General features: G+C 63.1%; 40 protein-coding genes and 3 pseudogenes. 23 read left to right on the top strand and 20 right to left on the bottom strand.

All coding sequences use genetic code 11. The features are described from left to right. The first annotated feature begins 762 nt into the window (after positions 1 to 762). The 3 genes from HDG34_RS08460 (at position 763) to HDG34_RS08470 (ending at position 2092) form a co-directional block, all read left to right on the top strand. A complete protein-coding gene (locus HDG34_RS08460) occupies positions 763 to 1014 on the top strand; it encodes a hypothetical protein (RefSeq protein ID WP_184059151.1) in 252 nt (83 codons plus the stop codon). 70 nt (positions 1015 to 1084) lie between these two features. Next, positions 1085 to 1426 (top strand): hypothetical protein, encoded by a 342-nt coding sequence (locus tag HDG34_RS08465; protein ID WP_260321081.1) that lies wholly within the window; start codon positions 1085 to 1087, stop codon positions 1424 to 1426. 66 nt (positions 1427 to 1492) lie between these two features. Further along, on the top strand, positions 1493 to 2092 hold the full coding sequence (locus HDG34_RS08470) for a hemerythrin domain-containing protein (RefSeq protein ID WP_184059153.1): 600 nt from the start codon (positions 1493 to 1495) through the stop codon (positions 2090 to 2092). Between the two features lie 42 nt (positions 2093 to 2134). Here the strand turns inward: HDG34_RS08470 and HDG34_RS08475 are convergent, their stop codons facing one another. Together HDG34_RS08475 and HDG34_RS08480 are read right to left on the bottom strand one after the other, a co-directional pair. Further along, positions 2135 to 2476 (bottom strand): hypothetical protein, encoded by a 342-nt coding sequence (locus HDG34_RS08475; RefSeq protein ID WP_244144713.1) that lies wholly within the window; start codon positions 2474 to 2476, stop codon positions 2135 to 2137. A 244-nt stretch (positions 2477 to 2720) separates the two neighbouring features. Further along, entirely contained in the window at positions 2721 to 3707 is a 987-nt protein-coding gene (locus HDG34_RS08480) for a hypothetical protein (protein ID WP_184059269.1), read from the bottom strand. Positions 3708 to 4055: 348 nt separating this feature from the next. Here HDG34_RS08480 and HDG34_RS08485 point away from each other — a divergent pair, with 348 nt between their 5' ends. From HDG34_RS08485 to HDG34_RS08500, 4 genes and pseudogenes are all read left to right on the top strand, one after another. Further along, positions 4056 to 4460: a DUF427 domain-containing protein gene (locus HDG34_RS08485; RefSeq protein ID WP_184059155.1), complete on the top strand. Its 405-nt coding sequence runs from the start codon at positions 4056 to 4058 to the stop codon at positions 4458 to 4460. Positions 4461 to 4477: 17 nt separating this feature from the next. Continuing rightward, the gene (locus HDG34_RS08490) at positions 4478 to 4822 is read left to right on the top strand and encodes a hypothetical protein (protein ID WP_184059157.1); all 345 of its coding nucleotides are present in this window, start codon (positions 4478 to 4480) and stop codon (positions 4820 to 4822) included. A 268-nt stretch (positions 4823 to 5090) separates the two neighbouring features. Beyond that, on the top strand, positions 5091 to 6761 hold the full coding sequence (locus HDG34_RS08495; RefSeq protein WP_184059159.1) for an alkaline phosphatase family protein: 1671 nt from the start codon (positions 5091 to 5093) through the stop codon (positions 6759 to 6761). 185 nt (positions 6762 to 6946) lie between these two features. Continuing rightward, positions 6947 to 7114: pseudogene (locus HDG34_RS08500) on the top strand (MAPEG family protein); the annotation flags it as partial. Between the two features lie 111 nt (positions 7115 to 7225). Here HDG34_RS08500 and HDG34_RS08505 read toward each other — a convergent pair. Next, positions 7226 to 9874 carry a glycosyl hydrolase family 28 protein gene (locus tag HDG34_RS08505; RefSeq protein ID WP_184059161.1) on the bottom strand — a complete coding sequence of 883 codons (2649 nt, stop codon included), beginning with the start codon at positions 9872 to 9874 and terminating at the stop codon, positions 7226 to 7228. Between the two features lie 627 nt (positions 9875 to 10501). On the opposite strand from HDG34_RS08505, the pseudogene HDG34_RS08510 reads away from it, so the two are divergent. Beyond that, a pseudogene (locus HDG34_RS08510) lies at positions 10502 to 10801 on the top strand (LysE family translocator); the annotation flags it as partial. A 39-nt stretch (positions 10802 to 10840) separates the two neighbouring features. Here the strand turns inward: HDG34_RS08510 and HDG34_RS08515 are convergent. Continuing rightward, on the bottom strand, positions 10841 to 11260 hold the full coding sequence (locus tag HDG34_RS08515; RefSeq protein WP_184023491.1) for a PPC domain-containing DNA-binding protein: 420 nt from the start codon (positions 11258 to 11260) through the stop codon (positions 10841 to 10843). 156 nt (positions 11261 to 11416) lie between these two features. On the opposite strand from HDG34_RS08515, the gene HDG34_RS08520 reads away from it, so the two are divergent. The 5 genes from HDG34_RS08520 (at position 11417) to HDG34_RS08540 (ending at position 13793) form a co-directional block, all read left to right on the top strand. Beyond that, on the top strand, positions 11417 to 11869 hold the full coding sequence (locus HDG34_RS08520) for a MarR family winged helix-turn-helix transcriptional regulator (RefSeq protein ID WP_184059273.1): 453 nt from the start codon (positions 11417 to 11419) through the stop codon (positions 11867 to 11869). 87 nt (positions 11870 to 11956) lie between these two features. Further along, the gene (locus HDG34_RS08525; protein ID WP_184059163.1) at positions 11957 to 12286 is read left to right on the top strand and encodes a hypothetical protein; all 330 of its coding nucleotides are present in this window, start codon (positions 11957 to 11959) and stop codon (positions 12284 to 12286) included. Between the two features lie 122 nt (positions 12287 to 12408). Next, complete coding sequence (locus tag HDG34_RS08530) at positions 12409 to 12744, top strand: helix-turn-helix transcriptional regulator (protein WP_018422741.1); 336 nt, start codon at positions 12409 to 12411, stop codon at positions 12742 to 12744. Continuing rightward, entirely contained in the window at positions 12737 to 13216 is a 480-nt protein-coding gene (locus tag HDG34_RS08535; RefSeq protein ID WP_090810571.1) for an SRPBCC family protein, read from the top strand. The genes HDG34_RS08530 and HDG34_RS08535 overlap by 8 nt, the downstream gene beginning before the upstream one ends. 148 nt (positions 13217 to 13364) lie before the next feature. Further along, complete coding sequence (locus HDG34_RS08540) at positions 13365 to 13793, top strand: VOC family protein (RefSeq protein ID WP_184045223.1); 429 nt, start codon at positions 13365 to 13367, stop codon at positions 13791 to 13793. A 119-nt stretch (positions 13794 to 13912) separates the two neighbouring features. On the opposite strand, the gene HDG34_RS08545 is transcribed toward HDG34_RS08540, so the two are convergent. The 3 genes from HDG34_RS08545 to HDG34_RS08555 all read right to left on the bottom strand — a co-directional run bounded on the left by HDG34_RS08545 (position 13913) and on the right by HDG34_RS08555 (position 15796). After that, positions 13913 to 14197: a hypothetical protein gene (locus HDG34_RS08545; protein WP_184059165.1), complete on the bottom strand. Its 285-nt coding sequence runs from the start codon at positions 14195 to 14197 to the stop codon at positions 13913 to 13915. 236 nt (positions 14198 to 14433) lie between these two features. Then, complete coding sequence (locus tag HDG34_RS08550) at positions 14434 to 14760, bottom strand: DUF190 domain-containing protein (RefSeq protein WP_090811812.1); 327 nt, start codon at positions 14758 to 14760, stop codon at positions 14434 to 14436. A gap of 253 nt (positions 14761 to 15013) precedes the next feature. After that, positions 15014 to 15796, bottom strand: a complete 783-nt coding sequence (locus HDG34_RS08555; protein WP_184059167.1) for an ABC transporter substrate-binding protein — start codon at positions 15794 to 15796, stop codon at positions 15014 to 15016. A gap of 434 nt (positions 15797 to 16230) precedes the next feature. Here HDG34_RS08555 and HDG34_RS08560 point away from each other — a divergent pair, with 434 nt between their 5' ends. The 7 genes from HDG34_RS08560 to HDG34_RS08590 are packed head-to-tail and all read left to right on the top strand — an operon-like array spanning position 16231 to position 21786. Further along, on the top strand, positions 16231 to 16758 hold the full coding sequence (locus HDG34_RS08560) for a Na+/H+ antiporter subunit E (protein ID WP_184059169.1): 528 nt from the start codon (positions 16231 to 16233) through the stop codon (positions 16756 to 16758). Beyond that, positions 16751 to 17011, top strand: a complete 261-nt coding sequence (locus tag HDG34_RS08565) for a monovalent cation/H+ antiporter complex subunit F (protein WP_018422733.1) — start codon at positions 16751 to 16753, stop codon at positions 17009 to 17011. Before HDG34_RS08560 ends, HDG34_RS08565 begins: the two co-directional genes overlap by 8 nt. A 3-nt stretch (positions 17012 to 17014) precedes the next feature. Next, a complete protein-coding gene (locus HDG34_RS08570) occupies positions 17015 to 17257 on the top strand; it encodes a hydrogenase subunit MbhD domain-containing protein (protein WP_018422732.1) in 243 nt (80 codons plus the stop codon). A 3-nt stretch (positions 17258 to 17260) separates the two neighbouring features. Continuing rightward, the gene (gene mnhG, locus HDG34_RS08575) at positions 17261 to 17605 is read left to right on the top strand and encodes a monovalent cation/H(+) antiporter subunit G (RefSeq protein ID WP_090810583.1); all 345 of its coding nucleotides are present in this window, start codon (positions 17261 to 17263) and stop codon (positions 17603 to 17605) included. Next, positions 17602 to 18306 (top strand): Na(+)/H(+) antiporter subunit B, encoded by a 705-nt coding sequence (locus tag HDG34_RS08580; protein ID WP_184059171.1) that lies wholly within the window; start codon positions 17602 to 17604, stop codon positions 18304 to 18306. The genes mnhG and HDG34_RS08580 overlap by 4 nt, the downstream gene beginning before the upstream one ends. A gap of 16 nt (positions 18307 to 18322) precedes the next feature. After that, on the top strand, positions 18323 to 18697 hold the full coding sequence (locus tag HDG34_RS08585) for a sodium:proton antiporter (protein WP_184023510.1): 375 nt from the start codon (positions 18323 to 18325) through the stop codon (positions 18695 to 18697). Then, positions 18691 to 21786, top strand: coding sequence for a complex I subunit 5 family protein (locus HDG34_RS08590; RefSeq protein ID WP_184059173.1), 3096 nt, complete (start codon positions 18691 to 18693; stop codon positions 21784 to 21786). Before HDG34_RS08585 ends, HDG34_RS08590 begins: the two co-directional genes overlap by 7 nt. 87 nt (positions 21787 to 21873) lie before the next feature. Here HDG34_RS08590 and HDG34_RS08595 read toward each other — a convergent pair whose 3' ends face one another. From HDG34_RS08595 to HDG34_RS08615, 5 genes are all read right to left on the bottom strand, one after another. Next, on the bottom strand, positions 21874 to 22545 hold the full coding sequence (locus HDG34_RS08595; protein WP_184059175.1) for a hypothetical protein: 672 nt from the start codon (positions 22543 to 22545) through the stop codon (positions 21874 to 21876). A 27-nt stretch (positions 22546 to 22572) separates the two neighbouring features. Continuing rightward, complete coding sequence (locus tag HDG34_RS08600) at positions 22573 to 24063, bottom strand: cytochrome-c peroxidase (protein WP_184059177.1); 1491 nt, start codon at positions 24061 to 24063, stop codon at positions 22573 to 22575. 122 nt (positions 24064 to 24185) lie between these two features. Continuing rightward, a complete protein-coding gene (locus tag HDG34_RS08605; protein ID WP_184059179.1) occupies positions 24186 to 26600 on the bottom strand; it encodes an alkaline phosphatase family protein in 2415 nt (804 codons plus the stop codon). Positions 26601 to 27212: 612 nt separating this feature from the next. After that, a complete protein-coding gene (locus tag HDG34_RS08610; RefSeq protein ID WP_184023520.1) occupies positions 27213 to 27887 on the bottom strand; it encodes a PQQ-binding-like beta-propeller repeat protein in 675 nt (224 codons plus the stop codon). A gap of 14 nt (positions 27888 to 27901) precedes the next feature. Next, the gene (locus tag HDG34_RS08615) at positions 27902 to 29131 is read right to left on the bottom strand and encodes a helix-turn-helix domain-containing protein (protein WP_184059181.1); all 1230 of its coding nucleotides are present in this window, start codon (positions 29129 to 29131) and stop codon (positions 27902 to 27904) included. A 167-nt stretch (positions 29132 to 29298) separates the two neighbouring features. On the opposite strand from HDG34_RS08615, the gene HDG34_RS08620 reads away from it, so the two are divergent. The 3 genes from HDG34_RS08620 to HDG34_RS08630 all read left to right on the top strand — a co-directional run bounded on the left by HDG34_RS08620 (position 29299) and on the right by HDG34_RS08630 (position 31322). Continuing rightward, the gene (locus HDG34_RS08620; protein ID WP_184059182.1) at positions 29299 to 30063 is read left to right on the top strand and encodes a DUF899 domain-containing protein; all 765 of its coding nucleotides are present in this window, start codon (positions 29299 to 29301) and stop codon (positions 30061 to 30063) included. Then, the gene (locus HDG34_RS08625; protein WP_184059184.1) at positions 30060 to 30857 is read left to right on the top strand and encodes a DUF2182 domain-containing protein; all 798 of its coding nucleotides are present in this window, start codon (positions 30060 to 30062) and stop codon (positions 30855 to 30857) included. Before HDG34_RS08620 ends, HDG34_RS08625 begins: the two co-directional genes overlap by 4 nt. A 198-nt stretch (positions 30858 to 31055) precedes the next feature. Beyond that, on the top strand, positions 31056 to 31322 hold the full coding sequence (locus tag HDG34_RS08630) for a DUF4148 domain-containing protein (RefSeq protein ID WP_090810603.1): 267 nt from the start codon (positions 31056 to 31058) through the stop codon (positions 31320 to 31322). A 151-nt stretch (positions 31323 to 31473) separates the two neighbouring features. Here HDG34_RS08630 and HDG34_RS08635 read toward each other — a convergent pair whose 3' ends face one another. The 8 genes and pseudogenes from HDG34_RS08635 to HDG34_RS08665 form a co-directional block, all read right to left on the bottom strand. Beyond that, on the bottom strand, positions 31474 to 32916 hold the full coding sequence (locus HDG34_RS08635) for an aldehyde dehydrogenase family protein (RefSeq protein WP_090810605.1): 1443 nt from the start codon (positions 32914 to 32916) through the stop codon (positions 31474 to 31476). A gap of 39 nt (positions 32917 to 32955) precedes the next feature. Further along, positions 32956 to 34143: a fumarylacetoacetate hydrolase family protein gene (locus tag HDG34_RS08640; RefSeq protein WP_184059186.1), complete on the bottom strand. Its 1188-nt coding sequence runs from the start codon at positions 34141 to 34143 to the stop codon at positions 32956 to 32958. Positions 34144 to 34227: 84 nt separating this feature from the next. Then, entirely contained in the window at positions 34228 to 36012 is a 1785-nt protein-coding gene (locus HDG34_RS08645; RefSeq protein ID WP_184059188.1) for an IlvD/Edd family dehydratase, read from the bottom strand. Between the two features lie 32 nt (positions 36013 to 36044). Then, complete coding sequence (locus tag HDG34_RS08650; RefSeq protein ID WP_184059190.1) at positions 36045 to 37451, bottom strand: MFS transporter; 1407 nt, start codon at positions 37449 to 37451, stop codon at positions 36045 to 36047. Positions 37452 to 38699: 1248 nt separating this feature from the next. Next, positions 38700 to 39419, bottom strand: a complete 720-nt coding sequence (locus tag HDG34_RS38990; RefSeq protein WP_260321083.1) for a hypothetical protein — start codon at positions 39417 to 39419, stop codon at positions 38700 to 38702. A 159-nt stretch (positions 39420 to 39578) separates the two neighbouring features. Next, a pseudogene (locus HDG34_RS40125) lies at positions 39579 to 40067 on the bottom strand (TniQ family protein); the annotation flags it as partial. Continuing rightward, complete coding sequence (locus HDG34_RS08660) at positions 40006 to 40509, bottom strand: hypothetical protein (RefSeq protein ID WP_184059194.1); 504 nt, start codon at positions 40507 to 40509, stop codon at positions 40006 to 40008. The pseudogene HDG34_RS40125 and the gene HDG34_RS08660, both read right to left, overlap by 62 nt. Positions 40510 to 40575: 66 nt before the next feature. Next, on the bottom strand, positions 40576 to 41118 hold the full coding sequence (locus tag HDG34_RS08665; protein WP_184059196.1) for a hypothetical protein: 543 nt from the start codon (positions 41116 to 41118) through the stop codon (positions 40576 to 40578). Between the last annotated feature and the right edge of the window lie 109 nt (positions 41119 to 41227).

Below are 41227 nucleotides of genomic sequence, written 5' to 3' on the forward strand. Positions count from 1 at the left end.
CGTCCGATTGCAGACGAACGCGGGCCGGTCAGGAAACGTGCCGTGCGCGCCGACACGCGCTGGGAGCGTTTCCGTCAAGGTCCGAAAAACGTGTTGCAGAATTTGCCGGCCACATTGCACGTCTGTTGACCCGAAGGCTGCACATTGGTGCGCTCGGCCGACGTCGCGCACCCGCCCATCATGGCGACGGCAAATGTCATCACGAGCGTTCCGCGCAGCGCTGCCGCGCGCCGATTCTTCGCTGCGTGAGTCGCGTTGCGATCACCATCGCAACGCGCGGATGCGCCGCGCTTGCGTGCATCGGTAGCGCACGAGCCTTGTCCGACATCAGGCATTTCGCTCTCCCTCGCGATAGTCACCACGTTCATCGTGCCACGCACAAAGGGATTTCCAACGAGGGTACCCGAGCGCCGGCGCGATCACCACACCGCCTTTTGCTATTTTGATCCAGATCAGAAGTCGACCGGCTAACCGACGACGGCGCGAACTTCATTTGCACACGCTGTCATCACGACGTCACACCAACAGTCGAGCGTAGAAGCAATCCGGCGCGTCGGTTCGTCGAATGTGGGTCCCGCAAACTGCGGCGCGAGAGTGGACGGGGCTGTCCACAATGCGGCTGTCTCCGACAACTCACTGCGATGTACTTTTTTTTTGCAAATGCGAGCATGCTGAATCCGGCGTTTTCGACATGTCATCAAGCCGGCATGACTTACTGTGAACGACGAGTAAGCTGGAGATAACAAAACGGGGAGAGAACCTGTGAAAGCCGCGCGTAATCACAACGACGTCACAACGAAATTGACGCATATCAGCGCGATTGTCCAGCGCCTCGAACGACTCGTTCAATGCGACCGCGTCGACTGGCAGGGCACGGGAATTGCGACGCCGGCTTACTGGCGCGCGCGCATCGAGGCCAACGCCGAACTGCCGCCGGCGCTGCAGCCGCAAGCGCGGCTCGCTACGCTCGAAGCACGGAGCCAGCGCCGCTCGAGCGCGCAGGGCGGCAATTAGCGCCGCGCCCGTCGCGCATGATCATCGCGCACCGGCACGATCACACACTCACGCGACGAAGGACATGATGATGAGGCGGACCTACGAATACCACGGGTTCACGATCGAGGTGACCGTCGAGGCGGATTTCACGTTGCGCCCCGCCGGGCGCGCGGCGGTACGCACACGCTACGCGGCGGTGGTTCACATCTATCAGGCGGGCGCTGCGGTCGCAACATTCTCGCCGCTGCGCGTCGACATTGGAGGCAGCCGGCCGTTCGACACCGAGGCCGATGCGTTGATGGGCGGATATAGCGCGGCGCGGCGAATCGTCGACGACCTGTTCGCCCGTGCGGCGGATGCCGCGGACTCCGCGTTGAGCGCCCTCACGAGCAGCAACGCACTCCGCTCGCGGCAGCCGGCACCGCGTTGATCGATTGCTGGGCAGCGGGAATGGCGCATGCGGTATCCGCCGGCACCCTTTCCCTGGAGAAACGCCATGTCCAATGACGCCTCATCGCTGTCGCCGTCGATTACGTCGATGATCCGCCTCGACCATATGCACGTGCTCGCCGCTTCGCACCGATACCACGCGTCCACGCCGTGGTGGCGCAAACGCGCGATCGTCAACGGCGTGTGCGACGCGCTCGATATCCACGCGCAGCTCGAGGAGGAAATTTTCTACCCGGCGCTCGACCGCGCGCTCGGCAATGACGAGGCACTGAGAAAAAGCCGTCCCGAGCACGACGAGATGCGCGCAACGATCGCGAAGCTGCGCGGGATGGGCCCCGAAAACGCCGCCTACGACGGGCTCTTTTATCAACTGATCCGCGAAGTCGCTCATCATGTCGCCGACGAGGAAACCATCCTGCTGCCCGACGCCGAGCGCGTGCTGAAGAACGAACTGCAGTCGCTCGGCGCCGCGATGACGCGCCGCCGGATGCAGTTGCTCGGAGAGCGCCCGATGGACATTGCGGTGAATGCCGCGGGCACGTTTCCGATCGCCACGCTGCTGCTGGGATCGACTGTATTGTTCGCGTTGCGGCATTGGCTGCCGAGGTCGCGTCGCGCGGCACAGACGCGGCGTCAATGGAACTAGCACACACTACTGACACCACGGGGCGCCGCCCGCGATCGCGCATCAACGATTAGGGCGCGATGCACCCGGCGTGCGCCCGCGCCGCTGTTTCGTCTTCGCCGGTTCACCCGGCTCGACGAGCCCGGCCGCAACGCGGCGCGCGGTTTCGGCCGCGATGTCGAGCGCGTCGTCCCATGACACGTGGCCGCACGTCCCGCGTCGCTCGAAGATCGTGTGATGCTCGCCGCCACGCTCCGTCACGACCACGACCCACTGGAAGGCGCCTTCCGAATCCCGGATGACGGTCCAGCTTACGAGGAAGTCGGCAATCTCTATCTTCTGCAGGCGCATGTCCGGCTCGCTGTCGATCCGCTTCGTCGACCGGCTCTGTCCGAGTGTACGCATGGCAGGAGGTCCTTCGTTTTGGCCCTTCGTTTTGGCCCTTCGTTCAGGGCCTGGTTCTGCTACAACGTGCCCGGCAGATTGCCGCCGGCATCGGGCTGTTTCGGTTTGTCGTTCATCACGGCTCCCTTGATCGATTCATGTCTGGGCCGAGCAAGCGCTATACCGCACGGCCGAGCGAGAACCAGAAGCATTGGATCGCGGGCATGGGTTCGAGCCTCGTTGCTGGACCGGCAAGCTGGCCCGGCTAGAAACTCATCGCGAATCCGAACGACACCCCGTGCACGTTGCGACCGAACACATAGCGCACCATCGCGCGCGTACGGGTGACGATGACGGGATACCTGCTGCTGTCGAGTTCGAGGCCGACTCCCAGCGACGTGAGGTCGTTGAAACCCAGCACGCCGGCACTATCGCCGAAATAATGCGAGTAAGCGGCTTCCAGCACATAGCGGACCGGCCGGTCCAGCGCGTGCCAACCGGTGGGCGCGCGCCAGCGCGTCCATAGGCTCACCTGCTGCGCCATGGCCGAGCCCTGAACGGCCTCCGACGAACCGCCGAAGCTGCGCAGGTAAATATCGGTTGCCCGCAATTCGGCGTCGATTTCGTAGTTTTCGCGGTAGTGTTCGTAGTCGAGCATCAGGGAGCCACCATAGCCGTAGGCGTTCAGCGAGCCGTTTTCGAGGAACTGCAGGTTGCTGTCGGTGACACGATTGAAGAGGGTCTGCCCTACCTTCAGGTCACTCGAGACACGCCCAATCGTGCCGTTCAAGATCGGACGGAATACCAGTTCGTCCGTGATGCGGAAATCCCACCCCAGGCCGACCGTGCCACTGAAGGTGTTCCACTTCGTCGGCACCGCACGCTGCTGGGCGCCATCCGTGGCAATGAAGATCGGATCGTAGCGGCTGTAGGCGAGCGTGCCCTCCATGTACAACGGAAACGACCTGCTGAGGGTGAAGCCGCCGCCAAATTGCGTCTGCCCAAAGCCGGGATTACCCGTCAGGCCGTTGTTGACCGACAGGTTACTGGTCGTAACGTCCGGGACTGTCGTGTAGGTCATGATCGCGAGCACAGCGTCTGCGTGCTGCTTTACATTGCCGCCAATCACGGTATTGCTCGACAATTGCCTCGGCGCGACCTGTGCGTGCGAAGGGCAGGACAACAGGTTCAAGGTTAGAGCGGCACACGCCCCAAATGCGCGAAGTGACCAACACTTCCGAAGCGCCGGCATAGTCAAACAACCTCGCCATTTGTCGACGAGATTGCAGGCTCACTTGCAGGGTCATACACCGCATATCCAACGAGCATGACGCGCTCCTGTCAGTCGGCTGATCGTGTTCGTCTTCCGCGAAGTCGCCATCCCGTTGCACAAAAGCACGCGCACGCAACTGATGCAATTCCGACGGGCATTGCGCCGCTCACAGCACCTGGAAGGTCTGCGTTAGTATGTGATAGAAATACCTGAAAGGAAGTAGTACGGCAATACGGGCGATCTTCAGTCGCTTGCGTGGCGTTCGGCGACGAACATCGCCGTCGACGCACGAAACCTCGCAGCCCCACTTTCGCAGGGAGCCTCGTTATGTCCACTCATTCGGTCCCGAACGACAAACCCGTCAAGATCCCCGGCCCGGATCATCCAATCATGATCGAGCACCACCACGCGCGCGTGATCGTCATGGCAGGCGGTCACGTGATTGCCGATACGCACGACGCATTGACGCTGCTCGAAGCCCGCTATCTGGCCGTGCTGTACATCCCGCGCAAGGACGTCGACATGACCCGGCTCGAACGCACGGCGCACGCCACTTATTGTCCGTACAAGGGCGAATGCGCATACTTCTCGATTCCTTCGGCCGGCGAGCGCGGCACCAACGCGGTGTGGACCTACGAGCACCCATACGACGCTGTCGCGCCGATCCGCGAGCACCTTGCGTTCTATCCCGACCGCGTGGATTCCATCACGCAGGAGCCGGCCGCGCACTAGGCGAACGCGCGCGCGTCATGCCGCGTGCGGGCGCGGCGATCGCGGCGACCGGCATGGCGCGAGCGGCACGGACGGCGGCGCCGCCGCGCGGCGGCCGCTGCTTCCACCAATACTGCACGTTCGTGATGGCGCTCGGCCCCGACAGCGGTTCGCAAGGCCTGCTTGAACTCGGCGCGTACGGTTCGACGATGGAAAGTCCACTGCCCCACGTAAACCCGTCGCCTTTGCAATACGTTAAGCCCCGCATGCCACAAGGAGACCTCGACGAGTTTTGCTCGACGCTGCCGCCGCTTTATAGTCAATCGATCAAGGTCAGGCCGGTGCAGGTGACGGATCAGGCCTTGATTCATTCACTGGGATGACGCCTGGCGGTATTCGACTACCCGACCGGCGAAACGGCAGGGTCTGCAATAGCCCGTGCCATTTTTATGCTTGCCGACTCGCGAAAAATCACGCGCGGAATCGAATCAGGTTCACAGCGCATGCGCGTCGAATGGATCACCCCAAGCTTAACAAGACCTTAACACCTCAGTATTGCCAAATATTAATTTCAGGTCACGCAAATGACTTTTTTACGGTTCAAATTCGTCCCGCACTACCCAAATTCGTTGTCAAACAAAAGGACGAGACATGAAACCGATCACGAAATGGAAGCGTAAGCAAAGCGCAATGTGCGCCGCCGTCGCACTACTCGCCGGGTTGTACTCGGCAGTCGCAACAGCCGGCGACGATCACGATCACGATCGCGATCGCGCGTCCGTCAAGCATGTGCTGCTGATCAGCTTCGACGGTCTGCATGAGCAGGACGTCGCGCGTTGCATCGGCGCGAATACGTGCCCTAACCTGGCGCTGCTCGCGAAGTCAGGCACCACCTATACGAACGCGCATACACCGGGACTGTCGGATTCGTTTCCGGGCCTCGCCGCGCTCGTGACCGGCGGCTCGCCGAAGTCCGCGGGGCTGTTCTACGACGTCTCCTACGACCGCACGCTCTATGCGCCTTCCGATACCCATTGCACGGGCCCGACCGGCTGGAATGTCGTCTTCGATGAAACGACCGGCATCGACGGCGAGAACGGCGGCGCGCTGATCCATCTCGACGGCGGCGGCGCGTTCAATCCGCAGGCGATTCCGCATGCGCTCGTCAATGGCGTCTGTACGCCCGTCTATCCGCACAACTATCTGAAGACCAACACGGTTTTCGAAGTGATCAAGGGCAACGTCAACGGCGCGCGCACCGCGTGGGCGGACAAGCACGCGTGGGGCTACGACTGGCTCAACGGACCGTCGGGCGCGGGCGTCGACGACCTTTCGCGTACCGAAATAAATTCGATCGATCCAGATACCAATACCTACTACCTCGACACGTACACGCACACGGAGAAGTTCGACAACTACCACGTGCAATCGCTGATCAATGAAATCGATGGCCAGGATTCGACAGGTCAAAAGAACGTCGCGGTGCCGACCGTGTTCGGCGCCAACTTCCAGACGCTGAGCGTCGCGCAGAAGGCCACGGTCGCGTCGGGCGGCGGCTATCTGGATGCGAGCTTCACGCCGGGTCCGCAAGTCGCCGGCGCGATCGCGTATATCGACGACGCGTTGGGACGCGTCGTGTCCGAACTGAAGCAACGCAATCTCTATTCGTCGACGGCGATCATCGTGACCGCGAAGCATGGCCAGTCGCCGACCGATCATTCGAAGCTCGTGAAGAACGGCGATACGCTGACCAAGTTGCTCGAAGCCAACAACTACCTGGATTCGGGCGGCAATTTCGGGCAGGCCGCTACGAAGAGCGGCAACCTCAACGACGGCACCGGACTTGTCGGCACGGGTTTCGTGCAGACCGACGACGTCGGCCTGATCTGGCTGCGCGATCAAAGCCAGGTGTCTTCGGTCGTGAAGACGCTGAAAGCCAATCTGAGCTGCAACGCACCCGGCATTTGCGCGGACGGCCCTCAGGCGTACATCCTGTCCGGCCCGCAACTGGCTAACCGGTTCGGCGACCCGTCGCGCGGACGTACGCCCGATATCATCGTTCAACCGAACCCGGGCGTCATCTATACGTCGAGCACGTCCAAGGACGAAGAGCATGGCGGCAACGCGCCCGACGACAGCCATCTCGGCCTCGTGATGTACGTGCCTCACACGCATCACGCCGGGCAGGTCAACGACGAGCCGGTGCTGACCACGCAGGTCGCGCCGACGATCTTGCGTCTGCTCGATCTGAAGCCTGAGCTGCTGCATTCGGTCGCGATTGAAGGAACGCGTGCGCTGCCGGAATTCGATCACAAAGACTAAGCATGGCCGTAGTCCACGTATTTGAGTAGTAAGCTGCGCCGCGATCGGTGTTGGAACGATCGCGGCGCCGTCGTTTTTGCGGGGTCCAGCCGCGCGGACCTCGCGTGCCGGCCCGTGCGAGAATGGGGGCCGCCTGATTCTCGCCAAACAGGCGTGCGTCGATTGCCTGACAAGGAGCCGCTGCCATGAACAACATTGCTCTCGGATGCGTCGCGGTATTGGGGCTGCTGTTATTCGGCCTCGGCTTGTCGGTATCGATAACGCGTTTTCGCGAACGCACCAATGCGGGCTGCGCCGACGATCCGGCCAACCCGCTGCACAAGCTGGTTCGAGCGCATGGCAATACCGCGGAATGATGACTTCCCGCGCTAGCCCAAAAGAAAATAAGCCCCACAGTCACCCGTGAGGCTTCAAAAAGACCCGCAGCCTGACAGCGTGGGTCCTGGTCTTTCAAGCAACCACGCTTACTTCACATTCGGGAAAACCGGCCAGGACGAAGCCTGATCGCACAGCGACAGCTTCGCATTCTGCGAGACGATCGTGGCCGCCGGATTCGTGTCGCCCGCGGCGCCGGCGTCGTCGCTGCCATTGACGGTCAGGTTCAACGTGTTCGTCGGGGTCGTGTACTTGCCCGCGCCGCTCGACGTGTTCGTCAGGATACCGCCCGTGCCGTGAGCCATCGACGAGCCAATCAGGCTCACGTTCGCGCCCAGGTTCAGCGTGGCGTTGGCGGCCTTCGATTGCGTCGAGCCATCGAGCGCGCCAATGTTCACGACAGGCTTGCTCAGGTTCGCAATCGACATCGTGACATCCTTGTCCGCGACCACGTTATCCAGGTTCAGCTGGATCACGCTCTGCGTATTGGCGTATGCCGTGTCGGCATGCAGACCGCGGAAGGTCAGGCCGCCGCCGCCGTTCTTGCCCGCAGTCTTGTTGGCCGGGATGTTCATCATGCGGATGTTGCTGAGGTTGATGTCGTGGAAGCTCGGCACCAGCCACCCCAACCCCGTGTACGAGATCGGATCGGCACTCGGGCCCGTGTAGTACATGTCGAACACGAGGAAATCCTTCACGCCACGCATACATGCGCCGTCATAGTAGATGTTGCTGACGTCGCCGCCGCGTGCCTGACCGCTTTTGATACGCAGCCCCACGACGCCCATATCCGTCGACGAATTGGTGCCGTCGTAGATATTGTCGAAGTAGTTGTCGTAGAAGTGAATGTTTCGGACACCTGCATTCGTCGGGCTGCCGATCGACAGACCATGGCCGTTGTAGTTGTGGTTGTGCGCCACCGTGATGCCGTACGTGCGGTTCGACGAAACATCGCGGTTACCGTCGATGGCCCACAGCATGTTGGCCGGCGTCGTCGCGCCCTGTGCCGCCGCCGGACGCGGATCCTGCAGACCGCCCTTGAACGCGACGTTGTCGTCGGACGGGCTCAGGAAGTTGTACACGATCGCGACGTTCTTCACGTAGCCGTCGAAGTACACCTGGCCTGCTGACGTCGTCTTGCTGCCCGTGCCGAGAGCCGCGTGTTCCGGACCCGCTGCAACGCTCGGGTCGACACCGTCGGTGTTCTTCACGCCCGTCGAGCCGGCATCGATCGTCGCGCCCGTATAGAGGTGCGAGTACGAACCGCTGACGCCGTCGAAGCCGTCGTTGTTCATGCCGACGCTCGCCTGGTTCGCCGCATCCGGCAGCAACGGCGTGATGATCTTGATGCCCCACACGGTGAGGCCGTCCACGCCGTCGGCTTCGACGGTGAAGAACGTGCTGTTGCGCAACGTGATCTGATACAGCGACAGGTTCTTCGACTGCTGCATCCACAGCACGCCGGGGTTGCCCTGGAAGCTGTACGGGCCGCCGCCGATGTCCTTGTTGCCGTGGTACGAGATATCCCACCAGCTTGCCGGCACCCAGCGTGCGCAACCGCCCGTGCCAGCGGTACAGCCGCCGCCCGTAACCGTGTAGCCGCCTGGGATGCTGGTTGCCTGGCGGTTCACCACATAGGTGACGGCCGGCGTGGTCAGCGTCGTCTTGCCCATCGCGGTGACCACATCGCAAGCGGTGCCTTCCGGCGCAAGCGTGCCCGCGCGGTAAGCGGCGATCGTGTTCGTGCAGCTGAACTTCGGCGTCGTCACGCCCGTGATGTTGTTGCCCGAATACGTGAACGCCTCGGTGACGCCGGTGGCCCAGCGGATCGTCGGATATTGCGGCGACGAGCTGATCAGCGGCATATAGCCACGCGCATCGATCGAGCCCGTGCCCATGATCGACGCGTTGACCGTATGCGTGCCGCGGATCAGCGGATAGCAGTTCTGCATGCCGCTCGTGCCCGCGATGGTCGCCGCGCCCGCGTTGGCGGTGCCGACAGGCGCGGGCAGCCCGGCCGGGTTGTTGATCGCGGCGCCGCAGGTGATCGCGTTCGGCCGATCCTGCGCGGTTTTGTCGTAGACGACCACGTCGCGGCTCGCGAACAGCGTGACGCCATCGTCGATCCACAGCGTGACGCCCGACGGCAGAACGAGCGGACCGCTCAGGAATGCATTGCCGGCGCCGCCGCTGTTCTTGACGAGACGCACCGCGAACTTGGTGGCCTTGTAGGTCGGGTTCGACAGCGTTTCGCTCGATGCACCCGCGATGTTGACGTTCGGATTATTGGCCGCCTGTTGCGTAGCGGCTGCCTGCTGATCGGCCTGCGTAATCTTCGCGCCGACTTCCGCGTCCACGGCGGCGCCGCACGCGTCGAGCGCGGCCTGGATACGCGCCTGGTCGGGGTTGTTCAGCGCCGTGGTTGCGCCGCCGTAGGTGACCGGCGTCGGATCCGAGGTGAGCGGCAGCGAGCCGTCCGCGTTCTTCACCAGGTTATTGCTTGCCTGAAGCGTCGAGCAAACCTGGGTGTCCGCCGGCAAAGACGGCGAATCCGGCAGGTTCGTGTCGCCAGCGTAGCGGCCGGGCGTCCAGACCGGGGAGGTCGGCGAAGTCGGGTTGGTGGGTGGCGTGGTCGAGCTCGTACCTGGACCTGAAATGTTATTACCCTCACCGCAACCGGCGACGGTCAGAACAAACAGGCCGAGGACCGCAAGCTCTCGGACTGAGCGCATCTTCATAAGTTATCTCCTTGGGAGTGGATCCACTGCGTGTTCCTGGCAGGCCTCGCCCTTCGCGCGGATGCGGCGGGGAAAGCGTCAGGGCAATGTGAACCATCAATATTTGTTATAAGACATCGTATAAGGTACAACCTGAAATCGGGAGCTTCCACTGCCGACGCGCGAGGGCGGAAAACCAAAGATCACCCAACTTATTTCGATGCAACCATCCGGCTCCCGGCCGGATCTCGAGAACGCATTGCAAGAGAAATGCTTTGCCCAGCATGGGACTGCGTCTCGAAGGTTATTTTCTGGCTGCGAGCCGACCATGCGGCAGCCTCGCCGGCAACCGACTCCGCGAGCTCGCGAACCAAGTTGTCGGGCAACGTTGAAATTCATCGTACAACGTACGACGAATCATGCTTCGGAAGGGCACACTCTTTCAATTACAGTAAACCCGACCTCCCCATATCAGGGACACGGTCAGCCGGGCCGAAGCGCGCCGGTATGATGAAAGCGTCGGAGCGATCGCTCGGACCCATACCGGCCCGCCACGGAGGATTCATCTTGCATTCCGCCAACATCCTGCTTGCGCTTGCGGGCGTCCTGTTGCTAAGCGCCGGCATGATGACCGGCCTTGGGCTCGCCGCCGCGTCCGGCTGGGCTGCGACGAAGAAAGGCTATTTCGTCAGCATGACGAACCCGAAGTCGATCGCGTTCTACGGCAGCATCTTTGCGTTGATGGTGCCCGCGCATGCGCCGTTGTGGCTGGATATCGCGGTCGTGGCGCTGTCGATCGGCATTTCGTGCGCGTGGTACTGCGCGATGGCGTTGCTTGCCTCGCATCCGTCGGTTCGGCGCGCGCTGGTTCGGCGCAAGGCCGGGCTGGATACGGCAGCGGGTGTGCTGTTGGTGGGGCTCGGCGGGCGGATGTTGGCGGGGCGTTGAGCGACTACCGGCGCGCGAAGCGATAGCGCCTTTGCGTGATCAGGCGGAGCCGGACTGCGGAGCGCCGCCGCCGCGAATCACGAGTTCCATAAAACCCGTCTGCGGATCAGGCTCCCGCGCGAACGAATAGCCCGGAACCGACACGAGCAACAACTCGACGGTCGTGCGTACCGTGCAGCCGCGCGCCACATGACCGCCGAACACCTGCCCGCGCGCATCCGCGATCGACATGTGCAGATGAGCGCCATCGGGCGAGACGGAGCCTGCGAGGGTCAATATTTCGAGGTCGCCGCGAATTTCCGTCGGCGCTTGCGCGCCAGCGAACCTCAATGCCGCAACGTGGAGGCTGCCGATGCCCTGGACGACGAAGGCCGCTTGCAGGTCGCGTTGACGAAGCGCGTCTTCGACGGCGACGCGAAGGTCGTCGCCGGGCGCGAGTCGGAGGGGATGGGCTTGCATGCCTGGGCCGGTTGAGACGCGGTGGACTCGGGGATTATGCGTGAATGAGGAAGTATCTCACAGGCGCTTGTTTATGCTGGGTTCGTGCGGACTCGACGGCGAAAATATCTTCAGTTTACTTGTACAGTTAAACTGTATATCTGCTATGTTCTCGGCATGTCACGACAATCGCCGTCTTCTCAATCTACCGATCTAGCCGCCCTTGCGGGCGAACTGCGCATTGCCGTGAGCAAACTGGTTCGCCGCGCGCGAGAACATTCGCAATCGAGCGACTTTACGTCGGCGCAGAAGTCGGCGCTGTTTCATCTGGAGCGCGGCGGCCCAGCCACAGTTTCCGCGCTAGCGCGAGCGCAGCGCGTAAAGCCCCAGTCCATGCGCATTACCGTTGCCGGTCTGGAGACGCTGGGCGTCGTCAAAGGCGAAGCGGATCCAACCGACGGACGCAAAACTCTTATCGATCTCACCCCCACGTTCAGACGAACGCTCAAGGCAAGTCGGGCGGCCAAAGAGGACTGGCTGATCGGTGCCTTGCAAGCGCAGCTATCGCCGCGAGAACAGGCCACGCTCGCCGCCGCGGTGGAACTGCTGCAGCGGCTCGCTGACTCCTGAACGTTTGCAGGTACTTCATCCGAACCGGCATCGAAACGGGCACAGCCCGCGACCTCATCGATTTACTCGATTCAAGGAGCAACTGAAATGGATTGGCCGCATGTCGTCTCTTATTTTTTCGGCGGTGTCCTGTTCGCGAATGCCGTGCCGCATTTCGTCAGCGGTGTGATGGGCGAGCCGTTTCAGAGCCCGTTCGCGAAGCCGTCCGGAAAAGGGCTGTCGTCATCGACCGTCAATGTACTGTGGGGCTTCTTCAATATGGTCGTCGGCTATCTTCTGGTTTTTCGTGTTGGCGACTTTCGGATCGAGGCAACCGGTGATGCCGTGCCATTCGGCCTCGGTATCCTGGCGATGGGCATGCTCTGTGCGCGGCTGTTCGGTCCTTTGCATGGCGGCAACATTCCGAAACGTACTTGAGCACCTCGTAAACGGTAGTCGGCGCTTGTGTCGAACCTGCGGAGCGTCCCTCACGTCGCCTTGACATGCAAGCAATTTCTTGCCTATAGTAAATGCAACAAATTACTTGCCTGTAGCCGTTCATGGCCGAGCGCCCCGACGACACCGACGTGCTATTCAAAGCCCTCGCCGATCCGAGCCGGCGCAAGCTGCTGGATGTGCTGCACGCGCACGACGGCCAGACTCTGAACGACCTGTGCGACCACCTCGACATGACGCGGCAAGGCGTGACCCAGCATCTGGGCCTGCTGGAAGCGGCTAACCTCGTCGTTACCGTACGCAGCGGGCGCGAAAAGTTGCACTTCCTCAATCCGGTGCCGCTGCAGCAGATCTACGAGCGTTGGATTGCCAAGTTCGAAAAGCCGCGCCTGAAGGCGCTCTCGACCCTGAAACGACGCCTGGAGAAAGGCAATGACTAGATCGACGTTCGTCTATGTGACCTATATCCGCACTACGCCGGAACAGTTGTGGTCGGCGCTCACCGACGCGGAGTTCATCAAGCAGTACTGGTTCGGCATGCACTGCGAAAGCGAATGGACGGCGGGCTCGTCGTGGAAACTCGTGTCGAGCGGCGGCCAGATTTTCGACGCGGGCGAGATCGTCGAGGCCGATCCGCCGCGGCGTCTGGTGATCCGCTGGCAGCACCAGATTCGTCCCGAGTTGCAGGCCGAAGGCGATTCGCGCTGCACGATGGAGCTCGAACCGAGCGGAACGGCGGTCAAGTTGACGCTCACGCATACGATCGAGCGTGATCCATCGAAATTCATCGAGGCGGTGTCGGGTGGCTGGCCGAAGATCATGTCCAACCTCAAATCGCTGCTGGAGACAGGCTCGATCGCGTTGCAGGAGGCTTATCCGGCCAATGGCGGGAGTCATGCCGGGAAGGCCTGATGCCTGATGCGCGGATACGCTGTAGAGCATCAGGTGTGTGGCTTCATCGTGGGGCCGAACGATGCATCGCAGGTTCGACGGCCGTCCGTCCGCGAGATCACGCTGATAGAATCGTCCGCCCGACCCTCCCCCGTCTCAGGAAATCAGCATGGAAATCCAGCCCTATCTGTTCTTCAATGGCCGTTGTGAGGAAGCCATTGAGTTCTATCGTTCGGCGCTCGGCGCGCAGGAGTTGCTGAAGCTGCGCGCGAAAGACGCGCCGCCCGATCCCGCTCGCCCGGTGGCGCCCGAACACGCCGACAAGATCCTGCACGCGACGCTCGTCATCGGTAACACGCACGTGCTGATGTCGGATGGCGATTGCCGCGGCGGCAACGCCGTGCATGCAGGCTTCAGCCTATCGGTCACCGCCGACGACCAGGCATCCGGCGAAAAGTACTTCAACGCGCTGGCGGACGGCGGACAGATCACGATGCCATTCCAGCAGACCTTCTGGACCAGCGGCTTCGGCACGTTGATCGACCGCTTCGGCGTGCCGTGGATGGTCAATGTGCGGCACGAGGAGCCCACGGCATAGCATTGAAGCGGGCCGGCGTTCCATATCACACGCTGCGCGCGGCGTCGCCATGCGCGGGACCGAGAGCAAGCCTGCGCGCATGGAACGGCGACCAATGCGCCGTCGCACCTAAGCGACGCTTACTGCGTCGCGGACGCCGTGCTCGCCGGCGTGCTGTGGACCGACGCGGCGTCGCTCGCGGCGGGCGCTGCGCTCGCCGCCGCGCCCGCCTCGGCGTTCGCACGATTTGCCGCGTCGCTATCGCCCGGTGTGCCGCGCGGGCTCGCCGAATTGCTCATGACACCGCTGCTCACCTGGCCCGTCGAGATACCGCCATTCCCGGCCGTCCGCTTGCAGCCGGACGCGCCCGCCAGCAACGCAACGGCCGACAGCGCGATCAGCATGTTTGCCGAAACCTGCCGCATGATTCGCTCTCCCTGGGATGACTCGCCTCTTGCAGCGGAGCATGCGCCATGCCCAATAGCCACACCGGGCGCGCGTCTACTCGCGCGCGTACGCGGACCAGGTCGAGAAGGACTACGAGGTGTTCCGCCACGCGTGCCGCAGCGGCAAGCTGGAAGCACGCACCGATTCCGACATGGCGGCCGACTTCGTCGCCTGGACGAGCGAGGCGTGGGGCTTGCCATCGAGGCCCGGTCGTTCAAGCCCCGTCGGCCTCGCCGACGACGCCGAACTCGGCGGTCGTCTTCACGTAGAACAGATGCAAACCTTCCGCGCGCAGTCGATCGAACAGCCGATCGGCTTCGTCGCTCGTCACCGCCATCACGACGGACAACGGCTGATCGGCAAGCTCGAAGAAGTGCGCGGAGTGAATGCGATGATGATGGCCGATGCCTTCGCTAGCCGGGATCAGGGTCGCGCCGCGCAGGCCGAGTTCGCTCGCGAGACGCACGAGCCAGTCGGCAAGCGGCTTGCCATGATGGCTGCGCCCCTGCTGGGTGAAGAACGTGATCTGAAAGCCGTGCATGTCGGTGCCCCCCAATGCGGATCGCGCCGTATGCGCAAGGCGATCCGCACGCGAGCCGGTGGCCGCATTGCGCCGTCCCCTGCCCGCTGACTTTTGTAAGCGGAAACCTGCAGCGCCGCGTGAGGCGCCGGTTGCAACCGATTCGGGCATCCCCGCTTGCCGCAGCACGGCTCAGGACGGTCATGACACAAGTTTAGGTGTCGGGCCGCGCGAGTGCCAGGTCGAAACTGGTCACGTGCGGCGCGGCCTCGGCTCACTGACCGTACACGTCGAAATCGAAATACTTTTTCGCAATGCGGTCGTAAGTGCCATCGGCGCGGATCTCGGCAATGGCTTTGTCGATCTTTTCCTGCAGATCGGTATCTTCTTTACGCAAACCAATCGCTGTGCCGCTGCCGAGCGTTTTCGCGTCGTAAAGCGGATTGCCGGCAAATCCGAAGTCCTTGCCGCGCGCGGTGCGCAAAAAGCCGATATCGGCTTGCACCGCGTTTTGCAGTGACGCGTCGATACGGCCGGCAAGCAGATCCGAATACACCAGATCCTGATCCTGATACGACACGATCGCGGCGCCGGCCGGCTCCCAATACGTCTTCGCGTAGGTTTCCTGAATCGAGCCCTGCTCGACGCCGATGCGCTTGCCCTTCAGCGCTTCCGGCGTCGGCTCGATCGGCGAGCCCTTCTTCGCGACCAGACGCGTCGGAATGCGGAACACCTTCGACGAGAACGCGATCTGCGCCTGGCGCGCGGGCGTCATCGACATCGTCGACAGCACGCCGTCGAATTTGCGGCCTTTCAGCGCGGGAATCATGCCGTCGAACGAATTCTCGATCCACACGCATTTCGCGTTGAGCCGGCGGCAGATCTCATTGCCGAGATCGATATCGAAGCCGACGAGCTTGCCGTCGGCGGCTTTCGATTCGAACGGTGGGTAGCTCGCGTCGACCCCGAACCGCACGGTCGACCAATCCTTGGCGATTGCGCTTCCGGACGAGACGGCCAGCAGCGCAATCGTCAGGGTTGCCAGCATGGCTTTCATTGTTGCTCCTTATTGGTCATTTGAAGAATTCAAACCGCGCGAAACCCGACATTCGACCGGGATCTGGTCGCCGGCGCAAATTCATTAAAAAAATCAATTTATGCAGCGCGCGCATAGATTGGCGACAAGACTTCCAGATTCCGATCAGTCAAAGGTGATTAAAAACGGTACGGCGCCGCTAAGAGATTCAACGTCGCGTCTTATCGCGGCAACGCAGTCTGTTTCAAAATAAATGCGCGCCGATCGGCGTCGGCTTTTCGCGCGCCATTTTATTGAACGGATCGCAATGACACTAATTCACTCGATGAGCAGCCGATAAGCGCCGCGCGGATTGACGCACACAAAACGACCACCAGCGGACAACCGTGCGCCGGTTGCTTTGCCATAAGTTGTCACTTAGAATTTTCCGCAAGGCCTCCTGAGGAACCGATGACATGGCTGCGAACAACGGAAAACCGGTGTCGTCGTTCGTTCCTCGGGGAATGCCTGGCCTCTGGGTCGTCCTGTTCGTCATCTGGATGATCGCCAATGCATCGCTCGCCGTCGAACCCGCACTCGTCGGTCTCGTCATTACCTTCGTCATCGCGCGTGTCTTCGTATCATCGGGCGAAGCATGGCAGCGCCTACGTCTAACGCCAGGCGCACCGTATCACTTCGCCGCGTATAGCGCGACCTTCGTCGTCGAGCTCGTACGCGCCAATCTGAACGTGATGGCGCTGGTGTACTCGCCGCGTATCGACATCAAGCCCGGCATCGTCAAGGTTCGCACGCGCCTCCAAACACCGCTTGGCCGTCTCGCGCTCGCCAATTCGATTGCGCTCACGCCGGGCTCGCTCGTCATGGATATTCGGGACGACATACTATTCATTCACTTGCTCGACGTGAAGACGACCGATATCGACGCAGCGACCGAGGCACTCGTCGCACCGTTCGAAAAGCATCTGGAGAAAGTCTTTGGCTGAGATCATGCTCCGGATCGCCGCCGTGCTGATCTTCTTCGCGATCCTGTTCGGCGTGATCCGTCTCGTGATCGGCAAGACCCTCGTCGACCGCATCGTCGCGATCGACATGCTGACGGTCGTCTCGCTGTCGCTGATCGCGCTGTACGCGCAAGTCTCCGGTCGTTTCGTCTATATCGACGTCGCACTTGTCTATGCACTGCTGAGCTTTCTCGCGGTGCTCGCGATTGCGCGCTTTCTCGAAAGGGGGCTGTGAGCCATGCTCGAACTGCTCCTGCTGCTGATGTGCGCGAGCATCCTCGTGAGCGGCGTACTGGCCGTCTGCCTGAAGAATCTGCTGGCCGCGATGGTGAGCTCGGGGCTCGCGAGCCTGTTCGCCGCGATAGCCTTCCTGCTGCTCGCCGCGCCCGACGTCGCGATGGCCGAAGCCGCGATCGGTTCCGGACTCGCGACCTTCATCTTTCTGTACGCGATCCGCAAAACCGGTTATCAGAAGGGCTAGCGCATGTTCGAACTGATCGGCAGCGTGTTCATCCTGGTGGGCGCCGTCTTTCTGTTCTCTGCCGGCCTCGGGCTGCTGCGCATGCCGGATGCGTATACGCGCATTCAGGCCGGCACCAAGGCGTCGACGCTCGGCAACATGCTCGTGCTGATCGGCCTCGCGTTCTATCACCCGAACTGGACCTTCCGTCTGATCCTGCTGATCTACTTCGTGCTCGTGACCAACCCGGTGTCCTCGCATGCGCTATCGCGCGCCGCCTGGCTGATCCGCACGCCGATGACCTCGTCCACGATCACCGACGCACTCGCCGACGAAGGCGGGCGCACCGCGGGGGAGGCCGAATCATGATGCGTCGCGCGTTTGCGCTGCTGACGGTGCTGCTTTTCGCGGTCGTGTTCTGGCGGCTGGTCGGCGGCTACACGGAGTTGCAGGCGCTGCGCCCGCTCGCCTGGTACTACGTGGTCAGAGGGCCGCTCGAACTCGGCGCGCCGAACATCGTGACCGGCATTCTGATCACCTTTCGCGGCTTCGACACACTCGGCGAAGTCGCGGTGCTGTTCATGGTCGCGGCGAGCGTCGGGGTGCTGCTGAAAGAGGAAAGCAACGCGACCTCCGCCGCTGCGGCAGACGAATCCGCGCCCGCGCGCCGCCCAGCCGGCGAGATCGTACATACCGGCAAGCAGGTGCTGCTGCCGATGATCCTCACCTTCGGCGGCTACGTGATCGTCAACGGACATCTGTCGGCGGGCGGCGGTTTCCAGGGCGGCGCGATCGTCGCGTCCGCCGTGATGCTGATGCTGCTCGCGCGGCCCCGTTCGACGCTGAACGTCGCGCTGCTGAGCGTCGTCGAGTCGCTCGCGGGCGTGATCTACGTGTGCATCGGCATTCTCGGCCTCGTGCTCGCGGGCGGTTTTCTCGACCCGCGCTTTCTGCCGCGCGGCGAGTTCGGCGCGTTCTTCAGCGCCGGCGCGATCCCGCTGATTTCCACGCTGCTCGGCGTCAAGGTCGGCGCGGAGCTGAGTGTCATCATCGACCGGTTCAGAAGCTGAACGAGAAGGAGAGCGCATGAGCACCGGCATCCCGGTTTCGAAGATCCTGCTGATCACGGGCTTCTGCCTTTCCTTGATCGGCCTGTGGGGCATGCTGACCCACCGCAACATCCTGCGCATCATCATCGGCTTCGCGGTGATCGACACGGGCCTGCACATCGTGATGGTCGCAACCGGTTACGTCACGGGCGGCACCGCGCCGATCATCGACGCAGCGCTCAGCAAATCCGCCGCCGCGCACCGCGCGATCGATCCAATTCCGTCGGCACTCGTCGTCACGGCGATCGTGATCGGGCTATCGGTCACCGCCATCATGCTGTCGTTCGCGATCCGTCTTCATGCCGCCAAAAAGACGCTTTCCATCGACGCCTTCACCGAGTCGAAATGGTAGCCGCGCTGTTTCATCCGCTGCACATCTTCATTCTCGGGCTCGGCGGCGGCTTCGCCATTCCGCTGCTGTACCGGCTCGGCAAGCCATGGCTCACGCTCGGCTTTTTCATCGCGCTGTGCGGCATCGTGCTCGTCTCCGGCGTGTCGTTCTACGGCCTGCTCGACGGCGGCGACACGATCGAGGTGCTGACCGCGGGCGCGCTGCCGCCGGTGTCGATCAATCTGCGCTTCGGCCTGTGGGAAGGCTTCTTCACGTTTAGCGTCAATGTGGTCGCGCTGCTCGGCGCATGGCATCTGTGGGACCGTCTGCGCGGCAACTACGCGGCGTTGCTGCTGTACCTGATTCTGGTGATGGGCATCGACGGCATGGTGATGACCCGCGACCTGTTCAACCTGTTCGTGTTTCTCGAGATCGTGTCGATCGCGACATACGGCCTGTTCGGGCTCGAGCGCACGCCCGCCGCGCTCGCCGCCGCGTTCAAGTACATCTTTGCGACCGTGATCGCGTCGACGCTCTTTCTACTCGGCGCGGTGCTGCTCTACTACGTGAGCGGCACGCTCAACATCGACGAACTGCTGTCGCTGCGCGACCAGCTCGGCGGCCCGATCGGCACGACCGCGATCCTGCTCGTGTTCGCGAGTCTCGTGATCGAGCTGAAGCCGTTTCCGGCCAACGGCTGGGGGCTCGACGTCTACGAGACCGCGCCGAGCGGCGTCGGCGCGATGGTATCGGTCGGCGTATCGGCGGGCGTGTTTTTCGCGCTGCTGAAATTGCTGCCGCTGTTCGACGGTCTGCTGACGCTGCTCGCCGTCTCGGGCGGCGTCACGTTCCTGTTCTCGAACCTGCTCGCGATCAAGCAGACGAAGCCGCAACGCTTGCTCGGCTATTCGTCGATCGGGCAGATGGCGCTGTTGATGCTGTCGCTCGCGTTGTTGCGCCAGATCGGCGCGGACGCATCGATCCCGCTCGTCGTCGGCGGGCTCTTCATCAACCATCTGTTCGCGAAGGCGGGGCTGTTCTGGCTAATCGGCGTGCTGCGGCGGCACGGCGACGATGCACGCGCGATCCTGTCGCGCAGCCCGTTGCTGATCGGCCTGCTCGGTCTCTTCCTGGTCGCGATCGCGGGACTGCCGCCATTCCCCGGCTTCTGGGCGAAGTGGGAACTCGTGATGCGCCTGACCGCCGCCGGCAAGCCGTACTGGATCGTGTTGATCCTGACCGGCTCGCTGCTCGAAGCGGGTTATATGTTCCACTGGTTCGTGCGCGCGCTGGCTCCGTCCGAGCTCGAGGCCAAAGCCCGGCCGAACATCGCCGCGCTGTTGCCGCTGTTCGGCGTCGCCGTGCTGCTGATCGCGGCGGCCTATATGGCAGCCGTGTTCTCGGGCGTCGTGTCGGCGTGGATCTTCTCGCCGCTCGCGGCGGGTGCGCTGTTCTATGCGGCCGATCGTCTGCCGGGGCGCGTGAAAGGCGTGCTCGCGGTGATCGCGATTGGATTGATCGGCAGTCTGCTCTGCGAGGGCTCGCGCGGTATCGCCGGACTATTCGCCTGGCTGCTGCTCGCGGGCAGCCTCGTGATCGCAGCGGCGAGCCTCTATCGCGACGACGTGCGCGCCGGCTTCTATCCGATGCTCGTCGTGCTGTCGCTGTCGATTCCGGCGCTGCTGCGCTCATCCACCTCGCTCGAGTTCTTCTATAGCTGGGAAATCATCACGCTGTCGTCGTGCTTCCTGATCGCGAAGTGCCGGCGCGCGGGACCGCACGTGCTGACCTTCCTGCTGTTTTCGCTGCTGGCTGCGTTCTTCCTGCTGGCGGGCTTCGCCAACGTCGCGGCGATCGACGACAGCATCGCGCTGTCGGCGCTGATCCATTCGGGACCGGAGGCGAACCGCGCGTTCGTGCTGCTCGCGGCCGGCTTCCTGATCAAGGCCGGCGCGATCGGCGTGCACGTATGGCTGCCGGGCGCCTACACCGAAGCGGAAGACGACGTGACCGCGATGCTGTCGGCGGTGGTCAGCAAGGTCGCGATGTTCGGCCTGTTGATCGGCACCTATCTGACGATACGCTCGGAGGTCGGCCTCGAACTCGCGCACGCGATGACCTGGATAGGCATGCTGACGGCCCTGTTCGGCGCGCTGATGGCGTTGCGGCAGAACGACTTCAAACGGATGCTCGCGCTCTCGAGCATGAGCCAGACCGGCTATATCGTCGCCGCGATCGGCCTGATGAGCCATCTCGGCTGGGTCACCGCGCTGTATCTGGTCGCCAATCACATGTTCGTGAAGGGCATCCTGTTCCTCGCGCTCGCAGGCGTGATCTCGCGCACCGGCACGCGCAACTTCGCCGATGTGGGCGGCCTCGCGCGCGAGATGCCGCTCACGTTCGCGATGGTCGTGATCGCGCTGGTGTCGATGTCGGGCCTGCCGCCGCTGATGGGCTTCGGCGGCAAATGGCTGCTGCTGAGCGCAATGACCGACAAGGGTTGGTACGGGCTCGCCGTGTGCGGGCTGATCGCGACCTGCGCCGGCTTTCTGTACATGTTGCGCCTGCTGAACGGCGTCTTCCTCAAACCGCGCCCGCCGCAGCGGCCGCAGGTGCGCGAAGCGCCTGTGATGCTGCTGGTGCCGCAGTTGCTGTTCGTGGTCGGTATCGTGGTCCTGTCGTTCTTTCCGAAGGTGTTGCTCGAACCGGTGTCGGCCGCGATCGATCCGCAGTTCGCGGCGACACTGGTGTGGGGCGGCATGTCGCTCGAAAGCATCTACGGGTTCTGGAATCCGACGCCGGTCGTGATCGTCGTGCTGATCGTCACGGCGATCGTGTTCGGGCTCGGCGTGCTGTACTACCGCAGCCGCCGCGGCAATGCGCGCAACGCCCCGGATTTTTACCACTTCTACCGGCCGATCCTGAGCCGCACGGTGCCGCCGGTCGCGCAGATGTTCTGGCGTGGCATATCGCACTTCGCGCTCGTGGCGGCGGCTCGGATACGCCGCGTCTATACCGGCAACGGACAGACCTACGCGCTCTATGTGCTGCTGTATTTTCTCGCGATCTATTTTGCGAGCACGGGGCTGAGTCCAGCGGGGACGCCGTAAGGGTGCACCTGGTCCTGGCGCAGCGGCATGGACCGGCCCACGTGCGGGAACGATCGCCTCGGAGCAAGGCGTCGGCGAACTCAACGATCATCGAACGAGATATTCTTCCGCTACCCAGCCGTCCTTGGTCAAGCGCACGCCTTCGCGCAGTTGCATGGTGCCCGCGCCTTCGATCACGCGCGCCACCATGGGAAACACTCGCTGGAACTCAGGAGTCCTGGCAAAAGGCGCCGGGTCGATCTTATAGGTGTAGAGCACCGAGGTCCTGGTCTCCCCGTCGTGAGTCTGGGGCGGCTCCCAGCCCACCACCTTGTCCAGGGTCAGCGTGGCTACGCAAAAATCGGCGTCGTGCGTGACCGTCTTGCCGGGCGTCGCCACCACCACCGGCTTGTGCAGGTAGAACTTCTTGCCTTCGTCGGTCAGCGCATACTCGCGTCCCGGCGCCTCGATCCTGGCCCCGTCCTCGCCAGTGCGCTCGACCGTCATGACGGTGCTCTTGACGAGGCCCAGCTTTTCCATCACCGGCAATTGCAGCGCATCGCGGGAATGCGTGACCACGATGTCCTGATCGGCCACGTGGATGGGCCAATCGTATTTCGCCACGCACAGGTGGCCGCGATCGGCCAGGTAGTGCGTGATGGTGTTGGTAAAGTTCTCCGCGGTAGGCTCGGCCTTGTTCTGGCAACCGCCCAGCAGGAACGACGCCGTCAGGGAAACCGCAATGGCAGTGCCGCGCACCGGATTCGAAAAATGCATCATCGTGGATAGTTCAAGTATTCAAAGAGATCAATTCACGCAGCTACCGCTCGTGGGCTGGGTCGCGGGAGGCTGGTAGCCGTCGCTCAAAGTATTCAGGAAGCAGATCACGTCCTGCACGTCCTGATCCGATAGTTGCGGCGCCGAATGGACAGCACGCGGCTGCGCACCGTTCAACGCCGTGGTGCCGCCCGCGTCGGTCTGGCCCTGCCCCAGCGGCAGTTCCTCGTCGATATTGCCCTGATAGGCGGCAGGCAGATCGTTGAACATGTTCACCGTCGCTCCCGCTGCATAGGTGGGTTGCAGCGCATAACTCGGGTTGCTGGTCAGCTTGGTCGAATCGCCACCCGTGGACGGATACCAGTACTCGGGGTTGGTGTCGCGCGTGTTGTAGAAGCGCACCACCTGCTCCAGCGAGTGGAACACGCCGTTGTGGAAGAAGGCGCTGCGCGCGGCGACGTTGCGCAGCGTCGGCACCTTGAACCGACCGCAATACGGATCCGGGTTGTTCACGCCCGTAAAGGGGTCCGGGCCGGCGCCGCTGGTGGCCGAAAGCGGCGTGTGGCTGTCATAGCTGCCGTTATTGATCGGGCCGCACAGCCCCATGTCGTAGTAGCTCGCGTTCAGGTTGGCCGCGATGGGGTTCGGATTGTCCGGGATCGACGTGTCGTTGCGCGGCGCACCGATCGCCTGATAGGTGAAGTCGGTCCCCAGCGCGTTCGAGCCGTTGAAGTTGGCGCCCATGAAATGGCAGGCCACGCAGCCGGCCCCGTGATCGGTATCGTTGAACAGGTTCATCCCGCGCAATTCGGCCGGCGTCAACGTGCCGCCGATCTTGTTGTTCGCATACAGGTCGAACTTGCTGGAATACGGCGCAAAGCTCGGGTCCTCGTTCTGGTAGGCCTGCAGCGCGAGTCCGATGTCCTGGAACGCCGTGTCCGTATCGCCGAACACGGCCGGGCCGTACACCGCCGTGAACTGTGCGGCATACGAGGAGCTCTTCACCGCCTGCACCACCGCGTCCTTGGAGGCGTTGTTCATCTCGATGGGATTGAGCAGGGGCAGCGCCACCTGGTCGGCCAGCGTCTTGCCGCGGCCGTCCCACATGAATCCGCCGCCCGGCGCGTTCGCCGTGATGCCGTCCGGGTTCGAGGCGTTGTCGTCGTAGGCGGGCGTCATGGCCTTGTAGCGCAGCGAGGGAACCGCACGCTGGCCTTCCGATACGCCATCGGAACCCAGCTGCACCGCCAGGCTGTTGGGCGGGCCGTAGGCATACGCCGGATCGTGGCAGCTCGCGCATGCCTGGTTCTTGCCGCCGGACAGGTTCTTGTCGAAGAACATTTGCTGACCGATCTGGGCCGCAGCGCTCAGCTTGCTCGTGGGCGCCGACCCCGTGGATCCCGTGGAGCCCGTGGAGCCCGTGCCTGCATCCGTCGAAGCAGACTGTGACGAGCCCCCGCCCCCGCAAGCGGCCAGTGTCGACAAGATGACATAAAGCGCCCCCGCATAAACCTTGCGCATCGCTACTCCCCCGGCTTTGTTCGATAAAACAGCTGGCGGGGGAGCGGCCGAACCGCTCCCCCGCGCAGGCTACTGCTTGATGAATGGCACGCTTGCGCGTGCTTACCGTTTAGTGCTTTTTATTACTTCGTCGCCCACAGGTTCTTCTGGGTCGCGTCCGGACCAACTTGCGCCGGATCGCTCACGTCACCCGTCTGGAACTTCTGCGTGTAACCGGCCGGAATCACGTAGGCGTGGTTCATCGGACGAACCGCGTCGTAGTGCGTGTCGGCGCTGCCAGCGTACTCAGGCAGGTTGGCGATGTTCTGCGCAATGTACGACTCCGTGTACTTCGAACGGTTGGCGTACGAGGTCGGAACAGTCGGGTCGGCCAGCTGGAACATGTCCTGCACCGTGCGCACGAACGAGAAGTGGCTGTACGTATCGCTGTCGGCGACGCCCTTCGGCGCGGAGCCCACGTCTTGCTGGTTGGTCATCAGGACGAAGATCGAGTTGCCATGGCCCTTGTTGCCGTTGCCGTACTTCGTCTGAACCGGAGTCCAGCTGCCGTCCGCGTTCTGCATCTGCGTAGCCTTGCCACCCACGTCCCAGCCGCAGCACGAGCTGCCGGCACCGTTGGACGTGCCATTGCCTTCGTCGAACATGACCACGATGGCAACGTTGCGCTGCTTGTTCTGCCACAGCGGCGAGGCCTTGATCTTCTGCACCACGGCGTTGGTGTAGTAGTCGGCGCGGGTCAGCAGCGCGTGAGCCGGAACGGTACCCGAGGCGGTCGCGCTGTCCTTACAGGTGCCGTCGCTGCCGGTGCCGTGCAGGTCATCACACTGGTCAGGCATGATGAAGTTCAGGGTGCCGATGTCGCCCTTGGCCAGGTCGGTGCTGAACTGGTCGACGTTGTAGCCGGTCGGAACCTTGTAGAGCGTGGTGTTGGTCAGGTCGGCCGCGTTCGTGTAGTACTGGGTACCGAAGATCGTGCGGTTGTTCGCGAAGAACTCCGGCTGGTTACGCACGTTCTGGTAGGCCATGCCCGGATGGTGCTTGGTCTTGTAGAGCGAACCGGGCATGGCGAACGGCGTGCCCGTCACGGTGATGCTACCGTCCGTCTGGTTGTAGGCCTGCGATACACCGGTGTCACCGAGGCTGTCGCCGCGCGGATCCTGACCCGGGTTCATGGATTCGCTGTAGGTACGCCACGTCAGGCCCGCGTTCGAAATCTGCGTGAACAGGTTCGGCGCGGTCATGATGTTGTGGTTGGCGACGGAACCGGTGCCGTCCGTCGAGCACGCCTGGTTGCTGGCCGCCGTGTAATTGGACAGCAGCGATCCAACGGCCACGGTGGCGCCGCCGGCGGTGGTACCGATGATCGGGTCGTTCGGCGTCAGCGCGACGTGGGACGGCAGGGGCTGGCCGTCGGAAGCCGTGCCGCCGGCGAAAGCCTTGTCCGTCGGGGCGTTGGCGCCGGTCGCGGCGCAACCCCACCAGTTGTCGTCGCCGATACCGAAGTCGTCGGCGCCGCCCAGGGCGGTGTAGTTCGGCTCGGACGGGCTGCCGGTCGCGAAGTAGGTCGAGAAGTAGTTGCCGTTGGTGATCATCGAGTTGACCGCCGGCATGTACGCCGAACCCTTGACGCGGTTCGTGCTGCTGTTCTCCAGCATGATCACGAAGACGTTGTCGTAACGCGGAATCGCTTCGACGTTGAACGCAGCCTGCTGGGCTTGTGCGAAGGTGATCGCCTTACGCGTATCCGTCGGGACGGTTTCGCCGGCGGTGATGCCGGAAACGCCGGTCAGGGTGGGGTCGCCACCGGCAACGGCCAGCGCATCGGGGTACTTGTCGCCACGATCGAGCTTCGTGGTGGCGTACGTGTAGCGGTTCGTCAGTGCGTTTTCTTCGAACAGCACCGCGTACTGCTCGGCGCCGGACAGGGTGTTGGCGTCGGCCAGGACGTCGCCGGCGGGAACCGTCACGGAGGCGTCGTTGAATGCCGGGCCGGACAGACGGGTCGACAGATTAGCCTTCTCGGTCGCGTACTTGCTGCCGTTGGCTTCGACGAGGCGCTGCACTTCGCTCGACATCGGGCTGATCACGACTTTGGTGGCGCCCTGGTCGGCGATCTGATCGGCCGAAGCGCGCAGGATCAGGTGGCTGGCGACCTTGGCGGCCGATGCCGTGTTGGTGGCCGAGGTCGTGATGTCAGCGACGAGCGGACCCGTGGCGGTCGTGGTCAACGAGAAATGGCCGCTGCTGTCGGTCTTCGCGGAGGCTTCGCCGCTGTCGAGCACACCGTTGCCATTGGCATCGACGAACACGGTGGCGCCAGAGTAGTAGCCGGCCTTCAAGGTCGGGTTGCCGCTCGAGCTGCCCGGGACGAAGGCAGTTGCGGCGACCACGCCCGAGTAAGTCGTGCCGGCGGTCGTGCCACCGTTGTTGTTGCTGGCAGAGGGGCTATCCGAATTTCCGCCGCAAGCTGCGAGCACGCAGGCAGCGGCAACGGACGTTAGACAAAGCGCTGGGCGCATTTTGTGATGCGATGACATTTGGGGACCCTTTGTTAGTTGTATCGGCAACCGCTTGTGTGGGGCAACACTTGGTAAAACCAGCGAATAATATGAAGGGATTGTGTAAACGGTATGTCTGCACGCGATAAGGATTGGAGTGAGAACCTGGCTTGGTTCTGATCACATCTTCTCGAAAAGCCGCAATGCACGGGCAAGCAACGAAGACGAAAATAAAGTTGAGAATCAACCGTCGTAGTTGTTGCGGATGCAGCGAAAATGCTCTCAATTCCCCGCTACTATTGAAAAACACTCGGAATACTTCGCGTGTGCAGTGCAGCATCCGAGTGTGTTGCGGTTTGGACTTTCGAGTACCGGGTGGTGGCGAATGCGCCGCGTCGGTGGGTCTGATGCGAGCACGGGTGGGGCGAGGCTGAAGAAGCGAGATGACGGGACCGCTATCCGGCGGTGGCTGAGTGCTTTGCCACGGCCTGCTAGAAGTCGCTGCAGGCGGCCCGCGTATGGGGAGTAGTCTCGCGATAAGAGTAACGCAATGGAATACTTCGTTTACCAACGATGACTTACGTTATCGGCGAGTACAAGTAAGCCAAATACCAGCGCCGGATAACGAGGACGCGCTGCTTGCATGACGAATCACTCGCTCGTCGAATCGACCGGCAATTGCGAGTCGCTCTCTCGCAAGGGACGCTGCACGGCGCGAACGAGCCCGCTGCCGCCGCCTCCGCAGAAGAACAGATCCGCGCCGTTCGATTCGAGTCCGGAAATGCCCGCGCCGGCCGGCATCTCGACGCGCTCGAGCACCTCGCCGCTACGCGGATCGAGATGCCGCAGCTCGCTCTCGTCACCTTCCCACGTGCCATGCCATAGCTCGCCGTCGACCCACGTGATCCCGGTCACGAAGCGATTCGATTCGATCGTGCGCAGCACCGCGCCAGTGTCCGGATCGACCTGATAGATTTTTCGTTCGGGATACTGACCGACCCATAGCGAACCTTCGGCCCATGTCAGCCCCGACTGGCCGCCGTCGCCGGGCGCCGCGATCGTCGACAGCACGCGGCCGCTCTGCGGGTCGATCTTCTGGATGCGGCCGTGCGCGATCTGGAACAGGTGTTCGCCATCGAAGGCCGTGCCCGCGTCGGCGGGCACCGCGATCGAGCGCAGCGTCTCGCCGCTCGCCGGATCGAACGCGTCGAGCCGTTCGCCGGTCGCGATCCACACCTGTCGGCCGTCGTAGGTGACGCCATGCACTTTGTCGACGCCCGTAAAGGGCCCATATTCACGGACGATTCTGGCGGCAGAGCGGTTCATGGTGGCCATCCTAATCATGAAGGGAACGGGGAAGGGAGTAACAAAGCCGTCGCGAATCCGGCCAGCGGCGGGGTCATCCAGCGGCGCGCGCGCCCCTCGCCCACCGGCTGCACCTTGCCGGCCGCGGCGAGCGAGTCGAGTGAGCGCTGCACGGTGCGCTGACTCGCGCCGAGCACGAGGGCAAGCGCGGAACTCGACCACGCTTGGCCATCCGACAGAAACGCGAGCAGCGCCGCATGCTCGCCTTCGACCGGCGGCGCCAGCACGACGACCTCGCGGGCGTGACGCGGCGCGAGCGCGAAGCCGCGCGTCGTCGCGCTGACGCTCGCGAGCGTGCCGAGCGCCGTGCGCAGCCGGCCGATCTCGACGCGCAGCCGCGCGCGATGCGATTCGTCGGCGCGTTTGGCGCGGAACGCCCGTGCGACGAGCGCGTCGCGCGGCACGTCGTCGGGCCATGCCTCGCCGAGCATGCGGGCGAGCGCAAACAGCACCGGTCGGCTCGCGAGCGCAACCGCCGCGTTCGCATCGCGGATCGCGTAGCGGCAAGCGTCGACGATCAACGCGCCGCCAGCGCGATTCGAGGTCAACAGCTTCTCGACTTCATCGAGCAGGATCGGTTCTTCTTCGCCATGCGCGATCATGCGCGCGGCCGGTTTGCCCAGTGCCACCGACGCGCTTTCGACTTCCGCGATCAACGCCGGAATGCCGGCCTCGCGTGCCGCGCGTCCGGCCCGCGCCAGCGCGGCACGGGCGGCGCTGCTGCGCAAACGCCGCAGCGCGACTCCCGCGACCACCAGTTCATGCGCGGCACGCAGTGCGGGCGGAAACGGCCGGGGATCGAGCGCGGCAAGCTTGCGCTCCGCTTCGTCGAGACGGCCGATCAGCAGCAGACGCCGCGCCGCGAGATACCGCGCATGCGCGGCATTGACGCGATCGCCGTACGCGTCGAGCGTGGCGGTCGCGGCGTCGAGTGTTTTGGCGGGCCACGCGAGATCGCGCGACGCCAGCGCGATCTCCGCTTCGGCGACCACGCATCTCGCGCGCGCCACCGCATGCTGCGCGCCGAACGCGCGCGCGGCGTCGCGCACCAGCGCCTTTGCGCGGCCGAAATCGCCGAGCTGCGCCATCGCGATGCCGCGCAGCGCGAGCGCCGGCGCGTCGTCGCGTAACGCGACGTGGTCGAGCGCGCCAAGTGGATCGCCGGCCGCGAGCGCGCGCGCCGCCGCCGAAATCAGCGCGTCCACGGCGTGCGAGTCCGCGCGTAGCACGTCAATGCATCAAGTGAATCCCGCCACACTTGTCACTCCCACCCGATCGATGCCCGGCCCTAATCTAGCACGACCATCAACCGTCACCGACGCCGTCGGGCAAGGGTTCGCGCGGCGCGGCACGACTCACGGAGGTACCCACGATGACTACGCATCCGATCGGAACACGCGAACAGTGGCTCGCCGCGCGACGCGCGCTGCTCGACGCGGAAAAAGCCCACACGCGACAAGGCGACGAGCTCGCGCGGCAACGCCAGGCGCTGCCGTGGGTCAGGGTCGACAAGGCCTACCGCTTCGATACCGACCAAGGCAGCGCGTCGCTCGCCGATCTGTTCAAAGGACGTTCGCAGCTGCTCGTCTACCACTTCATGTTCGGCCCCGACTACAAGGCGGGCTGCCCGTCATGCTCGTCGATCGCGGACGGCTTCGCCGGCTTCGCCGTGCATCTCGCGCATCACGACGTGATGCTGACGGCGGTGTCGCGCGCGCCGCTCGACAAGCTGCAGACGTACAAGCGGCGCATGGGCTGGACGTTTCCATGGGCGTCGTCGGCCGGCGGCGATTTCAATTTCGACTTCAACGTCTCGTTCACCGAGACACAGCAGCGCGACGGCGATATCGAGTACAACTACGCACGCAACAGTCACGCGATGGACGTGAGTCCCGCGCCCGAACCGGTCGCGCAGTTCGCGGCGACCTGCGGCACCGACGCGGCCACCTATTCGCGCGACCGGCCAGGCATGAGCGCGTTCGTGCTCGAAGACGGCGTCGTCTATCACACGTACTCGACTTACGCGCGCGGTGTCGATGCGCTGTGGGGCATGTACCAGTGGCTCGATCGCGCGCCGAAGGGGCGCAACGAGACGGGCATCTGGTGGCGCCGTCACGACGAGTACGAGCGGTCATGAGCCCGCTCGTGCGCGCTGTCTGCTTGAGCGGGCAGCGCGTGTTCGTCGGCGTCTGCGCACTGGTGTTCGGCGCAAGCGTCGCGGCGACATTGGCCCACGGCGCGTCGATGTCCGCGATGGGCGCGTTGCCGATGCCCGGCGGCTGGTCGATGTCGACGCTGTGGATGCCGACCTGCGGGCGCACGTGGGCCCGCGCCGCGGCATCGTTCATCGGCATGTGGATCGTGATGATGGCGGCGATGATGCTGCCGTCGTTGATGCCGACGCTGCTGCGCTATCGCGACGCGATCGGCTCGCGCGCAAGTGCGCAGCGACTGGCCCTGCTGACGATGCTCGTGAGTGGCGCGTATGCGGTCGTATGGACGGTGCTCGGCGTGGCCGTGTTCGCACTGGGCGCGTCGCTCGCGGCGCTCGAGTTGCGGTGGCCAGCGCTCGCGCGTTCGATGCCGCTGGCGGTCAGCGTGGTCGTATTGCTCGCGGGCGCGTTGCAGTTCAGCACATGGAAAGCCCGCCGCCTCGCCTGCAGCCGCACGACACCCAGCCTTCCCGCCGATGCGCCGAGCGCGTGGAGATACGGTCTGCGCATCGGCATCGATTGCGCCGGTTGCTGCGGGGGTCTCACGGCAATTCTGCTGGTCGTCGGCATGACGGATTTGCGCTTGATGGCCGCCGTGACGGCCGCCATTACGGCCGAGCGACTTGCGCCGGACGGCGCACTCGTCGCCCGGGCGAGTGGCGCCATAGCCGTCGCCGGCGCGGGCTTGCTGCTCATCCAGGCCCTATCAGCCGGCTGACCCATGCGCGCCAGCTGTCGCGGATCGCTTCGCAAATCGACGCTCGACGGCCTTGCTGTCTCATTATTGTTTTGGTTTCGGAAACAGTGAGTTCAGAAATTAGGTATTTACCCTAGTTTTCGCTCCCCCTAGACTGTCATCATCGCTGCAAACAAATGGTTTCGCAGCCTAACAAGACAAAATCTGGAGGTAGTAAAAATGAAATCGCTCGTTCAAGCTGTCGTTATCGCCGCTACCCTCGCTGCTCCGGTTGCCGTTTTCGCTCAATCGAACCAGCCGCTGACCCGCGCGCAAGTCCGTGAAGAGCTGGCTCAGATCGAAAAGGCCGGCTACAACCCGGCACGTTCGAACCCGAACGAATATCCGTCGAACATTCAGGCTGCCGAAGCCCGCGTCGCGGCGCAGAACGCCGCGGTCGGCGGCGTGACCAGCGGTTCGTCGCAGCAAGGTCACGCAGCGCAGTAAGGCGTTGCAGGTTGGAAAGTTGCTGTTGATGTAGTTGTACCTGCCGGAGCGCTCTGCCTTAGCGCTTTAGCAGCTTCCCCTACTGGCCCGCCATCGCGATTGAATGCGATGCCGGGTCAGTTCCGTTTTGGGGAGCTCTGTTAGTTCTGCGTCAGACCGCGCCCGGGTTGATATACGCGGTCTTCACCGACGTATAGAACTCGCGGGCGTAGGCACCCTGCTCGCGCGGACCGTAGCTCGACCCCTTCCGCCCGCCAAACGGCACGTGATAATCGACCCCCGCCGTCGCGGTGTTGACCATCACCATGCCGGCCTGCACATGGCGGCGGAAATGACTCGCGTACTTCAGCGATGTCGTGCAGATGCCGGCCGACAACCCGAACTCGGTGCCGTTGGCAACCGCGAGCGCTTCCTGGTAGTCCTTGACCTTGATGACCGACGCCACCGGCCCGAATACCTCTTCACGGTTGATGCGCATAGCCGGGGTCGTCTCCGTGACCAGCGCCGGCGCGAGGAAATAGCCGCGCGTCGAGCCTTCGACGCGCTCGCCGCCGAACACCGTGCCGCCCTCGTCGCGCGCGATCGCCAGATAGCGCTCGTCCTGTGCCAACTGCTTGTCGTCGACGACCGGGCCGATGTGCGTGCCGTCCGCGAGCGCATCGCCGACCTTCAGCGCGCGCATGCGCGCCTTCATGCCGTCGATGAAGCGGTCATAGATCCCCGCGGTCACGATCAGCCGGCTCGATGCCGTGCAACGCTGGCCCGTCGAATAGAACGCGCCGTTGATGCACGCTTCGATCGCGACATTGAGATCGGCGTCGTCGAGCACGACCATCGGGTTCTTGCCGCCCATTTCCAGCTGGAATTTCTTGCCCGAATCGAAGCACTTCGCGCCGATCGCGCGGCCCGTCGAAACGGAACCGGTGAAGCTGATCGCATCGACATCCGGCGACGACACGAGCGCCTCGCCAACCACCGAACCGCGCCCCATCACGAGATTGATCACACCCGCCGGCGCGCCCGCCTCGGCGATGATCTTGACCAGCTCCCACGTGCTGCCCGGCACCAGATCGGCCGGCTTGATCACGACCGTGTTGCCGTACGCAAGCGCCGGCGCGATCTTCCACGCCGGAATCGCAATCGGAAAATTCCACGGCGTAATCAGGCCGACCACGCCGACCGGCTCACGCGTCATTTCGACCGTCATGCCCGGCCGCACCGACGGCATCACTTCGCCGCCGACGCGCAGCGCTTCGCCCGCGAAGAACTTGAAGATCTGCCCGGCGCGGCCCACTTCGCCGATCGCCTCGGGCAGCGTCTTGCCCTCTTCACGCGCGAGCACCTTGCCGAGCTCCGCCTTGCGCGCGAGGATCGCGCTGCCCGCCTGGTCGAGCACGTCGAAGCGCTGCTGCGGCGTGGACAACGACCACTGCGCGAAGGCCTTGCGCGCGGCGCTGATCGCGCGATGCGTCTGCTCGGCGTCGGCTTGCGCGAATTCGCCGATCACGTCGTCGAGATTCGACGGATTGACGTTGCGCGACACGCTCGCGCCGTCGACCCACTGTCCGTCGATGTAGTTTGCGAACTGACTCATGTCCTGATCCTCCTTTCGAAAATTGCAGCGACAATCCGGTTATTCAGCAACGAGCAGGCCACGGGCCGCGAGATTGCGATAGAGCGCGCGCACGCCGAACGTCCACGGCTCGATTTCGGTGGACAGGCGCACCGTGTTGGTCAGCGCGCCGAGCTGCGGCGTCGAAATCGTCACGCGATCGCCGAGGTGGTGGGTGAAGCCGCCGCCGGGCGCGTCGCGGTCCTTGATCGGCGAGAACATCGTGCCGAGGAACAGCATGAAGCCGTCCGGGTACTGGTGGTGGCGGCCGCAGGTCTGCGCGACGAGGTCGGCCGGGTCGCGGCTGATCTCGCTCATGTGGCTCACGCCGTCGAGCACGAAGTCGTCGTCGGCGCCTTCGACGCGCAGCGACACGCTCGCCGCGCGCACCGAGTCGAGCGAAAAGGTGTCGTCGAACAGACGCACGAACGGACCGATCGCGCACGAGCCGTTGTTGTCCTTACACTTGCCGAGCAACAGCGCCGAGCGGCCTTCGATGTCGCGCAGGTTCACGTCGTTGCCGAGCGTCGCGCCGACGATGCCGCCGCGGCTATTCACCGCGAGCACGATCTCCGGCTCCGGGTTGTTCCACACCGACGCGGCGAGCAGACCGACGTCCGCGCCGAAGCCGACTGCCGACATCTGCTGCGATTTCGAAAATACTTCGGCGTCCGGACCGATGCCGACTTCCATATATTGCGACCACGCATCGCGACGCTCGAGCTCGGCCTTCAGCTTCATCGCCGCTTCCGATCCCGGCTTGATCTTCGACAGATCGGTGCCGATCGTCGACGCGATCGTCTCGCGCACTTCCTTCGCCTTCGCCGGATCGCCGCCGGCCTGCTCCTCGATCACGCGCTCGATCAGGCTCACCGCGAACGTGACGCCGCAGGCCTTGATCGCCTGCACGTCGCACGGCGCGAGCACGCGCACGGCCGGCGCGCTCGCGCCCGGCAGGTTCGCCTCGATCAGCTGCGCGACCGGCCCGAGCGGCACGCCCGGCGCGCTGCGCGCAAATTGCGCGGCATCGTCGCGCTCGAACAGGTCGGCGGTAGTCGGCACGACCGCGGTGATGTCGAACACCTCGCCGCCGCGCACGACGACCACGCACGGTCCTTCATGTTGCTCGGTCTTGCGCCACACGCGGCCGATCAGCAGTGCGTCGTTCAGATCGCCGGGAAGAAAGCTGGAGGGGGAAATTGCGGACATGGGATGAGCTCTTTCGGATAAGTGGGAAAACGGGCAAGGCCGGGCGTCGCGTTGCGTGCGAAGCCCGGTCTTGTCACCCGCGGGTCAATGCGAATGCCGTGGGTTGCCGCGCTCGGCAATCACCTTCAGATACAGCGTCGCCGGTTCGAGGCAGCCGCCGGTCGAAAGCTGGCCGACCGTCTTGCGATACAGCTCCTGCCACGGCGTTTGCGCGGGCGGAATCTCGAAGTGCACGGTTTCGCGACGTCGCGCGAGTTCTGCTTCGTCGACCAGCACTTTGACGCTACGCGAGTTCAGATCGACGCGGATGCGGTCGTTCGTGCGCAACAGCGCAAGGCCGCCGCCCACCGCCGCTTCCGGCGACATGTTCAGAATCGACGGGCTCGCCGACGTGCCGCTCTGACGGCCGTCGCCGAGCGTCGGCAGCGACGTGATGCCCTGGCGCACGAGCGCCGCCGGCGGCGCCATGTTGACGACCTCGGCGCTGCCCGGATAGCCGACCGTACCCGTGCCGCGAATCACGAGGATGCAATGCTCGTCGATTTCAAGCGACGGGTCGTTGATGCGCGCGTGATAATCCTCGGGGCCGTCGAACACGATGGCGCGCGCTTCGAAGCTGTTTTCTGCGCCTGGCTCGCTCAGGTAGGTCTTGCGGAACGCATCGCCGACCACCGACATCTTCATGATCGCGCTGTCGAAGAAGTTGCCGGACAGCACCATGAAGCCCGCGCCGTGCTTCAGCGGATCGTCGGTCGTCTTGATGACCTCGCGATCCGGCGCGGGTGCGGCGGCCGCGATTTCGCCCATCGTGCGGCCCGACACGGTCAGGCAATCCTCGTGCACGAGGCCGCCTTTCGCGAGCTCGCGCATCACGGCCGGTACGCCGCCCGCGCGATGGAAGCTCTCGCCGAGATATTCGCCGGCGGGCATGCAGTTGACGATCAGCGGCACCTGCTCGCCGACGCGCTGCCAGTCTTCGAGACTCAGCTCGACGCCCATGTGCCGCGCAATCGCGATCAGATGCGGCGGGCAGTTGGTCGACGCGCCGAGCGCCGATGCGACGACGATCGCGTTTTCGAACGCTTCTTTCGTCATGATCTTCGACGGCCGCAGGTCCTCGCGCACGAGGTCGACGATGCGCTTGCCGGTCGCGTAGGCCATCTGGCCGCGCTCGCGGTAAGCGGCCGGAATGCTCGCGCAGCCGGGCAGCGACATGCCGAGCGCTTCGGCGAGGCTGTTCATCGACAGCGCGGTGCCCATCGTGTTGCAGTGACCGATCGACGGCGACGACGCGGTAGTCAGCTCCATGAAGCCTTCGTAGTCGATCTCGCCGGCCGCCAGCAGATTGCGTGCATGCCAGATCACGGTGCCCGACCCGACGCGCTTGCCGTCGTGCCAGCCGTCGAGCATGGGGCCGCCTGACAGCACGATCGCCGGCATATCGACGGTGGCCGCCGCCATCAGGCACGCGGGCGTGGTCTTGTCGCAGCCGGTGGTCAGCACGACGCCGTCGAGCGGGAAGCCGTGCAGGATTTCGACGAGGCCCAGATACGCGAGATTGCGATCGAGCGCGGCGGTCGGCCGGCGGCTCTGCTCGGCGAGCGGATGCACCGGAAACTCCATCGGAATGCCGCCCGCGTCGCGAATACCGGCCTTCGTGCGCGCCGCGAGCTCGATGTGATGCCGGTTGCACGGCGCGAGATCGCTGCCGGTCTGCGCGATGCCGATGATCGGCCGGCCCGACTGCAGCTCTTCGCGCGTCAGACCGTAGTTCATGAAACGCTCGACGTACAGTGCCGTCATATCCGCATGCGAGGGATCGTCGAACCATTCCTGGCTGCGCAGCCGGCGCGGGGTGGATACTGACATGATGCTTGTCTCTCTGTCTGGGTAAGGGTTTCTTATGCGTGCTCTGCGTGTTTCTGTGCCCGCGCTGTCTCGCGGCCGGGGCCGCTGCCTTCATTCGAGGCGGCCCGCGTCAGCATCGTGCGCGGCACGAGCAGGATCAGCACGCAACTGACCAGCAGACACGCACCGAGTGCGTAAGTGCCGTTGTTGATGTCGCCGGTCAAATCTTTCGCTACGGCGGTGATCATCGAACCGGTAAAGCCGGACAGATTGCCGATCGCGTTGATCATCGCGATGCCGGCCGCCGCGGCGGCGCCCGACAGCAGCTGTCCCGGGAACGTCCAGTAAATCGGCATCAGCGCAAGGATGCCGGCGGTGGCGATCGTCAGAAACGTGATCGCCCACACCACATGATGCGCCAAAGCCGCGCTCATGATCAGACCGATTCCGCCGATCAGCGCGGGAATCGCCGCATGCAAGCGCCGCTCGCCGGTTTTCTTCGAATGCGCGGCGTTCGCGAGCGTCGCAATGATGGCCACGCCGTACGGGATCGCGGTCAGCAGGCCGATATGCAACGGATCCTGCACGCCGGTCGCCTTGATGATCGACGGCAGCCAGAACGCGAGGCCGTAGAAGCCGGTATTGAACGTGAGCAAAATCGCGACCAGCAGCCAGACGCGCGGATCGCGCACCGCCGAGCCGAAGCGCGCTGTCTTGTGCGCGCTTTCGCGCTGCAGATTCGCCGCGAGCAGGCTCTTCTCCTGCGGCGTGAGCCAGCGCGCGCGGTCAATGCCGTCGTCGAGCGAGAAGTACACCACGAACGCGGTCAGCAGCGACGGCACGCCTTCGATCAGCAACATCCATTGCCAGCCCTGATAGCCGAGCAGGCCGGCCGTATGGTCCATCAGCCAGCCCGACACGATGCCGCCGAGCATCAGGCTGACCGGCATTGCGATCAGAAAGCCTGACATCACGCGACTTTGGCGCTGCGACGGAAACCAGAAGTTCAGGTACAGAATCACGCCGGGGAAGAAGCCGGCCTCGCAGAGCCCGAGCAGAAAGCGCAGGATGTAGAACATCGTCGCGGTTTCGACGTGCGCGACGCGCGCGAGCGGCGCGACGAACGCGAGCGCCATCGACACGAGCCCCCACGTGAACATGATCCGCGCGATCCAGAAGCGCGCGCCGTAGCGATGCAGGAACACGTTGCTGGGCACTTCGAAGATGAAATAGCCCCAGAAGAACACGCTCGCGCCGATCGCGTACATCGTGTCGGACAGGCCGAGATCGTCGAGCATCTGCAGCTTCGCGAAGCCGACGTTCACGCGATCCAGATACGCAACCACATAGCACAGCAACAGTACCGGCAGCAGCCGGCGCACGACCTTGCGATAGGTCCTTTCCTCGAACTCGTCGACGCGCGCGGCGGGCGCGACGATGGCGGGCGGTACGGCGGTCATTCGTATCTCCATCAGCGTATTTTTGGTCGGAAATGCCGTTGCCTCGCGGCTCGTGCGATTTCGCACCGCCGGTTAAGTTACCGGTAACATTTCTAGCTGTGGATGTTACGCCCGGCTTACCAGCCGGACAACCGAGGGATATCCCTGATCTGTTTATGGTACGGGAACCATAAATCTTTAACTTTCGAGTTAACTGCTTCCCTTTGTAGCCCAGCAACGGTAGCCAGCCCCGGGCGCACCGAATTGGTGCGCAAGGAATTACTGTGCAATTTCATTTTGCTTTCCGGGACGCATGTCCTGCATGCCTTGACGACCGGCGGCAAGGTGTAGACGTGCGAAGGCAGGCTTCCCAATGCCCGCCCCATCTGCGCAGACGGCCTACTATAGAAAGTAGCGCACGCACTGCGACATCCGAGCAGATGAGTTCGATGTCGTCCCTGACGGTGTACAACTACAATGCGTCTTCAATGGTGCGCGAAACGAATCTGTCTAGTTCGCCCATAGACGTTGACTCGCCCGGAACCAGTGTTCCCAGCCACTTTCCACATCCGCGACAACAGGCAATGTTGGTAAAGGCGGAAAATGATGGCTGCCGGTCGCGGCCGCCGTACGGACACTGAACCTCAAGACGTACGTGTTGATGCGTGCAAGCGTCAACATCCGTGGCGTACAAAATCGTGAGACAGAGAGGGCACCATGGACGGTGTGTCCGGATTAGCGTCGCGGCGCGAGAGTTTGCCGCTACGACAAGAGCGACGCACGCCGCAAAACCCAGCGTTTCATTTGCGAGTTCATCTCCTTCACCCAAATGGTTGCGGCCTGCTGCATCCCGTCCACTGTCCATTCACTGGTATCCCCCGCGCATCAGCCATCGGGCGTCTTTCGTAGACGCGCTCGCGATAAAGGTCGCGAAACGGAACAGACAAGGTGCTTCGCACACCTCAGCGCGAGACTGCTGAACTGCTCTCCAGGTCCCCCCGACCGGTTTCCACCTCGATGTCCCTGCGACTCATAGCAAGATAAATATACGAGTATGGTAAGCGCAAGAAGCGATGTACAAACGCTACTCCCACAGGAACCGCATGCTGCTGCTAGTCGCATCCGATCTGCATGTGGAGCGACTGCAGAGGGTCGCTGGCCCATTCGCTAACTAACCGGCCCCCGTCGGCTACCCTGCGCGGAAACCCTTAGTTATATCACCGGGATTGCGGTGCAGCGCTGCGACACGTGAGCGGAATGAGCGGACCATTACGACCCTCCTCGATTAACAGATGTACTCGAAGCGGGTCTCCTTCTCAAGTTCGTTTCCCCGCCAACACGAAGCCACTCTTCATCAAGCATCTTTTTGTAACCATCACCAACTGTCCTAAAGTCAGCGCCGGAGATCTTGACTATTTTCCGGCATGACGGATACACTCCAGCTGCGACTAGCAGCCTGAATGCATCGCGCATTTCGGATAACCTCGCCCGCTTGGTCGCTGCCGAACTTTCCGCTCTTGACAATTTTCCTCTTTGCACTATTCGGGCGACCAGATCCGGAAAATGGGCTTTTGCGGCCGTCCTACCTAGATTTAGCCGTTCACAGGCCTTTTCCAGGTTGACGTAGGCAGGACCACTTGCAAGCGCTTCTAACTCACGTTCAAGCACTTCCCAGTTCCGTGGTGTCCGTATCTTTGATGTAGCAATACTTGACGTATCCGCGCTGCTCCAAGGCAAAACCTGTCCCCGAATCACGCGATGCAGCGGTTGCCGCGAAACAGAAGCTATCGTCGCCAAGAGTGCCAGTTCAGGCAACCACTGTCCGGACGCGTAGCTCCAAATTGTTCTACGCGAAAAGCCAAACTTCGAGATCAAAAGCTCATGCACTCCAGTTACCGCCAATAACTGTCGCATTGTAAAGCGCCCGTCATGACCGTGATCCGCGAACTCTGGAGCTCGTGCCAACAAGCTCATGATCGCCTTTGACATCCTGACCTCGAACTCGTCAGCACGCCGCAGCCCACGAACGGCGTCCTCCGTTCCCATCCACGTGCCGCACCGGTTACAACAGCCTGCCCTGCCAAAGCGCCCAATAATAGCTTGTTGAGGCGCCACGCAGGCATGGCAAGACATAACCAGATCAACTTCGTGTACCGGGCACACCGTTACGGCCCGTAGGCGCCACAACAAGGGCTCATACGCACCCGGACCCGATAGCATTGAGGCGAGACACAAGGGACACCAGGCTCGATCGCGACGCAGCAGATCCTGGCCACGGACAAGACCAGTAAACGGACGAAACGTGCACGCTTCTATGTGGTCGGACGCCACCAGGCTCCTCAGCGGGCCGAGGTACACTCCAGCAACCGCCTTTGCTCCGTCGATCCCCCGAAATCTTCTAAGTAGCGCGAGTTGGCCGGTGACTCTGTGTGGATACTCGAAGGGCGCTGGATACTCATCAAACGCCCATCTTACAAAATCGCCGACACTAACGGACGCGCGCTCTGCTGCCCGCTTCCAGACACTCGAAGATGCCTCGACAAGACCGGTGCCGATGCCATTCGGCTCAACCACGTCAAATTTCCCCGAAGGGATGATTGGGCGCATTGGTATTTTTTGTTGCTCCGACACGGCCATTTCGTTCTTCCTTACCCGACTTGGGTGCTTTTTTGGTAATAGGTGCCTCGGCTGCCGCAACGATCGGTCGGTTCGTCACGCGCCGCTCCGTTGCAAGGTCCTCTCCCGAGGATGCCGCCAGTTCATTGAGATATTTGCTGTAGAGTTTCCAGTTCAACCGGCGTTCATGACCATGCTGACTCAGCGCATCAGTCGCCAGCCGAACCACGAGGCCGGGCCTGCCATCCACGCCTCGGCGGATCTCCACAGCATGCGACGACAGGCTGCCCGGCTCGCAGAATTCAGGACCAAGCCGCTTTTCCATTTCCTCGATGAACGTGACGAAACCTTCCATCTCCTCTATCTTTTCCCCATAAGGGTCAAGCCTCAACACCTTCGTACGTACTTTCAGCTGCGTGTCGTGCTCGACAATATGCCTGATGGTGGAAGTTCCGAAGATCATGAGTGGCCGGCCGGTTTGCGCGACGATATCCTTAAGCGAGTGTATTGCCCGCGTCACCTGAAGTTCCTATAGTGTCACGGGGATCGTGTTACCCTCATCAACGATGATGACGAGCCCTTCCAGGCGGACGTTCTTGACGAAACTCTGCCACAGTGCCTCTTCTCGCTCTGCGTCCGAAACGACGCCCGGATTACGACGGGGTGCGCCTTCGGTAATATCACCATATAGGATCTTGTTGAAAGGAAGGATTTCGCCGCTTAACGCATACGCCTGTGTGATTGCCGCGGTCCAATTGAACCGGCCTCTCTTGTCAGGAGAGGGCACTGAAAATCTGAAACAGCCCCGTGTCTTCCCTGCCTGCTGCGCCATCTCATCGACTATCCCCGCTATTGCCTCAAACAGGGTCGTCTTGCCTACACGGGCCGGCCCGATGACAACAATCAGCAGATCCCGAGAACGTCCATTGATAGCATTCAGAATGGTCTGCAAAAGCTTCACAAACTTAGGATGCAGACAGACCCACACGTTAAGGTCCTCGATTGCTTCGACGACAGCCAGAGGTGTAAGCTCTAGTTGTTGTACCATCGCTGCATAGTCAGGCTTTTTCATTAGATGCCTCCTGGTGTTAGCGGCGGTGTAAAAGCGCCACCAGATGGCGGCGCAAGGTTGAATAAATGCGCCAACAACAGGGGGCGGTTACGGCCCGCTGTTGTTGGGT

The organism is Paraburkholderia sp. HC6.4b (assembly GCF_014200875.1).
Lineage (GTDB): Bacteria > Pseudomonadota > Gammaproteobacteria > Burkholderiales > Burkholderiaceae > Paraburkholderia > Paraburkholderia tuberum.

What these genes read in the sequence shown, in the direction of transcription:
- HDG34_RS08600 (WP_184059177.1), bottom strand. Translation starts at nt 24,063, where the DNA reads ATGCGCAAGGTTTATGCGGGGGCGCTTTATGTCATCTTGTCGACACTG.
- HDG34_RS08605 (WP_184059179.1), bottom strand. Translation starts at nt 26,600, where the DNA reads ATGTCATCGCATCACAAAATGCGCCCAGCGCTTTGTCTAACGTCCGTT.
- HDG34_RS08560 (WP_184059169.1), top strand. Translation starts at nt 16,231, where the DNA reads ATGGCTGCGAACAACGGAAAACCGGTGTCGTCGTTCGTTCCTCGGGGA.
- HDG34_RS08660 (WP_184059194.1), bottom strand. Translation starts at nt 40,509, where the DNA reads ATGATCTTCGGAACTTCCACCATCAGGCATATTGTCGAGCACGACACG.
- HDG34_RS08590 (WP_184059173.1), top strand. Translation starts at nt 18,691, where the DNA reads ATGGTAGCCGCGCTGTTTCATCCGCTGCACATCTTCATTCTCGGGCTC.
- HDG34_RS08540 (WP_184045223.1), top strand. Translation starts at nt 13,365, where the DNA reads ATGGAAATCCAGCCCTATCTGTTCTTCAATGGCCGTTGTGAGGAAGCC.
- HDG34_RS08495 (WP_184059159.1), top strand. Translation starts at nt 5,091, where the DNA reads ATGAAACCGATCACGAAATGGAAGCGTAAGCAAAGCGCAATGTGCGCC.
- HDG34_RS08595 (WP_184059175.1), bottom strand. Translation starts at nt 22,545, where the DNA reads ATGATGCATTTTTCGAATCCGGTGCGCGGCACTGCCATTGCGGTTTCC.
- HDG34_RS08505 (WP_184059161.1), bottom strand. Translation starts at nt 9,874, where the DNA reads ATGAAGATGCGCTCAGTCCGAGAGCTTGCGGTCCTCGGCCTGTTTGTT.
- HDG34_RS08580 (WP_184059171.1), top strand. Translation starts at nt 17,602, where the DNA reads ATGATGCGTCGCGCGTTTGCGCTGCTGACGGTGCTGCTTTTCGCGGTC.
- HDG34_RS08465 (WP_260321081.1), top strand. Translation starts at nt 1,085, where the DNA reads ATGAGGCGGACCTACGAATACCACGGGTTCACGATCGAGGTGACCGTC.
- HDG34_RS08650 (WP_184059190.1), bottom strand. Translation starts at nt 37,451, where the DNA reads ATGACCGCCGTACCGCCCGCCATCGTCGCGCCCGCCGCGCGCGTCGAC.
- HDG34_RS08535 (WP_090810571.1), top strand. Translation starts at nt 12,737, where the DNA reads ATGACTAGATCGACGTTCGTCTATGTGACCTATATCCGCACTACGCCG.
- HDG34_RS08515 (WP_184023491.1), bottom strand. Translation starts at nt 11,260, where the DNA reads ATGCAAGCCCATCCCCTCCGACTCGCGCCCGGCGACGACCTTCGCGTC.
- HDG34_RS08665 (WP_184059196.1), bottom strand. Translation starts at nt 41,118, where the DNA reads ATGAAAAAGCCTGACTATGCAGCGATGGTACAACAACTAGAGCTTACA.
- HDG34_RS08470 (WP_184059153.1), top strand. Translation starts at nt 1,493, where the DNA reads ATGTCCAATGACGCCTCATCGCTGTCGCCGTCGATTACGTCGATGATC.
- HDG34_RS08610 (WP_184023520.1), bottom strand. Translation starts at nt 27,887, where the DNA reads ATGAACCGCTCTGCCGCCAGAATCGTCCGTGAATATGGGCCCTTTACG.
- HDG34_RS08520 (WP_184059273.1), top strand. Translation starts at nt 11,417, where the DNA reads ATGTCACGACAATCGCCGTCTTCTCAATCTACCGATCTAGCCGCCCTT.
- HDG34_RS08555 (WP_184059167.1), bottom strand. Translation starts at nt 15,796, where the DNA reads ATGAAAGCCATGCTGGCAACCCTGACGATTGCGCTGCTGGCCGTCTCG.
- HDG34_RS08625 (WP_184059184.1), top strand. Translation starts at nt 30,060, where the DNA reads ATGAGCCCGCTCGTGCGCGCTGTCTGCTTGAGCGGGCAGCGCGTGTTC.
- HDG34_RS08485 (WP_184059155.1), top strand. Translation starts at nt 4,056, where the DNA reads ATGTCCACTCATTCGGTCCCGAACGACAAACCCGTCAAGATCCCCGGC.
- HDG34_RS08475 (WP_244144713.1), bottom strand. Translation starts at nt 2,476, where the DNA reads ATGCGTACACTCGGACAGAGCCGGTCGACGAAGCGGATCGACAGCGAG.
- HDG34_RS08630 (WP_090810603.1), top strand. Translation starts at nt 31,056, where the DNA reads ATGAAATCGCTCGTTCAAGCTGTCGTTATCGCCGCTACCCTCGCTGCT.
- HDG34_RS08640 (WP_184059186.1), bottom strand. Translation starts at nt 34,143, where the DNA reads ATGTCCGCAATTTCCCCCTCCAGCTTTCTTCCCGGCGATCTGAACGAC.
- HDG34_RS08545 (WP_184059165.1), bottom strand. Translation starts at nt 14,197, where the DNA reads ATGCGGCAGGTTTCGGCAAACATGCTGATCGCGCTGTCGGCCGTTGCG.
- HDG34_RS08620 (WP_184059182.1), top strand. Translation starts at nt 29,299, where the DNA reads ATGACTACGCATCCGATCGGAACACGCGAACAGTGGCTCGCCGCGCGA.
- HDG34_RS08525 (WP_184059163.1), top strand. Translation starts at nt 11,957, where the DNA reads ATGGATTGGCCGCATGTCGTCTCTTATTTTTTCGGCGGTGTCCTGTTC.
- HDG34_RS08570 (WP_018422732.1), top strand. Translation starts at nt 17,015, where the DNA reads ATGCTCGAACTGCTCCTGCTGCTGATGTGCGCGAGCATCCTCGTGAGC.
- HDG34_RS08530 (WP_018422741.1), top strand. Translation starts at nt 12,409, where the DNA reads ATGGCCGAGCGCCCCGACGACACCGACGTGCTATTCAAAGCCCTCGCC.
- mnhG (WP_090810583.1), top strand. Translation starts at nt 17,261, where the DNA reads ATGTTCGAACTGATCGGCAGCGTGTTCATCCTGGTGGGCGCCGTCTTT.
- HDG34_RS08550 (WP_090811812.1), bottom strand. Translation starts at nt 14,760, where the DNA reads ATGCACGGCTTTCAGATCACGTTCTTCACCCAGCAGGGGCGCAGCCAT.
- HDG34_RS08585 (WP_184023510.1), top strand. Translation starts at nt 18,323, where the DNA reads ATGAGCACCGGCATCCCGGTTTCGAAGATCCTGCTGATCACGGGCTTC.
- HDG34_RS08635 (WP_090810605.1), bottom strand. Translation starts at nt 32,916, where the DNA reads ATGAGTCAGTTCGCAAACTACATCGACGGACAGTGGGTCGACGGCGCG.
- HDG34_RS08490 (WP_184059157.1), top strand. Translation starts at nt 4,478, where the DNA reads ATGCCGCGTGCGGGCGCGGCGATCGCGGCGACCGGCATGGCGCGAGCG.
- HDG34_RS38990 (WP_260321083.1), bottom strand. Translation starts at nt 39,419, where the DNA reads ATGTCAAAGGCGATCATGAGCTTGTTGGCACGAGCTCCAGAGTTCGCG.
- HDG34_RS08645 (WP_184059188.1), bottom strand. Translation starts at nt 36,012, where the DNA reads ATGTCAGTATCCACCCCGCGCCGGCTGCGCAGCCAGGAATGGTTCGAC.
- HDG34_RS08480 (WP_184059269.1), bottom strand. Translation starts at nt 3,707, where the DNA reads ATGCCGGCGCTTCGGAAGTGTTGGTCACTTCGCGCATTTGGGGCGTGT.